We start from the raw sequence: 41,485 nt of genomic DNA, 5'->3' as shown, positions 1-41,485 counted from the left end.
CTCCGGCGACGTCCGGCTGGTCCTCAGCCGCACCCCCGACCACCTGGTCGCCCAGGTCACCGACGCCGGCGGCTGTCTGCCGCTGTGCGCCGAGGCCGGTCCGGACAGCGAGAACGGGCGCGGCATGTGGCTCGTCGAGCAGATCGCCGCCCAGTGGGGCCACCACGCCTCCGGCGCCGGGAAGACCGTCTGGTTCGCCCTTCCCCTCCCGGGGGCCCTGCCCGGGGAATGACCCGGTGCGACGGGGGCGCGCGTCGGCCCCGGACACTCCAGCACGGCGATCCGGACGCCGCCGCGGGCTGCGCAGGGGGCGGGTTCGGAGAGAACATGGAAGACGTTGCGGCGTGACGGGCGAGGAAAGGACCGAGGGACCGGGCACCTACGGGCGCGAGGCCGCCGCACCACCCCCGAGCGGGCGGAAGGAGGACCTCGGATGGGCGCCACCGACGCATTCCGGCCGGACCCGGCGCGGTCCGGGCCCGCCCCCTACGAGCCCGGCAGCCTGCTCGACCTGCTCAGCGTGGCCGCGGCGGTGCTGGACCAGGAGGGCCGGATCGTCCTGTGGAGCCCGCAGGCCGAGGAGCTCTTCGGCTGGACCCCTTCCGAGGCCCTGGGCCGCCACGCCGCCCGGCTGCTCGTCGACGACGAGCACCGCGCCGAGGTCCTCGGGCTCTTCGCCAAGGTGATGAGCGGCGGCGCCTGGGCGGGATCCTTCCCCGCCGTGCGCAAGGACGGCACCACCCGGATGCTGGAGTTCCGCAACATGCGGCTGGAGGACGAGGGCGGCGGCGTCTACGCCCTCGGCATGGCCACCGACCAGGACCTCCTGCGCGACGTCGAGCGCGACCTGGCCCTGTCCCTGCGGCTGGTGGCCCAGTCCCCGATCGGGCTGGCCGTCCTGGACACCGACCTGCGCTACGTCATGGTCAACCCCGCCCTGGAGCGCATGCACCGGCTCTCCGCCGAGGAGCACCTCGGCAAGCGCGTCCACGACGTGCTGCCCGTCAAGGACGCCGAGGGGATCGAGGCCGCCATGCGCAAGGTGCTGGCGACGGGGACCCCGCTGCTGGACCAGTTCGTCGTGGGCCGCATGGCCGATCCCGCCGTCGGCGAGCGCGCCCGCCTGGTCTCGTACTACCGGCTGGAGGACCCGGCCGGCCGCGAGATGGGCCTGGCCACCTCGGTGGTCGACGTCACCGAGCGGCACCGGACGGCCACCGAGGCCCGCCGCCGGCTGGCCCTGATCGCCGATGCGTCCGTCCTCATCGGCACCACCCTGGACCTCGACCAGACCGCGCGCGAGCTCGCCGGGGTGGTCGTCCCCGGCCTGGCCGACGTGGCCGCCGTGGACGTCCTCGACACCGTCCTCAGCGGCGCCGCCGCCCCGGGGAGCAAGCAGGCCGCGGTGTTCCGGGCGCTGGCCGTCGCCTCGTCGGAGGCCACCGAGGCGGTCCGGGCCGCCGATCCGCCCGGCGAGATCGCCCGCTACGACGCCGACCGGCTCGTCGCCCGCTGCGTGAGCACCGGCCGCCCCGTCCACCTGCCCCGCGTCACCCCCCGGGACCTTCCCCGCATCGCCCGCGACGAGGAGGCCGCCGGACTCCTGGGCCGGGCCGGGCTGCACTCGTACATGGCGGTGCCGCTGATCGCCCGCGGCGAGGTGCTCGGCGCCCTGGACCTCAAGCGCACCCGCAACCCCGAGCCCTTCGGGGAGGACGACGTCGTCCTGGCCGGGGAGCTCGCCGCCCGCGCGGCGGTCTGCATCGACAACGCCCGCTGGTACCAGCGCGAGCGCGCCACCGCCCTCACCCTCCAGCGCGACCTGCTGCCCCAGGAACCCCAGAGCCCGCCGGGCCTGGAGGTCGCCTACCGCTACCAGCCCGCCGGCGCCGCGGGACAGGTCGGCGGCGACTGGTTCGACGTCATCCCGCAGGACGGCGCCCAGAGCGCCCTGGTCGTCGGCGACGTCATGGGCAGCGGGATCAACGCCGCGGCCGCGATGGGCCAGCTGCGCACCGCCGCCCGCACCCTCTCGGGCCTCGGCCTCGACCCCGCCCAGGTGCTGCGCCACCTCGACCGCACCGCCAGTGGTCTGGACCAGACGATCGCCACCTGCGTCTACGCCGTCTACGACCCGCAGCGCGACGAATGCCGGGTCGCCAACGCCGGGCACCTGCCGCCCGTCCTCGTCCGCCCCGGCCGCCGGCCCGCCCTGCTCGACCTGCCCACGGGCGCGCCCCTGGGGGTCGGCGGCGTCCCCTTCGAGAGCGTCGGGGCCCCGCTGGCACCCGGCGACCAGCTGGTGCTCTACACCGACGGCCTCGTGGAGACCCGCGACGAGGCCATCGACGCCCGGCTGGACGTGCTGGTGGGGCTGCTCGACGGGCCGCCGCTGGACCTGGAGTCCACCTGCGACCTGCTGCTGCGGGAGCTGCGCGAGGACAACGACCAGGACGACGTCGCCCTCCTGATCGCCCGGGTACGGCCGCACGCGCGGACGGTAGAGTGAGGAGATCGCCCTTGACCTGCACAAGCGCAGGCAGGGAGCTGAGTCTCCGGGAGTGTCTCCATGCTGCGTACGATGATGAAGTCCAAGATCCATCGCGCCACCGTCACCCAGGCGGACCTGCACTACGTGGGATCCGTGACCGTCGACGCCGACCTGATGGAAGCGGCCGACCTGCTGCCCGGCGAGAAGGTCGACATCGTCGACATCAACAACGGCGCCCGCCTGTCGACCTACGTCATCGAGGGCCCCCGCGGCAGTGGCGTGCTCGGCATCAACGGCGCCGCCGCCCGGCTGATCAGCCCCGGTGACCTGGTCATCATCATCGCCTACGGCTCCATGGACGACGCCGAGGCGCGCACCTTCGAGCCCCGCGTCGTCTTCGTCGACGAGCGGAACGCCGTGGCCGACCTCGGCAGCGACCCCGCCGCCGTCCCCGAGGGGTCCGGCCTCTCGCGCGGCGACCTCGTCGCCGGCTGACAACCCCTGGGCCATCCCGGCGTGCGACCGCGCGCCGGGCGGCCTAGGCCGTGTCCGCAAAGTCCCGCCTGGCCCGCGACGCTCCCCCAGCTACCGCTGGGAGGTGCCCCCAGGCACGCACGCTCGCCGCGTTGTCGGGATCACCCAAGTACGCCCAGTACGAGGGCGACCCTCCGCCTTGCGATCTCCCCCAGCTACCGCTGGGAGGTGCCCCCAGCACCAGACGCCGCGGGCCACGCCCTTCGGGCGTACGGCGCTACTTTGCGGACACGCCCTAGGCCGACGGGTTCTAGGCCGGGACGGTCCGGGCCTTTATCCCCGTCAGCGTCAGGGTGAGCAGGCGGTCGGCCAACTCCGGGTCGTCCGGGGACTGTTCGACCGCCAGCGAAATGGCGTTGGTCAGCTGCATCAGGTCCACGATGTCCACGTCGTCGCGGATGGCGCCGGCCCGCTGTGCGCGGGCCAGCAGCATGCTGCCCGCCTCGCGCATCGGCAGGCTGCACCGGGACATCGCGGAGCCCTCGTCGGTCTGCGCGGCCATCAGGGCGCGGGACAGCCCGCGGTAGGTGCTGGCGTGCGCCACGATGGCCCGCAGCCAGGCGACGAGCGCCCGGCAGGGCTCGGGGGAGGCCAGCAGCTCGCGGGAGCGTGCGAGCAGGCCGTCCACCTCGCCCTGGAAGACCGCGCTCATCAGCGCGGTGCGGTTGGGGAAGTGCCGGTAGAGCGTGCCGATGCCGACCCCGGCCCGCTTGGCGATGTCCTCCAGGGAGGCGTCCGTGCCGTGCTCGGTGAACGCCGTGCGGGCCTCCACGAGCAGCCGCTCGTAGTTGCGCCGGGCGTCCGCGCGCATAGGTCGTGGTGACGTCTGCGCCGCGTCGGTCGCCATTCCGTCAGTCCTCCCGATCGGTGGCCGCAAAGCCGGCCTCAGGTCCCACAGTCCCCGTCGGTCAAGGATGCCAGGCCCGTGCGCGCCCCGGCCCACGAATGCCACGGGCCCCGGCCTGTGCGGCCGGGGCCCGTAGGCGGAGCTGAACCGGTCAGTCCTTGATCTCGCAGATCACGGCGCCGGAGGAGACGGACGCGCCGACCTCGGCCGTGATGCCCTTGACCGTGCCGGAGCGGTGGGCGTTCAGGGGCTGCTCCATCTTCATGGCCTCCAGGACCACGATGAGGTCGCCCTCGTTGACCTGCTGGCCCTCCTCGACGGCCACCTTGACGATGGTGCCCTGCATCGGGGAGGCCAGGGCGTCGCCGGAGGCCGCGGAGCCGGACTTCTTGGCCGCCCGGCGCTTGGGCTTGGCGCCGCCGGCCGCGGCGGTGCGGGCGATGGTCATGCCGAGCGAGGAGGGCAGCGAGACCTCCAGGCGCTTGCCGCCCACCTCGACGATCACGGTCTCGCGGCCGGGCGCTTCCTCGTCCTCGTCCGCCGCCGCACCCGCGAAGGGCGCGATGGTGTTCTCGAACTCGGTCTCGATCCAGCGAGTGTGGACCCGGAAGGGGTCCGAGGTGAAGGCGGGGTCGGCGACGACCGTCCGGTGGAAGGGGATGGCCGTGGCCATGCCCTCGACCTGGAACTCCGCCAGGGCCCGGGCCGCGCGCTGCAGGGCCTGCTCGCGGGTGGCGCCGGTGATGATCAGCTTGGCCAGCAGGGAGTCCCAGGCGGGGCCGATGACCGAGCCGGACTCCACGCCCGCGTCCAGGCGGACGCCGGGGCCGGCCGGCGGGTCGAAGCGGGTGACGGTGCCGGGGGCCGGCAGGAAGTTGCGGCCCGGGTCCTCGCCGTTGATGCGGAACTCGAACGAGTGGCCGCGCAGCGGCGGGTCGTCGTAGCCCAGCTCCTCGCCGTCGGCGATGCGGAACATCTCGCGCACGAGGTCGATGCCGGTGACCTCCTCGGTCACCGGGTGCTCGACCTGCAGACGGGTGTTGACCTCCAGGAAGGAGATCGTGCCGTCCTGGCCGACCAGGAACTCGCAGGTGCCGGCGCCCTCGTAGCCGGCCTCCTTGAGGATGGCCTTGGAGGCGCGGTACAGCTCGGCGTTCTGCTCGTCGCTCAGGAACGGCGCGGGAGCCTCCTCGACGAGCTTCTGGTGACGGCGCTGCAGCGAGCAGTCGCGGGTGGAGACCACGACCACGTTGCCGTGCTTGTCGGCGAGGCACTGGGTCTCGACGTGGCGCGGACGGTCCAGGTAGCGCTCGACGAAGCACTCGCCGCGGCCGAAGGCGGCGACGGCCTCACGGACGGCCGAGTCGTAGAGCTCGGGGACCTCTTCGAGGGTGCGGGCGACCTTCAGGCCGCGGCCGCCGCCGCCGAAGGCGGCCTTGATGGCGATCGGCAGGCCGTGCTCCTCGGCGAACGCCACGACCTCCTCGGCCCCGCTGACGGGGTCGGGGGTGCCGGCGACGAGCGGGGCACCCGCGCGCTGGGCGATGTGACGGGCCGCCACCTTGTCGCCCAGGTCGCGAATGGCCTGCGGGGGCGGGCCGATCCAGGTCAGGCCGGCGTCGATGACGGCCTGTGCGAATTCGGCGTTCTCCGAGAGGAAGCCGTAACCCGGGTGGATGGCGTCCGCGCCGGACTCGGCTGCGGCGGCAAGCACCTTGGCCACGTCGAGGTAGCTGGTCGCGGGGGTGTCACCGCCCAGCGCATAGGCTTCGTCGGCCGCGCGGACATGCAACGCGTCGCGGTCCGGATCGGCGTACACCGCCACACTTCCGATCCCGGCGTCCCGGCACGCACGAGCGACGCGGACAGCAATTTCGCCACGGTTGGCGATGAGCACCTTGCGCACGATTGGCTCCCTCCTTGAAACAAGGCGAGTTTAGGTACTGGCGACACCTTGTGCCGACCCGACTTCCGGGGTGACCTTGCCCACACGGAGCGTGAGAAGGGAGCCGTGTGTGAGCGGAAGTCCCCAGATCATCCACGGTACGCCGGGTTTCCCGGCGTGCCGATCGCGCGAAGGTGTGGTCAAGCTCTCGGGGGGTGCCGGGCCCCTGTGAAGCCGTTTCTTTGTGGAGTCCCTACGAACGGGTGACGGAAAGTTTGCGTGCCGTCCCGGACCGTAGGGCCCCGTATCCATGGGCTTACCCGTCAGTAGCGCCGCTGATGTGCACCGCGTTCTGGAACGCGGCCGCCTCCGCCGCCACCTGGCGCAGCGTTTCGGCCACGTCCCGGCCGCGGCGGTGGAAGTCCTCCAGCGGCAGCGCGGCGGAGACGGCCGTGAGCGCCCCGGCCGTCGGTACGGGCACCGCCACGCACGCCACGCCGGGCGCACACTCCTCCACTTCCACGGCCATCCCCTCGCGCCGCACGCGGCGCAGCTGGTCGTCCAGCCGCTGCGGAGAGGTGATGGTGCGCGGGGTGATCGCGCGCATTCCGGACGCCGCCAGATAGCGCAGCCGGGCCGCTCGCGGCAGGGCCGAGAGGAGGACCTTGCCGTGGGCGGTGGCGTGCCCCGCGTCGTCCCGGCCCAGCGTGAAGCCGCCGGTGGCCGGGCGGGTGGCGGTCGCGGCGGCGAGCACGGCGATGCCGCCGTCGCGGTAGGTGCTGAAGTAGGTGTCCACGCCCACGGCCCGGCGTGTCTGCTGCAGCAGCTCCTGCACCTCGCCGCTCATCCGCATCTGCCGCCGGAAGGCGTCGTGCAGGGCCGGCACCCGGTAGCCCAGGGCGTAGCCGGCGGGCGTGCGGACGACGTGGCCGCGGGCGGCGAGGGTGCCCAGCAGCTCGTAGACGGTGGACAGGCCGCAGCCCAGCTGCCGGGCGAGCGCCTTGGCGGGTACCGGCCCGTCGGACGCGGCGACGGCGTCCAGGACGTCCAGGGCGCGGTCGACGGACTGCGGCATGACGGACCTCTCTCGCGGTGGGTGAGCGGTAGGTAAAGGGGCAGTATTTAAAGGGAAGTTATGGGAAATGTACGGGTTCCGGGCAGGTGGCGAAAACCGCTCGACCGAGGGAGGAGGGGGTGACCGAAATACCCTGACATCGTTGATGAAGTCATGATCAAGCGCATTGCTGCCGCTGCGGCCCTGGCCGGCGCCGCACTGTCCCTGTCCTCGGCCGCCGCCTCCGCCTCGCCCGTCGCGCCGACGCCGGTCGCGCCGCCGCCCTCGTCGAGCGCGGGCCCCGTCAAGGTCACCGCCCCGCCCAAGGACACCCCCGAGAAGGCCGCCAGGACCACCCCGGGCAGGACCGCACCGGCGAAGGCGACACCGGGCAGGACGGCACCGGCGAAGACCGGGCCGGCGAAGGTCGCCCCCGCCAAGGGGACGCCGGCCAAGCCCGGGCCTGCGAAGCCCGTGCCCTCCAAGGCCGCGCACCCGAAGGCCACGCCCGCCAAGCCCGCGCACCCGGCGGCCGCTCCGGCCAGGACGGCTCCGGCCAAGGCCAAGCACGCCAAGCCCAGGCCCGTCGTGCAGGGGCACTCCGGTCCGCAGCCGCCGAAGGGCATGCCGGAGATGCCGGTCGCCCCGGACATCGCGCCGCCGCAGGACCAGAGCCTGCACCCCGGCATCGCCAACGGGCTGCGCAAGCTCGACCAGCTGAACCAGCTGAAGCAGGTCCCCGCCGCGCTGCCGCTCTAGGCTCCGCCCGACGTCACGCCCACAGGTCGGTGATGCCGACCCCGAGCTCGGCGAGCAGCTCGCGCAGCAGCGGCAGCGACAGGCCGATCACATTGCCGGGGTCGCCGTCGATGCCCTGGACGAACGGCGCGGAGCGGCCGTCGAGGGTGAAGGCGCCCGCGACGTGCAGCGGCTCGCCGGAGGCCACGTAGGCGGCGATCTCGGCGTCCGACGGCTCGCCGAAGCGGACGGTGGTGGAGGCGGTCGCCGAGGCCCGGCGGCCGGTGGCGGTGTCGACGACGCAGTGCCCGGTGCGCAGGACGCCGGAGCGGCCGCGCATCGACTTCCAGCGGGCCGTCGCCTCCTCGGCGTCGGCCGGCTTGCCGAGCGCCAGGCCGTCCAGCTCCAGCACCGAGTCGCAGCCGACGACCAGCGCCCCGGCCGCCGCGTCCTGGCCGGCGACGGCGGCGGCCTTCGCCTCGGCGAGGACCAGGGCCAGCTCGGCGGGGGTCGGGGCGTCGAGCGCGTCCTCGTCGACTCCGCTGACGATCACCTCGGGGGCCAGCCCGGCCTGGCGCAGCAGGCCGAGGCGGGCGGGGGACTGGGAGGCGAGGACGAGGCGGCGGCGCGCGGTGCAGTCGGTCATACGGGCCAGCCTACGGGCGGCACGGGGCGTCACTTGTCGAGCACGGCCCGCATGACCTTCTTGGCGATCGGCCCGGCGAGCCGGCCGCCGGAGATCTCGTCGTCCGGCACGCTGTCGTCCGGGTCGACCATCACGGCGACGGCGACGGGCGAGCCGTCGGAGGTCTTGGCGTAGGAGATGAACCAGGCCAGGTTCTTCTGGTCCTTGCCGCGCTCGGCGGTGCCGGTCTTGCCGCCGACGGTGACGCCGTCGATGAGCGCGGCCTTGCCGGTGCCCTTCGTCGCGGTGTCCTCCATCATCTGCTGGATCTTCTTCGCCACCTCGGGCGAGACGGCCCGGGACATCTCCTCGGGCTCGTGCTTCTCGATGACGGACAGGTCGGGGCCGCGCAGCTCCTCGACCATGTAGGGCTTCATCAGCTTGCCGTCGTTGGCGATGGCGGCGGTCATCATCGCGACCTGCAGGGGGGTGGCGGTGAGGCTGCCCTGGCCGATGCCGGCCATCGCGGTCTGGGAGGTGTTGATGCCGGAGGGGAAGGTGCTCTTGCTGGCCCGCACCGGCACGAAGTACTGCTGGTTGAAGCCGAACTTCTCGGCCGTCGCACGCATCTTGTCCTTGCCGAGGTCGGAGCCGACCTTGCCGTAGACGGTGTTGCAGGAGTTCTGCATGGCGACGTTGAGCGAGGCGTTCTTGCAGGGGGCGTTGGGGTTCTGGTTGGGCAGCCTGGTCACCGTGCCGGGCATGATCCACGGGTCGGGGGAGTCGGTGCTCGCGTCGACGTCCGTGTAGAGGCCGTTCTCCAGGGCCGCGGCCGCCGTCACGATCTTGAACGTGGAGCCGGGCGGGTAGGTCTCCCGCAGCGCCCGGTTGTTCATCGGCTTGTCCGCGTCCTTCTGCAACGCCTCCCAGGCGGCCTGGTCCTGCTTGCCGTTCCCCGCGAAGACGGACGGGTCGTACGAGGGCGTGGAGGCGGCCGCGAGGATCCTGCCGGTGCGCGGGTCGAGGGCGACCACGGCGCCCTTCCTGTTGCCCAGGCCCTCGTAGGCGGCCTTCTGCGCCTTCGGGTCGATGGTCGTCACCACGTCGCCGCCCCGGGGCTTCTTGCCGGTCAGCATGTCCGTCGGGTGCTGCAGGAGGAGGCGGTCGTCGGCGCCGCTGAGCAGCTTGTCGTTGACGCCTTCGAGGTAGGAGCTGCCGTAGCTCTGCGAGGAGAAGCCCGTGATCGGGGCGTACATCTTGCCGTCGGTGAAGGTCCGCTTGTACTTCAGGTCGCCGTCCGTCTCCGTGGAGCCGGTGACGGGCCGGCCGCCGACGATGATGTTGCCGCGCGGCTGCGAGAAGCCGGCGATCGCCACCCGGCGGTTGTTCTTGTGACCGGACAGCTCGTCGCTGCGGACGAACTGAACCCACGTGGCCTGCACCAGCAGGGCGAGGATCAGCGCCCCGGTGAATATCGCTATTCGGCGTACGGGTTTGTTCATGATGAGACGGACTCCCGCGGTTCTCCCCGTTCACGGCATATCACTGGGCATGACGCGAATCGGGCGAATGCGGTTGCAGGAGGGGCAAACCTATGAGGCGCCTGTGAACCCGGCCGTCCCGCTCAGCCCGTCCCCAGCAGCAGGAACAGCAGCACCATCCCTACCGCCAGCACGATCCCGGCCCGCCGGAGCATGGCTTGCGCCTCGCGCAGTTCCTCGGGCGGTTCATCGGACGGGTCGGACCAGAGCATGGCCCCCATGGTCCGGCCGGAACGCGCGTGGCGCCTGAGTACGCGTACTCAGGCGCCACGGGCAAAACGGGAACGACGGGTACTTACGGGGCTCAGGAGGGCCAGTAGGTGGTGCGCCACGAGCGCGGCCCCGGCGCCGGGACGCGCCGGGCCGCGACCAGCCGCTCCGGGCTGGACCACTCCGGCCGGTCGGGCTCGGACGGCGCGGCGGCGGCCCCCGCCGCCGCGCGGGCCTGGACCACCGCCAGGGCGGCGGCCAGCTCCTCGGGGGTCGGGTTGCCCCGTACGACCTTGATCACGACGGCTTCCCTTTCTGTTGCCTGGTGCTGTCGGTGCGGGCCTGGGAGGTGCGTCCCTACAGGGGGATGTTCCCGTGCTTCTTGGGCGGCAGCACCTCACGCTTGTCCCGCAGCGTCCGCAGCCCGCGCACGATGTGCCGGCGGGTCTCCGACGGCATGATCACCGCATCGACGTAGCCGCGCTCGGCCGCGGCGTACGGGTTGAGCAGCGCGTCCTCGTAGTCCGCGATCAGCTGCGCCCGCAGCTCCTCCTGTGCCTCGGGCGTCTCCGCGGCCGCGAGGGAACGGCGGTGCAGGATGTTGACCGCGCCCTGCGCGCCCATGACCGCGATCTGCGCGGTCGGCCAGGCCAGGTTGAGATCGGCGCCCAGGTGCTTGGAGCCCATGACGTCGTACGCGCCGCCGAACGCCTTGCGCGTGATGACCGTGATCAGCGGGACCGTCGCCTCGGCGTAGGCGTAGATCAGCTTGGCGCCGCGCCGGATGATGCCGTTGTACTCCTGGTCGGTGCCCGGGAGGAAGCCGGGGACGTCCACGAACGTCAGCACCGGGACGTTGAAGGCGTCGCAGGTGCGCACGAAGCGCGCGGCCTTCTCGCTGGCGTTGATGTCCAGGCAGCCGGCGAACTGCATCGGCTGGTTGGCGACGATGCCCACCGGGTGGCCCTCGACCCGGCCGAAGCCCGTGATGATGTTCGGCGCGAAGAGCGCCTGGGTCTCCAGGAACTCGCCGTCGTCCAGGACGTGCTCGATCACCGTGTGCATGTCGTACGGCTGGTTCGCCGAGTCCGGGATCAGCACGTCCAGCTCGCGGTCGGCGTCCGAGACGTCCAGGTCCGCCTCCTCGGGGAAGGCCGGCGGCTCGGAGAGGTTGTTCGACGGCAGGTACGACAGCAGCGCCTTGACGAAGTCGATGGCGTCCTTCTCGTCACCCGCCATGTGGTGCGCCACGCCCGAGGTGGTGTTGTGCGTCCGGGCGCCGCCCAGCTCCTCGAAGCCGACGTCCTCGCCCGTGACCGTCTTGATGACGTCGGGACCGGTGATGAACATGTGCGAGGTCTGATCCACCATCACCGTGAAGTCCGTGATGGCGGGCGAGTAGACCGCGCCGCCCGCGCACGGCCCGACGATCAGGGAGATCTGGGGGATCACACCCGACCCGTGGACGTTTCGACGGAAGATCTCGGCAAACAGGCCGAGCGCGACCACGCCCTCCTGGATCCGCGCCCCGCCGCCGTCGTTGATGCCGATGACGGGGCAGCCCGTCTTGAGGGCGAAGTCCATCACCTTGACGATCTTCTCGCCGTAGACCTCGCCGAGCGAACCGCCGAAGATGGTGAAGTCCTGCGAGTACACGCAGACCGTCCGGCCGTCCACCGTGCCGTAGCCGGTGACGACGCCGTCCCCGTAGGGGCGGTTGGCCTCGATGCCGAAGTTGGTCGAACGGTGCCGGGCGAACTCGTCGAGCTCGACGAACGAGCCCTCGTCCAGCAGCAGATCGATCCGCTCGCGCGCCGTCAGCTTCCCTTTGGCGTGCTGCTTCTCCACCGCACGCGCGGAGCCCGCGTGCGTCGCCTCCTCGATCCGGCGCTGCAGATCCGCGAGCTTGCCGGCGGTGGTGTGGATGTCGAATCCAGAGGTGTGCGGCTCGGACACGGGATAAGGCTCCTGCTCGTCCAGAGGTGTGGGTGAGTTCGGGCTGACCGGGTGCTACCGGTCCGTAGCGTATCGGCGCGGCTGCGCTGCGGCAGTGCGTCGTTGGCCACACCGATTCCTCCTCCCCTGCCTCCTATGGTGGCTGTTATGACGCCCCCTGACGCCCCCGGATCACCCGACCCCGCCAACCGCTGGTCCAACCTCGACCGTCCCCCGCTGAACGCCACCGCCCTGCGACGCGGACTGCTGCGCCCCGGCGCGCTGTGGACCTCCGTCGACGTCGTGCAGCGGACCGGCTCCACCAACTCCGACCTCGTCGCCTCCGGCGGCCCCGAGGGCGCCGTGCTCGTCGCCGAGGAGCAGTCCGCCGGCCGCGGCCGCCTCGACCGCACCTGGTCCGCGCCGCCCCGCTCCGGCCTCTTCTTCTCCGTCCGCCTCACCCCCGGCCCCGGCGTGCCCGCCGGGCGCTGGGGCTGGCTCCCCCTCCTCGCCGGCGTCGCCACCGCCACCGCGCTCTCCCGCGCCGCCGGCGTCGACACCGCCCTGAAGTGGCCCAACGACCTGCTCGTCACCGTCGACGGGCAGGAACGCAAGGCCGGCGGCATCCTCGCCGAACGCGCGGGGGACAGCGTCGTGGTCGGCATCGGCCTCAACGTCTCGCTGCGCGCCGACGAGCTGCCCGTGCCGGGAGCCGGATCGCTCGCGCTCGCCGGAGCCAAGGTCCTCGACCGCGACCCGCTGCTGCGGGCCGTCCTGCGCTCCCTGGAGGAGTGGTACGGCGAGTGGCGCGCCGCCGGCGGCGACCCCGCGGCCTGCCGCCTGCAGGAGGCGTACGCCGCAGGCTGCGCCACCCTCGGCCGGACCGTGCGCGCCGAACTGCCCGGCGGCCGGGACCTCGTCGGCGAGGCAGTGGCCGTCGACGGCGACGGACGGCTGGTGCTGGCGACGGCCGAAGGGGTCCAGGAGCCGGTGGGAGCGGGTGACATCGTCCATTTGCGGCCGGCAGGGTCGTAAACGTCGTAAAGAGTGAGTGCCGTGTCGCCGGGAGAGTGAGCTACGGCACACCTGACGTATCGTTGTGCACGGAACCTAAGCGAGCAGTGATCGGCAGGGCAGTGCGCACGGATCGGACAGGGGGCGGGCGGTGACCGCCGACGATGGGGGAACCTCCCGTGCCGTCAGGGCCACGGGGGAGGACGGTGCCGCAGGCGCAGCCTCCGAGGAGGACTTCGGTGAGGAGAGCGCCGAGGAGGGCGGCGACCCCCTCGCCCTCCGGCTCGAAGCCCTGATCCTGGGTGCCGAGCGGCGCTACACCCCCTTCCAGGCCGCCCGCGCGGCCGGCGTCTCGATGGATCTGGCCGCCCGCTTCTGGCGGGCCATGGGCTTCGCCGACATCGGCCAGGCCAGGGCGCTGACCGAGGCCGACGTGCTGGCGCTGCGGCGCCTGGCCGGCCTGGTCGAGGCGGGCCTGCTCAGCGAGCCCATGGCCGTCCAGGTCGCCCGCTCCACCGGGCAGACCACGGCCCGGCTCGCCGACTGGCAGATCGACTCCTTCCTGGAGGGCCTGACCGAGCCTCAGGAGGGCATGACCCGCACGGAGATCACCTATCCGCTGGTCGAGCTGCTCCTGCCGGAGCTGGAGGAGTTCCTCATCTACGTCTGGCGGCGCCAGCTCGCCGCTGCCACCGGCCGTGTCGTCCAGGCGGCCGACGACGCGGAGATGGTCGACCGCCGCCTCGCCGTCGGCTTCGCGGACCTCGTCGGCTTCACCCGGCTGACGCGCCGCCTGGAGGAGGAGGAGCTCGGCGAGCTGGTCGAGGCGTTCGAGACCACGGCCGCCGACCTCGTGGCCGCCCACGGCGGCCGCCTGATCAAGACCCTGGGCGACGAGGTCCTCTACGCGGCCGACGACGCGGGCACCGCCGCCGAGATCGGCCTGCGGCTCATCGAGACCCTCACCAACGACGAGACCATGCCCGAACTGCGGGTCGGCATCGCCTTCGGGACGGTCACCACCCGCATGGGCGACGTCTTCGGCACGACGGTCAACCTCGCCAGCCGCCTGACGTCGATAGCGCCGAAGGACGCCGTGCTCGTGGACGGCGCCCTCGCGGAGGAACTGGCCCGCGCCGGGGACGCCCCCAAGTCGGAGGCGGAGGCCGCGGCGGCCCAGGAGGCGGGCGAGGAACACCCCGAGTACCGCTTCGCCCTCCAGCCGATGTGGCAGCGGCCGGTACGGGGCCTGGGCGTGGTGGAGCCCTGGCTCCTCACCCGCCGCGGCGACTGACCGGCACGCCCACGGGCCCGCCACGGCCGGGGCCCGCCGCGACCGGGGCCCGCCCGCCCCGGCCCGGGAGCCCCGGAGCGTTCGTCCTCCGCTCGCTCCGGTCCGGGAGCCTGGTCCGTTCGTCCCGGTCCGCTCGCTCCGGTCCGTTCGTCCCGGCCGCTTGCTCCGGCCTGCCCGCCCCGGTCCGGGAGCTCGGGCCCGTTCGTCCCGGCCGGCGCGCGCCGGTCCGCTTGCCCCGGCCCGCCCTTCCGGGCCCGTTCGCCCGGCCGGTCCGCTTGCTCGGGCCCGTCCGCCCCGGCCAGGGAGCCCCGGGTGCATGCACGCCCGCCGCCGGCACGGCCGGTGGGCGCAGGGCCGGGCGGTGCGCCCACCGGGACCCAGCCCGCCCTCCTCCCGCCGCGCTTCGGGGGCGCTCGGCTCTGGTTTCGCGCCCCGGGCCCCGGCATGATCGGTGCCCACAGCCGGACATGGATCAGCCGCAGATCAGGAGGGCAAACGTGAGTGAGCGCCGCTTCGGGGAATGGATCGCCATCCGCAGGCACGGCCACGTGGCCGAGCTCGTACTGGACCGTCCCAAGGCCATGAACGCCGTCTCCACCGAGCTCGGCCGCGGCGTCACCGAGGCCACCGCCGCCCTCGCCGCCGACCGCGACGTCCGGGCCGTCGTCCTGACGTCCACGAACGACCGCGCGTTCTGCGTCGGCGCGGACCTGAAGGAGCGCAACTCCTTCAGCGACGACGACCTGCGCCGCCAGCGCCCCTACGCCCGCGCCTGCTACACCGGCGTGCTCGAACTGCCCGTGCCCGCCATCGCCGCCGTGCAGGGCTTCGCGCTGGGGGGAGGCTTCGAGCTCGCCCTGTCCTGCGACCTGATCGTCGCCGACGGCACCGCCGTCGTCGGCCTCCCCGAGGTCTCGGTGGGCGTGATCCCCGGCGGTGGCGGCACGCAGCTGCTGCCCCGCCGCGTCGGGGCGGCCCGCGCCGCCGAGCTGATCTTCACCGCGCGGCGCGTGGAGGCGGCGGAGGCCCGTGAGTTGGGGCTCATCGACGTGCTGGTGGACGCCGGGCAGGCCCGTGCCGAGGCGCTGGCGCTGGCCGGACGGATCGCCGCCAACTCGCCGGTCGGCGTGCGCGCCGCGAAGCGGGCCCTACGGCTGGGGCACGGGCTGGACCTGCGGGCGGGCCTGGAGGTGGAGGACGCGGCGTGGCGCACGGTGGCCTTCTCCGGCGACCGGGCGGAGGGCGTGGCGGCCTTCAACGAGAAGCGGACGCCGAACTGGCCGGGCGAGTGAGCGGCACCCGCGGCCGGGCTGCCCGTTCCGGGCCCCGGCTCCGGGGAGCCGTTCCCCCGTCCAAGAGTGCATAAAGGCTCTTATAAAGCGGAATGAGCCCAACGTTCTTACGCTGGAGTGCAGAACCTGCGCACCGTGACGGAATGTGAGGCTCGGGTGGCAGCTGACGGGGAGGGTGACGACCGCCTGCGCGCCGTGGTGGAGCTGGCGCAGGCGATGGCCGCCGCGCCCACCCCCCTCGAAAGCGTCGAGGCCGCCGCGGAGGGCGCGCGACGCGCGCTGGGCGCCGCTTTCGCCGCCGTCTCGGTCTGGGAGCGCGAGCGGGGACGGCTGCGGGTGCTCGTCAACACCGGGGAGCTGGCCCCCGGGGAGGAACGTTTCCCCAGCGACGAGTCCTACCCCGTGCACGCCTTTCCGGAGATCGCCGGGGTCCTGCGGGAGGCGGCGGCGGGGGGCTCGCCGCGCGCGTGGGTGGAGACGGCGGACGCCCCCGGCGAGGAGACGCACGTCCGGCGCGGGGCCGTTCTGCGGCGGCGCGGGCGGGGGTGCTGCATCGTCGCCCCTGTCGTGCTGCACGGCCGCGCCTGGGGCGAGTTGTACGTGGCGCGCCTCCTCGGGGCGCCCGTCTTCGACGGCGCGGACGCGGAGTTCGCGACGGTGCTGGCGGCGGTGACCGCGTCGGGGATCGCCCAGACCGAGCGGCTGGAGGAGGTGCGGCGGCTGGCGTTCACCGATCCGCTGACGGGGCTGGCGAACCGCCGGGCCGTCGACGCGCGGCTCGACGAGGCCGTGGAGCGGCACCAGTTGGACGGTGTCGTCGTGAGTCTGGTGGTGTGCGACCTCAACGGGCTCAAGCGCGTCAACGACACCTTGGGGCACGCGGTGGGCGACCGCCTGCTGGAACGTTTCGGCTCGGTGCTGTCGCTGTGCGGGGCGATGCTGCCGGGGGCGTTGGCGGCGCGGCTGGGCGGCGACGAGTTCTGTCTGCTGACGGTGGGGCCGGAGGCGGACGAGGTGGTGCGGGTGGCCGGCGAACTGTGCCGGCGGGCAGGGGAGCTGGAGCTGGGGGAGGGGGTCGCGTGCGGGGTGGCGTCGACCGGCGACCCGATCGGGCCGGTGCGCTCGGCCCGGCGGCTGTTCCGGCTGGCGGACGCGGCGCAGTACCGGGCGAAGGGGGCGGGGTCGGCGGAGCCGGTGGTCGCGGGGCGGGAGGGCGGCAGGGGGCGGCCGGATCCGGTGGTGCGGATGGCGGACCGCCCGCCGGAGCCCACGGCCGGGCCCGGGGGCGCGGTGGAACGGCGGCGGTTCCGGGGCCGTGGCGGGCCGGGCTGAGCAAGGTCGTCGGGCCCGGCCGAGCAAGGTCATCGGGCCCGGCGGTCGCGCCCGGGCGAGGAAGGTCGCCGGGCCTTTGCTCGTTGTACTGGAAAAAGGGGTGGTGACAGGTCGCGATTCAGTCTCTAGGGTGCCTGAATATGGATATGCACACTGTGGTGGTGGGGACGACCGGGACGACCGCGGATGATGTGATCGCCGTGGCGCGCAAGGGAGCGCGCGTCGTCGTGTCCGAGGAAGCCCTGGCCGCCGTCGCCGCAGCGCGGCGGGTCATCGACGACCTGGCCGCCAAGCCCGACCCCGTCTACGGCGTCTCGACCGGATTCGGTGCCCTCGCCACGCGCCACATCAGCCCCGAGCTGCGCGCCCGCCTCCAGCGCAACATCGTCCGCTCGCACGCCGCCGGCATGGGCCCGCGCGTCGAGCGGGAGGTCGTACGGGCGCTGATGTTCCTGCGCCTGAAGACGCTCGCCTCCGGCCACACGGGCGTCCGGCCCCTGGTCGTGGAGACGATGGCCGCCGTCCTGAACGCCGGCATCACCCCGGTCGTGCACGAGTACGGTTCGCTGGGCTGCTCCGGCGACCTCGCGCCCCTGTCGCACTGCGCGCTGACCCTGATGGGAGAGGGCGACGCGGAGGGCCCCGACGGCGTGGTGCGCCCCGCCGCCCAGCTGCTGGCCGAGCACCGCATCGAGCCCCTTGAGCTGCGCGAGAAGGAGGGCCTGGCCCTCCTGAACGGCACCGACGGCATGCTCGGCATGCTCGTGATGGCCTGCGCCGACCTGTCCCGGCTGATGACCTCGGCGGACGTCACCGCCGCGCTCTCGCTGGAGGCGCTGCTGGGCTCGGAGAAGGTCCTGGCGCCGGAGCTGCACGCCATCCGCCCGCACCCGGGCCAGGGCGTCTCCGCGGCGAACATGCTTGCCGTCCTGGAGGGCTCCGGCCTCACTGGGCACCACCAGGACGACGCGCCGCGGGTGCAGGACGCGTACTCGATCCGCTGCGCGCCGCAGGTCGCCGGCGCCGGGCGGGACACCCTCGCGCACGCCCGGCTGGTCGCCGACCGCGAGCTGGCGTCGGCCGTCGACAACCCGGTCGTGCTCCGGGACGGCCGGGTCGAGTCCAACGGCAACTTCCATGGTGCGCCGGTGGCCTACGTCCTTGATTTCCTTGCGATCGCGGCCGCTGACCTTGCTTCAATTGCCGAGCGCCGCACCGACCGGCTGCTGGACAAGGACCGCTCGCACGGGCTGCCGCCGTTCCTGGCGGGCGACGCGGGCGTGGACTCCGGGCTGATGATCGCCCAGTACACGCAGGCCGCCCTGGTCAGCGAGATGAAGCGGCTGGCCGTGCCCGCGTCCGTGGACTCGATCCCGTCCTCCGCGATGCAGGAGGACCACGTCTCCATGGGCTGGTCGTCGGCGCGCAAGCTGCGCACGGCCCTTGAGGCGCTCGGCCGCGTCGTGGCCGTGGAGCTGGTCGCCGCCACCCGCGCGATCGAGCTGCGGGAGGGCCTGACGCCGGGGCCGGCCACGCAGGCGGTGCTCAAGGCCGTCCGCGAGGCGGGCGTGGAGGGCCCGGGCGAGGACCGCTTCCTGGCGCCCGACCTGGCCGCGGCCGAGGCGTTCGTCCGCACCGGAAAGCTGGTCGATGCCGTCGAGACGGTGACCGGGCCGCTGGGCTGACTCTGCGTTACCGAGCCGCTGTGCGCTGTTTGCGCACAGCGGCGGTGACGAGCGCGCCGCCCGCCGCGACGAAGGCCACGCCGCCGAAGACGTACGGGGTGGTGTCGACGCTGCCGGTGTCCGCCAGGGCCAGCTCGGCGGTGGGAACAGGGGTTTGACGGGCCTGCTGCCGGGCGGCCGGGGCCGGGCGGTCGTCCGAGGCGTTCGCACTCGGCACGAACCACACCGCGGACAACAGCGTGCCGGCGGCGACGGCGGTCAGCAGCGGGCGGCGTGCGGTCACGGGAGAATCCCCCTTGGGGCGACGGCGATTGGGGGTCGTGGAGCTTCGGCGCGTCCCGACTGACACGATGTTAGTGACAGGGGCGGCCCCTGGGGAAGCCGCATGCGCCATCCGCTCCCCTAGCAGGGCATCCGCCCTTAATCAAGACCCTCGTTGCGGCGTCTGCCGTCCGGGGGTCTTTACTTGTGGTGGCCTTCCCCACAATTTTCCGATGCGTGGAACGGGAGAAAGGGTGCAGGCGTTCTTGTATGTAGTAGCCGGGATGCGTGCAACCCCACGAGCCCCATGATCGGCTCGGGGATTCCGGGGTCCAGGAGCAATGGAGAAGCGTGTGATGACGTACGGCAAGCGCCGCAAGGGCCTGGTGGCCGCGGCCGCTGTGCTCGGCGGTGTACTGACTCTGGCGGCGTGCGGCGGTGACGACGACGGCGCCAAGGGCGGCGGCGACGACAAGGGCAAGAAGTCGCAGGGCCAGGTCGATGCCGCGGCCGCCAAGGACGCGTCCAAGGCGCAGATCAAGATCACGCCGAAGAGCGGTGCCACCGACGCCGGTATCACCACGGACGCCGTTCAGGTCACCGTCAGTGACGGCGAGCTCGTGAGCGTCAAGATGACGACGGACAAGGGCACCCCCGTCGAGGGTTCAATATCTTCGGACAAGAAGACCTGGAAGCCGAACAAGCAGCTCGAACGTTCGACGAAGTACAAGGTCATCGCCGAGGCCAAGGACGACAAGGGCCGCAAGGCCACCGAGAACTCCGCCTTCTCCACCGTTTCGCCCAAGAACAGCTTCATCGGCGCCTTCACGCCGGAGGACGGCTCGACGGTCGGCGCGGGCATGCCCGTGTCGATCAACTTCGACAAGCCGATCAAGGACCGCAAGGCCGTCCAGTCCCACCTGCAGGTCACCTCCAGCAGCGGCCAGCAGGTCGTCGGTCACTGGTTCAGCGACCAGCGCCTGGACTTCCGCCCGCAGGAGTACTGGAAGTCCGGTTCCGAGGTCACCCTGAAGATGGACCTCGACGGCGTCGAGGGCGCCCCGGGCATCAAGGGCGTCCAGAAGAAGACGATCAACTTCAAGATCGGGCACTCCCAGGTCTCCACGGTCGACGCCAAGACCCACCAGATGACGGTGGTGCGCGACGGCAAGACCATCAAGACCATCCCGATCTCCGCGGGCAGCCCGTCGAGCCCGACGTACAACGGCAAGATGGTGATCTCCGAGAAGTTCACGGAGACCCGGATGGACGGCTCGACCGTCGGCTTCACCAAGAAGGACGGCAAGGGCGAGTACGACATCAAGGACGTGCCGCACGCCATGCGGCTGTCCACGTCCGGCACGTTCATCCACGGCAACTACTGGGGCAGCGGCGTCTTCGGCGTCTCCAACACCAGCCACGGCTGCGTGGGCCTGGAGGACAAGCAGGGCGCGAACGACCCGAACACCCCGGGCGCCTGGTTCTACACCAACTCGCTGATCGGTGACATCGTCGAGGTCAAGAACTCCGACGACAAGACCATCGCCCCCGACAACGGCCTCAACGGCTGGAACATGGACTGGGCGAAGTGGGTCGCGGGCAGCGCGACCGGCTCCTGACGTGCTGCACGTCCTGACGTCCTGACGCCAGGTCGTCCCTGACGTCCCGGACGTCCGTCACCTGACGAAGGCCCCCTCGGCACACCGCCGAGGGGGCCTTCGTCCGTCTGCCCGGGGGCGCCCGCACCCTGCCCGCCACTCTGGGTGTTCGAAGCATGCCTGCAGGTCAGCGCGGGGATTTTCGGGCGTGCGCGAGAATGGCCTCCCGCCCCGTACCGGGACGGCCCCCCACGTTCGAAGGACCACCACTGTGCAGACGCCCGCGCAGCCCGAGCCGCCGCTGCAGACCGTGGAGGCCGCCGTGCGCGGCCTGCGGGGCCTGCACGGCGACGCGCTCGACGACGCCGTCTACGCGGCCGCATCCGCCCTGGCCGCCGCCCCCGCCGGCTGGGAAGCCATCAGCGGCGCGGTCCTGCGGATCGCCTCGGCGACCGTACGCCGCTGCTGGGAGTACGGCTGGCAGCCCGCGGACGTCGTACGGCTCGCCCGGCGGGACCTGACGCCCACCGAAACGCGCTTCACCGTCGGCGTCATCGCCGCGGAGGCGCGTCGCTACGCCCCGGACACGCTCGGCGCCCGCTGGGCCGCGCAGCTCACCGAGCTGGACGCACAGGCGTGGTGGGAGGAGGACGCCGGAGGCGACCAGGCGTTCCTCGGCGGCTTCGGCCGGCGCGAGCGGCTGACCCGCTTCGAGACGGCCGCCTGCGCGCTGGGCGCGCTGCGGCTGCTGGACTCCCTCCCGCGCATCGGCGGCGCCGGCCCGCTGCCGGGCACCGCCCACGTCGGCGCGCAGGCCACGACCGCCCCGCCCCGCATGCTCGGCCGGATCCGGGCGCTGCTGGCCAAGGCCGAGTCGACGCAGTTCCCGGAGGAGGCGGAGGCCCTCTCCGCGAAGGCGCAGGAGCTCATGGCGCGGCACTCCATCGACGAGGCGCTGCTGGCCGTCGGCTCCGACACCGCCGGCGAGGGGCCGGGCGCCTGCCGGATCGGCGTCGACGGCCCGTACGAATCGGCCAAGGCGCTGCTCCTGGACGCGGTGGCCGCGGCCAACCACTGCCAGGCGGTCTGGTCGGCCGAATACGGCTTCTCCACGGTCGTCGGCTTCGACGCCGACCTGGAGCTGGTGGAGCTGCTGTACACGTCCCTGCTGGTGCAGGCCACCTCGGCGATGAACCGCGCCGCCGACGACCACCACGCCAGCGGCCGCTCGCGCCGCACCCGCGACTTCCGGGAGTCGTTCCTGATCGCCTATGCGGGCCGGATCAGCGACCGGCTGTCGGCGGCCGTGCAGGACGTGGCGGCGGCGGAGGCACGGCCGGAGGTCCTGCCGGTGCTCGCCGCCCGGGACGTGGCGGTCGGCGAGACGGCCGGACGGATGTTCCCCGAGACGACCTCGTACCGCCTCAAGGGGCGCGACGCGGACGGCTGGGCACAGGGCCGGGAGGCCGCGGACTCGGCCCGCCTGTCCGGCCGCCCGTCCGCGGGGAGGCGGGGGTGATGTACGTGCCTGGCGGCACGTCGTCCCCGGCCGGGATGCGGGTGTGACGTCCGCGGTCCGGGGGCACGTCTTCCCTGCGCGGTGAAGCGGGCGCGGTGCACGTGCCCAGGGGCACGAGGCCCTCTGCCGGGGAGCGGCGGGGCGTGTCGTCCCGCCCGGGGACCGGGCGTGACGTACGTGCCTCACTGCAGCGTCCCTCCGTGGGGAGGCGGGCGTGACGTTCGCGTCCGTGGGCGCATCGCCCCTCTGCCGGATGCGGGCATGACCTACGTGCCTCGCGGCACGCCCTCCCTGTGCGGGGCAGTGGGGCTGAAATACGTGCCCGGCGGCACCCCCACTCCCCGTCGGAACGCCGCCACGAACGCGCTCGGCGAGCCGTAACCCACCCGCCGGGCCACGGCCGAGACCGTCGCGCCCCCGGCCAGCAGCGGCATCGCCGCCTCCAGTCGCAACTGGGTGCGCCACCGTGCGAACGACATGCCCGTACCGGTCGCGAACGCACGCGCCAGTGTGCGGGCGCTCGCGCCCACCGCCGCGCCCCACTGCGCGAGCGTCCGCCCGTCCGCCGGGTCCGCGCGCAGGGCCTCCGCCACGCGGCGGGCCCGGGCGTCGGCGGGCAGCGGGGCCCGGACGGTCGTCACGGACACGGGGCGGAGCTGGTCGAGGACGACCGCCTCCGCGCGCCGGCGGGCGGCGGCATCGGGGCCGCCCTGTGCGAGGTCGTTCGAGAGGTGGCCGATGAGCTCGCGCAACAGCCCCGGCACCGGCACGACGCACGGCTCCGGCCACGTGTGCGGGCACTGCTCCGGCCGGAAGTAGAGGCTGCGCATCAGGGCGGCGCAGGTCGCGCCGGTGGCGTGCGGGGTGCCTGCCGGGATCCACAGGGCGACGGTCGAGGGCAGCACCCACGTACGGCCGGCGGCCCGCACGGCCAGCACGCCCTGCGGGGCCCAGGCGAGCTGGTGGAAGCCGTGCTCGTGCTCGTCGAACCACTCGTCGCCGGCGAGCGCGAACGTGCCGACGGCGATGGCGCTGCCGGCGGGGGCGACGACGTGGGCGGCGCCCACCCCGGAATGCGGCGTGACCCCGCCGGGCGCCATATGTCCGTCCGGCGACATGGGTTGGCCTCCTGGCCCGTATACGACATCCATACCCGGTTCCTAGCCTCGCCGTATGCCGATGAATCTCATCCACCGACGTCTGTGCAGTTCCCGCAAGTGGGCCCGGGCGGTCGAGGAACAGCTGTTGCCCTGGGCCCTGGACGGCGTGAGCCTCGGCCCCCACGCTCTGGAGATCGGACCCGGCTACGGGGCCACGACACGCGTACTGCTGCCACAGGTGCGGCACTTGAGCGTCGTCGAGACCGATGCGTCGTACGTGGCCGGCCTGCGCCGGGAGTTCGGCGACCGCGCCGAGGTGCTCCACGGCGACGGCGCCGCGCTGCCCCTGCCCGACGGGCGCTTCGACTCCGTCGCCTGCTTCACGATGCTGCACCACGTGCCCTCGCCACGGCTGCAGGACGCGCTCTTCGCCGAGGCGCGGCGGGTGCTGCGCCCGGGCGGGGTGTTCGCCGGGTGCGACGCACTGAGCAGCTGGGGCTTCCGGTTGATCCACCTCGGTGACACATGTGTGCCCGTGCCGCCCGCGACGCTGGCGACACGGCTGCGGGCGGCGGGGTTCGCGGAGGCGGAGGTCACCGTGGGGAAGGGCAGCTTCCGCTTCCGGGCGGTCCGTGGGGGGTGAGGGGGCTCAGGAAGGCCCGGAGCCCGCCTCGTCGGTCTCGGCGGCCTCCAGCCAGGCGGCGACCTGGTGCGGCGCGCCGCACCACTCGCCCGTGAAGGGGCCGCTGTCCTTCCGGTGGGGGTGCTGGTCGGTGTGGCGGAAGGAGACGAGGAGGTCCGCGGCGGCCTGCCACGTGCACTCCGCGCCGCCGAGGAGCCCGCGCACGGCGACGAGCGCCTCGACGCTGCTCAGGCGGCGGGCGCAGAACCACGCCTCGACCGCTGCCATGCCCCCGTTCCCGTGCTCGTCACGGAGGAGGTCCGTGAGGTGGTCGAAGGCCACGGCGAGCCGGGCGTACAGCCCCTCCTCGGCGGGGTGGAAGACGGGGGCGAGGGCGACGGCCAGGCGGGTCGTGCAGGCGGGCTCCGGAACGGGGAAGGCGGGATGGTCCTTGCGGAACTCGGGCCAGTCGACGTTGGAGGCCGCCTCCAGGACCTGCGCGAGGTGGAACTCCGAGCCCTCCCGGTACTCCTCCGAGGTGATGAGCACGTGCCGCAGCAGCTCGTAGGACAGTCGGCAGTTCTCGGCGAGGAGGACCGCGTCGTAGAGGTCCTTGGCCTCCGGGTGCATGTCCGTCATCAGCCAGAGCAGCTTCCAGGCGAGGGAGAGCTCGGGGCCGGCGGTCATGAGGACGGCCGGTTCGCCGCCGTCGTGGCGGGGGATCGCGGTGCGCACGGACAGGGCGGGGAGGGTTTCGTTGAAGACGAAGTCCAGTTGGACGCTGCCGGAGGGCAGGGCGTCCGGCCCGTCGGCCGGGGCGGTCCAGGGGAGCACGAGACGGCGGCCGGGCACCCGGTCGTACGTCCAGATCTCGCCGCTGACGGCGCCCGAGGCGTCGATGAGCACGCCGCCCCCGGCGCGCGAGAGGTCCTCGGCGGCGCGGGCGATGTCGTCGAGCAGGGCGTCGGTGCGTTCGTCCTCCAGGGTCCAGGTGGAGGGCACCACCACGAAGTCCAGGTCGCCGGGCTCGCGCGCCGCGTCCCCGTACCACGCCTTCAGCAACACGCTTCCGCGCAGCACGAGATGGTCCGCCCAACCGGAGCCGGCGACGGCCGCGAGGGCGAGGTCGAGGGCCCGGCGCCGGGCCGCGAGCCACGCTTCGCCGGTACGGGCGTTCGCGAACCGCGGCTCGGTGAGCCGCATGCCCCGCATGTGGTGGTTGACGGCCGGATCGTAGGCCGCGCGCTGCACGACGCCCTCGCCGACCACCGGCAGCAGGGTCGGGGGCAGGTCCTTGGCCAGGCGGGTGGCCTCGTCGGGCGGCGACTGGGGGACGACCGCCGTGTCGTCCCAGGGGCCGTAGCCGAACCGCTCCCACGGTGTGGCCGTCATGCGTCTCTCCCTCGCTCGGTGATCCAGCCGGCGTCGAGCGATCCGTCGCTGTCGTGGACGACGAACTCGCGCTCGACGGAGATGATGTCGTGGCCGCCGTCCCGCACGGCCGCCACCAGTGCGTCCAGCCGCAACCCGGCCGTCCGAAGGCCGACCGCGCGGCACCGCTGGGTCACGAACCGCTCGGCGCGCCCGTCGGCCCGTACCCGGCGGGCGTTGCGCGACAGGTGGGCCGTGTGGGAGGAGGCGATCCGGCCGAGCGCGGCGAGGCCGGCGCCGGGCGGCAGCAGCAACTTGAGGTGGTGCTCGAAGTAGTAACTCTCCCCGAGCGCCGCGGCGTCCTCGTCGCTCTCGGGCACCCCCGCGGTCCACGGCGCCGCCTCGACCTTCACCCGCACCACCTCGGCCCCCGCGTCCTGCAGCCCGTGCACCACACCGTCGACGGCTTCGCGGACCTGCGGCAGCGAGCCGGAGGAGCGGAGCGTGACCATCGGCTGGCTGGGCGTCCGCCCGCGGTCGAGGACGATGTGCGTGAACCCGGCACCGCAGGCGGCGGCGTACTGCTCGGCGACGGCGGCGTCACCGGCCGGCACGGTGATGTGCGCTTCGAAGTCCCCGCTGAAGGCGGGGGCGGGGGCGGGCGCGGTATGGGCTGGGGGGCTGGATGTCACCGGCAGATGATCTCAGGGGGGTACGACGGGCACCCGTGCCAGGCCGGGCTGATCACGTTCCGTTCCCGGCCGTCGGCGTGCGGTGTTCGCCGGCCGACGGGCGGTCCATGGCCGAATCGACCGCTTGCCCGGACATTCCGCATCGGCGAGGCTCGCCGTCGTGCCCGCGCCGTGGCGCGGGCCGATCCGCCCGAGTACGCATCTCCACGAAACGGAGTGGCATGGAACTCAAGGCGAGACTCATAGCCCCGGTCGCAGCCTGCGCGTTGGCCGCGACGGGCATGCTCGGCGCCGGCGCGGCACAGGCGGCCGTTCCCGTCGCACCCGCCGCTGCCGGGCCGGCGGCGCACGCCGCGCAGGGCGTCGCGCAGCTCTCCCTGCAGCAGCTGACCGAGCTGGTCACCCTGCGGGTGCACCTGGAGTACCCGAACGCCAGGCTCATGCTGGCGGACGGCAGCGCGCCCGGCGGCAGGACCCAGGACATGTCGAAGGTCACCGACTGGCGGTTCGTCCTCAACACCGGCGACCGCCAGTCGGCCGTCAAGTCCGTGCAGATCAAGGCGACTCTGGACGGCCAGGTGGGCCAGATGACCACCTACCGGTCGCCGTGGGGAGGGGTCGCCGCCATCGACGGGCCGACGTACCTGAGCCCCGCCCAGGCGTACGACATCCTCGAACGGGCCGGGCACGGCAACGCCTACCAGTACGTGTCGCTCGTCAAGCCCCTCGTCGCGAAGCCGCACCTGCAGTACCACTTCTCCAACATCCGCGGCGGCTGTGACGGATACGCCGTGAACGTCGACGACCACGCCGTCAACCCGATCTGCGGCTGACACCCGGCACCTTGCGGACGCGGGGACCGGGCCCGGCACCCCCGCGTCCGTACCCGCCGCGTCCGTACCTGCCGCCTCCGGTCACGCGCCGCCGGGCACCAGGTGCTTGGTGCCCCAGGCCCCCAGTGGGGCGAGTGCTTCGCCGAGTTCGGCGCCGAGCGGCGTCAGGGAGTACTCGACGCGCGGCGGCACCTCGTCGTGGGCCTCGCGGTGGACGATGCCGTCGGCCTCCAGCTCGCGCAGCTGCGCGGCCAGGACCTTCTCGGTGACGCCGGGAATCCCGCGGCGCAGTTCGCCGAACCGGTGGGGCCGCTGCTCCAGGGCCCACAGGATGAGCACCTTCCACTTGCCGCCGACGACCTCCATCGCCGCGTCGATCCCGCAGTGCGCCGCACCGGGCCTGCCGCTCGTCGCCATCCTCGCTCCTCCCCCTCCGACCAGCACGCTCACCCCGGGGTACGTACCCACCTCGAAGTGCGTACTTGATCAACTATCGCTCTCGCCCAAGGCTAGAGGCATGACGAACGCGCACAAGAACACCCGCATCGCCCTCCTCGGACTCGGCGCCATGGGCACCGCCCTCGGCCGTGCCTGGCTGGCCGCCGGCCGGCCCCTGACCGTCTGGAACCGCACCCCCGCCAAGGCCCGGGCCCTCGCCGCCGAAGGCGCCGAGGCCGCCGCGAGCCCCGCCGGGGCCGTGGCCGCGGCCGACCTGGTCGTGTTGTGCCTGCTCGACGGCGCCACGGTCGACGCCGTCCTGGACGGCGTCGACCTCACCGGCAAGGACGTGGTCGACCTGACCACCGGCACCCCGGCGGCGGCGCGGGAACGGGCGGCGTGGGCCGCCGCCCGCGGGGCCCGGTTCCTGGACGGCGGGATCATGGCCGTCCCGCCGATGATCGGGGCCCCTGGATCCGGCGCGTACGTCCTCTACAGCGGCTCCCGCGAGCTGTTCGACGCCCACCGCGCGCTCCTGGAGGTCCCGGCGGGCGCGCGGTTCGTGGGCACGGACGCGGGTTTCGCGGCCCTGCACGACGTGGCGCTGCTGTGCGGAATGTACGGCCTCTTCGCCGGCATGACGCAGGCCATCGCCCTGGTCGAGGGAGAAGGAATCGACCGCGGCGCCTTCACCCCGCTGCTCACCGAGTGGCTCGGCGCCATGACCGCCGCCCACGCCGCAGGCGCTTCCGCCGGCGCCGACTCCAACCTCGCCATGCAGGTGGCGGGCACCACGACCCTCCTGCGCACGGCGCAGGACCAAGGCGTCAGCGCCGAGCTGGTCCTGCCGTACTTCCGCCTGATGGAACGCCGCCTCGCCCAAGGCGACGGCGACGGCCTGGACGACACGGCGGGCATGCTCGCGCTGCTGCGGCAGTAGGTCACAGGAGCGTGCCGAGGGGGCCGAGGTCGAGGTTGAGGTCGTCCATCGTCAGCCCGTACTGGTCGCAGAGTTCGGTCATGCGGTCATGAAGGATCATCAGGGTGAGGCCGAGCCGTTCTTCCTGGTCTTCGGTGAGGTCACCCTCGTCGACGCGGTGGAGCGCCTGGCGTTCCATGAGCTGGCGCAGGAGCTCGACGATGGTCAGCACCAGGCGGATGAGGTCCCGCTCGACCGTGTCGGGATCGGTGTGCAGGCGTTCGGCGGCGGTGCGGCGGGCCGCGCCGAGCGGGGGAGGGAGTTCGTCGGGGTGGGCCGGGACGACCGAGAGGGCGCCGGCCGCCGCCTGGGCGGCCTCCCGCAGGCGGTCGGGCCGGGGCGGGTCACCACGGCTCGGCACGATCCTCACCGCCCTCGACCGGCCTGTCGCCCGGTACCGGGATGTCCCACTGGCCTTCGGTCTGTTCGCGGATGGCCACCACCACGGCACGCAGCGATATGCGCACCAGATCGATGTCGGCGATCGACAGGACGAGATCGCCGGTGAGGACGACGCCACCGCTCAGCAGCCGGTCGAGGAGGTCGATCAAGGCCACCTGCCGCTGTGCCAGGGGACGGTCCTCGTCCGCGTAGGGGCCCGTCACGTGGGTGCTCCCTCCGGCGCACCGGGGTCGGCGAAGGAGTAGGGGGCCCACGGGCCGGTGATGTCCACGCGGACGCCGGGAGAGCCCTCGGCGGCACGGTGGACGCGGCGACGGAACTCCTCGGCCAGGTCGTGGGGAACGAGGTAGGCGTCGTTGGCGACGTTCTCGCCGGACGCCTCGGCCAGGCGGCCCTGTTGCGGCCGGTGCCGGGCACGTCCGGCGGCCAGGCCGCGGGTCTCGGCGTCGATCCGGCGCACCACTTCCTCCGCCAGCCGCCATGCGTCGCGGCGCGTCTGGTGCTGGTGGCGGCGTTGCCGCAGGTAGGCGCGGCCCGCATCGGGCGCGTCGGGCGGTGCGGCGGCCGGTGGGGGCGGCGCGGCGGCCGCGTCCACGTAGACCTTCACGCCCCATTCCGCGTGCCCGGACAACCGGGCGAGCGAGGCGGCGAACACCGGGTGCCCCTCGTGCAGCATCTCCGCGACGCGCAGGTCGTCGAGGTACACCGTGGCGAGACGGAGCGGCAGGACGGTGGTGTGGGCGGCGAGGGACTCGACGACCGAGTGGTGCGCACGGGCCGTCGGCTCCAGCCAGTCGAGGTCCTCCAGGTGCGCCTTGAGCGCCGACTGGGAGAAGTCGGCCTCCGGGACGGGGCTGACGGCCGCCGCCACCTCGCCGGAGCGGACGAGGGTGACGGGGCTGCCCGCCACACCCTGGACACCCGCCAGCGCGGTGCGCTCCAGCGACGGGGAGAACGGCACCACGGCGTAGGCGTAGCTGAGGTTGCCGGCCATGGCTCCTCCCTCTCGGCGGCCCGTCAACGGCGGCCCGTCAACGGCGGTCCTCGTCATCCCCGGGCCGCCGCCTTCCGCGGGCGGGCTCGGCGCCGCGGGCACGCCCCGTGGCGCGCGGGCGTTCCGGCGTGCGCGGGCGTTCCGTCTCGTGCGCGAGTTCCGTTTCGCGCGGGCGTTCCGTTTCGCGCTCGCGGGAGCGCACCGGGGCGTGGGACCGTTCGGTCTCGGTGCGCCGCGGGCGGGCGGCGTCGTCCGCCGCCCGGCCCTCGGGCAGGCTCCTCGGCGCAGACTGGGCGGCCTGCTGCCGCAACGACCTCACCTCGGCCCGCAGGCGCTCGTTCTGCTCTTCGAGCTCGCGCTGCTCGCCGGCCCGCGACGACAGGGCGGGGTCGTGTTCCCACCAGTCGATGCCGATCTCCTTCGCCTTGTCGACGGAGGCCACCAGCAGGCGCAGTTTGATGGTGAGCAGCTCGATGTCGAGCAGATTGATCTTGATGTCGCCGACGATGACGATGCCCTTGTCCAGCACGCGCTCCAGGATGTCGGCGAGGTTCGCGCTGCTGCCCTGCTGTCCGTACGCGGAGAGCGAGCGTGCCGGGCCGGCGGAGGGGAGAACGGGTTCGGTCACGGCGGGTTCGACCTCCTCGGCCTCGGATCGTCTCCGGTCATCGCCCGCGGGTCACCTCCTGGAGCGGCGGGACTCCTCGCCGCGTGGTTCCGCGCCCCCGGGTTCCTCCTCGTCCTCCCATGCGCTGTCCTCGGCGTAACGGGTGTCGTCCTCGTCGCGACGGCCGCGCGCCCGTGGTTCACCGCTCGCCTCGTAGTCGCCCTCGTCGCCCTCGTCTTCGTACCGCTCCTCGGCCTCCTCCACGCTGCCGCGTCGCCCTTCGTCCCGGTCCTCCTCGTCGTAGGCGCCCTCCTCCGAGTCCTCGTACTCCGCGTACTCGGGATCGCCGGGCCGCACCTCTTCGTCCTCGTCCCGCTCCCGCTCGGCGCCTTCCGCTTCCTCGGGCTCGCTGACCACCTCGCCGTCGCGGATCTCGCCGCGCCAGCCGCCGGTGGCCTCGCCGCGAACGGTCAGGAACGCGCGGTAGAGCTTCAGGTCGAGCCGGGTGCGGCGCCCCTGGGCCCGCAGCAGTGCGCCGGTCTTCTCGACCAGCCCCTGGGGGTAGTACTGCATCACCAGCAGCACCTTGGTCAGGTTCTTGTCGAGCGCGTGGAAGGTGACCACGCCCTTGGTGGTTCCCTTGGCGCCCTCGGACGTCCACGCGATGCGTTCGTCGGGCACCATCTCGGTCACCGTGCCCTGCCAGTGGCGGCTCGCCTTGGCGATCTTCACGTGCCACTGGGACGTCGTGTCGTCCTCCCGCTCCACGTTCACCACGCCCTTGGCGAAGCGGCCGAACTCCTGGAACTGCGTCCACTGGTCGTACGCCTCGCGCACCGGGACGCCGACCTCCACGTCCTCGATCACCGTCAGGCTCCGGCCGCCGGCCGGGCCCGACCGCTTCTGCTCGCGCCGCTTGCCGGAGACCTCCTTGACCTTGTCCCACAGCGCGCTCTTGGCGTGCGAGGCGGCCGCCGAGAGCACGGCCGCGCTGGGCGAGGCCCCCGCCTTCAACCGCTCTCCGCCCTTCGCGACGGCGCCGACCAGCTCGTGCGGCCCCAGGTGGGCCTCGCCGAGCCGGGTCGCCGATTCCTCCACACGGTGCACCATCTCCTGCAGCACGCGCTCAAGCCGTGCCTCGACATAGGCTTCGGCCTCCTCCACCAGCCGGTTCGCGCCCGGATTGCCCTGGACCCGCTCCCGCAGGCCGCCGGCCGCCCCGCCGCGCTCCGCCGCCCTCCGCTCAGCCATCGTCCGACCTCCTCGTCCTGTGGGCGCCGCCGGAGGAACGGCCACGAGCCGTGCTGTGCGTTTCCTTCTCGTGCGTCTGCTCCTCGTGCGCCTCCTCGTGCTTCCCGGACCCGCCGGACCGGGACGTGCGGTGCGCCGAAGCCGTGGCCCCGCCACGAGCGTGCGAAGAGGCCCCGTGCCCGGACCCGCGTGCTGCCGGAGCCTTCTTCTCCTTCTCCTTTTCCTTCTCCCCGCCACCGCCAGTGGCCGCCTTCTCCCGCATGCCGGTGGTCCGGTCGTGCAGGGAGTCGGCCAGGTGCTCGGCCTTGGCCGTCAGCACCGACGTCGCCGCCGCCTTTCCCGCGGACAGCAGCTCCTTGCGGACCTGCTCGTTGACGTTGCCGAGGAAGGGGGACTGGGCGAGGGTCTTGCCGAGCTGCCCGGGTTTGACGCGGGAGCCGGCCAGCAGGGTGCCGAGCCCGATCGCGAGCTTCGCCTTCTTGGTACGCCCCAGCACGTACCCCCCGAGAACAGCCGCGCCTATCTTGGCGTTGTTCATCATCTCCGCCTTCCCATTCAGAGGCCGTGCGGGGGTTGTTGCTGCCTTGTCGCCATCAGCTGGGCCAGCAAGGCGTCCTCCCGCTGCCTGAACTCCTGTTCCTCGATGCGGCCCTCCTCGTGTGCCCGCTCCAAGGAGGCGAGTTCCTCCTGGAGGGCCGTAGGGTCGTTGAGTTCCTGTTCCGCCGCCAGGCGGATCTTGTCCACCACCCATCCGACGCCCCTGACCGGAGCGAGCGGCAGCGTCAGAAGCTCCACGAACAGTCCCACGGCTGCTCCTCTCGGAACGTTCAGGCGAAGCTGTACGGGGGCAGGGGACCGCGTACTCGCAGCTCGGCCACCTCGCCGTACCGCTCGGCGAGTTCGGCACCGGTCCGCGAGAACTCCTCTGCCTTGTCGTCGTCGACGAGGAACGAGACGTTCAGGAAGTACTGCTGTGAGGGTGGTGAGAGCTGTTCGGAACGGGTGAGCGGGCGCAGCGCCTCGACGATCTCGGCCGCCAGGGACTCCTGCCGCGCCTGCACCTCCTGGGCGACGAGCTGGCCGAGCGCCAGCCGGTCCTCGTACGTGCCGCCGCCGTCGCGCGTGGCCTCGTTGAGCCGGCGGGCCTGCTCGGAACCGGCCAGGACCTCGCGCAGCAGCGCCTCCTCGTTCTGGACGGCCTTGACGTTGAACTCCACCCGTCCGGACAGCTCGTCGAGGGCGCGACTGAACTCCTCGCCCCGTTCCCGCAGGACCGCACGCACGGTGTCCTCGTCCGGGGCGACGAACCCGAAGCTGAGGGGCAGCGTGGTGCCCTCGCCCCAGAGACGTCCCTGGACGGTGTGATGGGCCTCCAGGTCGCGCCGCCCCGCCGCGAGGTCCTCGGGCGCGTCGCTCACCACTGCCCGCAACGAACCCTCACCGACGGTATAGAGCGTCGTCGGCGGATCGCCGACCCCGCTCACGTCGTCGAGGCGCAGGGGGTGGGACTCCGAGGTGATGGCGTAGACGTACAGCGGCATCGCTCATTCCTCCCTCGGCCGTGACGAGCGACGGGGCCTGCGCTCCGCCTCGCGGTGGGGGGCCTCGCGCGGGGCCCGCTCGGGTTCCGCTTCCTCGTCGTCGCCCTTGTGCAGCGAGTCCGTGATGGCCTCGACCGCGCCCGTCAGCACGCCCTTGCTCTTGCTCTTGGCGCCCCCTTCGACGGCTCCCTGCACCATGTCGGGAAGCTGGGCCGGGGCCTTGCGGCCGGACTCCAGGTCGAGCCGGTTGCACGCCTCGGCGAAGCGGAGGTAGGTGTCGACGCTGGCCACGACGATGCGGGCGTCCACCTTGAGTATTTCGATCCCCACGAGGGAGACGCGGACGAAGGCGTCGATCACCAGCCCGCGGTCCAGGACCAGCTCCAGCACGTCGTAGAGGTTCCCCGACCGGCCACCACCCCCGGTGGGCAGGGGACCGCCCTGCGGAGTAACAGTCACGATTCCTTCCCTTCGTGACGTCATGTCGTGACGGAGCCTGTCGCGCCGAAGACGCACCGCGCGCACCGCACGCGCCGGATGCGCGCCGTGACGGGAACGAGGGGTGCGGGCCGCGGCTACAGGCCGCGGCTAGCGGTCGTCCCTGTCCGTCTGTGCGCGGGTGTAGCGGCGCCCCCGCTCGTAGGCCAGGAGCTGGCCGGCCGGGTCGAGAACGACGTCGTAGCTGGCCATCACGCTGGTCGTTTCGGGGATCCGCTCCACTTCCACCACCTCGACCCGAGCCTGCCAGCCTTCCTCGGTGGGTTTCAGCGAGGAGACGGACTCCGGCTGCCGCCCGAGCAGCTCCGTCAGCTGCTCGACCGCGCTGCGCATCGCCTCCGTCGCAGCCACGCGGTTCCCCTGGGCTGCGTGCTGACGAGGGGTTTCGGCGGTCTTCGGCTCACGGTCGTTCGTGATCTTCACCTTCTCATGCTGTCAGTCACGATTATCCTCCCCGCCCTCTTGACAGAAAAGCCGAATATGCGGATTTATGGGGATTGACATGAAGCCGGGCAGTGGGTATAAGGCTCCGCCCGCCTGTGGAAGTGAGTCCCATGGAAATCTCGGGCATTCTCAGCGCGCTGGTGATCGGTTTCGTCATCGGCCTGCTCGGCCGGCTGGTCCTTCCGGGGCGCCAGCACGTTCCTCTGTGGCTGATGATCCTCGTCGGCATCGCGGCGGCCCTCGCCGGCACCGCGATCGCGCGCGCACTGCACGTCTCGGTCACGAGCGGCATCGACTGGATCGAGTGGCTGATCCAGATCGCCCTGGCGGCCATCGGCGTGGCGGCCGTGGACAGGGCGAAAGCGCGTCACGACTGACCGCGGCCGACGGACCGGTCGCGGGCGGTCAGCGGCGGGAGCGGCTACGGGTGATGAGCCAGGTGCCGCCGACGATGAGCAGGGCGAAGACCGCCAGCCCGGCGCCCAGGGCGGTCAGCAGCCACAGCCGCTCCCGCAGCTTCAGCGTGCCGCTGAGGGTGACCTGGAGAGAGCCGACCGCGAAGGCGATCGCCGAGGTGAACACCGCGACGAGCTCGACGGCACGTATCGAGGAACGGTGCATGGCGCGTTCCAGATCGACGTTGGCCGCGTCCTGACGCCGCCAGCGGCCCTCGTGCTCCGCCTCACGCGCCGCCCGCAACCGGGCCTCCTGGATGGCGTCCCGCTTGACGAGGTACTGCTCCAGGAGCAGTTCGCGGCTGAACGCCCCTGACCGGGCGAGCAGGGCCAGGGCGGCGTCGAGGTGGACCAGGGCCTCGTCGCCCGTGCGCCGTGCACCGCGAATTCCCCACGCGCCTCGTCGGCGGCGAACCCGGGGTCAGTCTCATCGGGGGCCAAGCGGCCCCCAGGTATGAGTCGGGCCGGTGGGCAATTGGCGACCTCCAGGGCGTTGTCAGCGGACTTTGTGAACCTTTTGACTCGATCGGCCGGGTCGTGCCGAGCCCGTCCGCGTTATCTGTACGCGGTGATCTATCCGCCCCGCCGTCCTGGGGCAAGTCGTGCTCTCGGACCGATCCGACCTGCGAGAAAGACCTCATGTCTCAGCCCCAGATGTCTCAGCCCCAGTGGACGAACCCCGCGCCCAAGAAGCGCATGTCGACGACGAAGATCGTGCTGCTCGTGCTGGCCGGTGTGATGGCCTTGGTCTTCGCGGGTTGCACGGCATTAGTCGTGGGCGTGGGCAAGGCGGTCGACGACGAGGTGAGCGGTCAGCCGAAGAAGGTGCCGGGTAAGGGGGCCGACGACGGTAAGTCGGCCGCGCTCGGCAGGGACACCGTGAAGCTCAACAACGGCCTGGAGGTCGCCCCAGGCATCCCGGAGAAGTACTCTCCGGACGAGACCGCTGCCTCCACCGACGCGTTCAACTACAAGGTGCGGGTGATTTTTGCCAACAACGGCGACAAGGTCATCGACCTCAACCTTGCCACCATCAAGGCCACTACCGATGGCGGCGCCACCAAGGAGATCGTCGACAGCGTGAACAACGTCGGCATGCTGAACGGCGGCACGCTTGCCCCTGGGCAGACCACGAAGATGACGTTCGGCTTCTCGGCGGAGAAGAAGCCGACGTACGTGAACCTGGATGTCACCCCAGGGCTGTTCAAGACGGCCCACTTCACCTACAAGTTCTGATGGCCAGGACGACACGTAGAGGACGCATGGCACTGCCCATTCAGGGCTTGGCCAGGCTGGCGGCGCTTGTGGCGCGTGCCAAGCCACCTCATCCGGTCTGCCTGCCGTAGCTCGCCCGCCCGCCGTACCAGGTCTGCTACCGGAAGAGCGGTTCGGTCACGGCATCGAGTCCAGGTGTCGACTGGCCCTGATGCACTACAGGCCGTTGGTCGGGGTACCCGGCATCGAGATCCGGACCCATGGGGACGCTGTGCGACTCCCTCTACCGAGCGGATGATCAACTACTGGTCAACGCCCACATCTGGGGAGCGAGCGCGTTCGCAGCGCCTCTCTGGCACCTTCGCCGTAACGGTGACGGAGGGATCTCCGACACCTACGGCAGAGCTTCGACGCGGTGTGGGCAACGGCGACGCCCGTCCAGGAGGAGTGATCGTGTCCCGTACCGAGTACTACGACGACCCGGAGGCCCCCGAGCCCAACAGCATGGTCGTGGCCGCTTCCGCCGTCGTCACCGACGAGCAAGGTCGCATCCTGCTCCAGCGGCGGCGCGACAATGATCTGTGGGCCCTTCCCGGCGGCGGCATGGAGATGACGGACTCCCTCCCCGGCACGGCGGTGCGCGAGGTCAAGGAGGAGACCGGGCTGGACGTGGAGGTCACGGGACTGGTCGGCACCTACACCGACCCGCGCCACGTGATCGCCTACTCCGACGGGGAAGTACGGCGTCAGTTCAACGTCTGCTTCACCGCACGCGTGACGGGCGGGGAGCTCGCGATCTCCGACGAGTCCACCGAGCTCCGGTTCGTCCACCCCGACGACATCCCGTCGCTCCCCACGCACCACACCCAGCAGCTCCGCATCCGGCACTTCCTGGAGCACCGAGAGCGTCCCTACCTGGGGTGATGCCCCCGGGGTCAGCCCTCCAAGGGCGCGACCCCCACCGGACACGAGACGCCCGTCCCCCCGATCCCGCAGTACCCCGACGGGTTCTTCGCCAAGTACTGCTGGTGGTAGGGCTCCGCGTAGTAGAACGGGCCCGCCGGGAGGATTTCCGTGGTGATGGGGGCGTGGCCCGCTGCCGTGAGGACCGGCTGGTAGCGGGCGCGGGAGGACTCGGCCGTGGACTGGTCCTCGGGGGAGTGGGTGTAGACCGCGGAGCGGTACTGGGTGCCGCGGTCGTTGCCCTGGCGGAAGCCCTGGGTGGGGTCGTGGGACTCCCAGAAGAGCTTCAGGAGCGACGCGTACGGGAGCCGGGCCGGGTCGTAGACCACCCGGACCGCTTCCGTGTGGCCCGTCAGGCCGCTGCAGACCTCGTCGTACGTGGGGTTGGGAGTGTGGCCGCCCTGGTAGCCGACCAGCGTCGTCCACACGCCCTCCGCCTGCCAGAAGACGCGCTCCGCGCCCCAGAAGCAGCCCAGGCCGAAGTCGGCGACCGCCAGGCCGTGCGGGTAGGGGGCGGCCAGGGGAGTGCCCAGGACCGTGTGGCGTTCCTGGAGGGGGAACTCCGGCTCCGGGCGGCCCCTGAGGGCCTCCTCGGCGGTGGGCAGACCGGCATCGCGACGTCCGAACAGCATCATGCTCCCTCCAACGGTCATCCCCTACGCGGAATTCCGGCCCCGCTCCCAGCCCGCGACCGCCATCGCGCGGTACGCCGTGTACGCCGCCACCGGGTCGGCCTCGTACGTCCACGGCACCGCGCCGATGTGGCCGTCGACCTTGCGCAGCTGCTCCAGGGCCTCGCCGTGGCGGTCGGCGCGCACCAGGAACCAGACCAGCAGATGCCGCACGTGCGGCAGCACGGGGTGGTCCTCCGGCGCGTTCGCCACCGCGAACTGCGCGCCCTCGATCGCCTCGCGGATCACCACGCTCTGGAACAGGCTGCGCACCAGCTGAACGTCCGGCAGGTGGTCGTGGACCGCGAACAGCGGCAGCGCGGGCAGCAGACTGCCCTGCGCGGCCGAGGCCGCCGCGCGCTGCGCGAAGGCGTCCGCCTGCTCCTGCGAGCCGTGCCACTTCGCGCTCCAGTACCGCAGCGCCGCCAGGTGCGCGCCCATGTGCTGCGGCGCCCGCGAGACCACCGTCTCCCAGACCGACTGGAACTCCGCCTCGCTCGCCCCCAGGCCCCGGGCCACGCCCAGCTCGACGATGTACGGCACCGGGTCGCCCGGCGCCAGCAGGGCCGCCTCGGCGCAGACCGTGCGGGCCTCCTCCAGGATCATCCGGAAGTCCTGCGACGACGGGTCGCGCAGCGCCTGCTGGACCAGGAACTCGGCCTGCACCGCCGCGCCGCCCGCGTCCTTGGGCGCCACCACGCGCCAGTGCCGCAGCCACATCCCGCCCGTGCCCGGCGCCTCCGCCAGCTCCTGGGCGGCCGCCCCGGCCAGCGTCTGCACGCGCTGCCAGCGCAGCTCCGCCGCCTCCGTGGCGGACGTCCGGGCCAGCAGCTCGGAGGCCGGCTTCCAGTCCTGGGTGCGGCGCGCCTCCCCGACCGCCGCCAGCAGCTCCGGGTCCGGCCCGGGAAGCCGCACGTCCAACTCTCCGGGCGGGACGAAACCGAAGGCGCCCACCGGGTCGACGGCCGCCCCGGTCCCGCGCACGGCGTCCTGCCCCGCGCGGTACCGGCGCAGCGCCGGCACCACCACGACGCCGCAGATCACGACGAGGGCGAGCAGGATGAACAGAAACTCCATGAGGCGTCCCGGAAAGCGAGAGAAACGAAGGTGGACGACGGTACAACGCGGCAAACCTGCGGATCGTTCATCCGCCGGTTACAAGTGAACAGGAGTGTTCGGGCGAACGGGCACTACTCTCGGATGAATGAGCGACCAGCACAGCTTCGAGACCCTCGCGATCCATGCCGGGCAGGAGGCGGACCCGCTGACCGGGGCCGTCGTGCCGCCCATCTACCAAGTCTCCACCTACAAGCAGGACGGCGTCGGCGGCCTGCGCGGCGGCTATGAGTACAGCCGCAGCGCCAATCCCACCCGTACCGCCCTGGAAGAGAACCTGGCGGCCCTTGAGGGCGGCGTCCGCGGCCTGGCCTTCGCCTCCGGCCTGGCGGCCGAGGACTGCCTGCTGCGCACGCTGCTGGCCCCCGGCGACCACGTGGTGATCCCGAACGACGCCTACGGCGGCACGTTCCGCCTGTTCGCCAAGGTCGTCGGCCGCTGGGGCGTGGAGTGGTCGGTCGCCGACACCTCCGACGTGGACGCGGTCCGCGCCGCCATCCGGCCGCAGACCAAGGCCGTCTGGGTCGAGACGCCCTCCAACCCGCTGCTCGGCATCACCGACATCGCGGCGGTCGCGGCCGTCGCGCACGAGGCCGGCGCCAAGCTCGTCGTGGACAACACCTTCGCCAGCCCCTACCTCCAGCAGCCGCTGGCCCTGGGCGCCGACGTGGTCGTCCACTCCACCACCAAGTACATGGGCGGGCACTCCGACGTCGTCGGCGGCGCCCTGATCACCTCCGACGCCGGCCTGGGCGAGGAACTGGCCTTCCACCAGAACGCCATGGGCGCCGTCGCCGGCCCCTTCGACTCCTGGCTCACCCTGCGCGGCATCAAGACCCTCGCGGTGCGCATGGACCGCCACACCGCCAACGCCGAGCGCGTGGTGGAGATGCTGCAGGCGCACCCGAAGGTCACGCAGATCTACTACCCGGGTCTGCCCGAGCACCCGCTGCACGAGGTCGCGGCCAAGCAGATGCGGGCCTTCGGCGGCATGGTGTCCTTCCGTGTCGCGGGCGGCGAGGAAGCGGCCGTCGAGGTCTGCAACCGCGCCAAGCTGTTCACCCTCGGTGAGTCGCTGGGCGGCGTGGAGTCGCTGATCGAGCACCCGGGCCGCATGACGCACGCCTCGGTGGCGGGTTCCGCGCTGGAGGTCCCGGCGGACCTGGTGCGCGCGTCGGTCGGCATCGAGTCGGCGGACGACCTGGTCGCCGACCTCGCCCAGGCTCTGGGCTAGGCGCTGGGCGCTGGGCGCTGGGCGCTGGGCTGGGCGCTCGGCGCTCGCCCGACAGGGAGCCGGGCCGGGAAAGCCGGCCGGGCCCCGGACACCGCAGACCCGGACGGGCCGGGCGGGCCGACCAGGCCCGCACCGGCCCGTCGGCGCGTCCGGGAGCGGCGGGGTGCTCCCGGATGCTCAGGACGTCGGCACGTCCCGGAACGGCACGGGTGTCACCCCGTGTGCCCCCGCTCAGGACGCCGGCGGCACCTGGGCCGGCTGCGTGAAGTGGATGTCGGCCAGCGCGCCGTTGAAGCGGGTGAGCAGGGTGCAGAAGGACGTGCGCTCGTCCTCCGTCCAGCCCTCCGTGACCAGCGCCATCAGCTCGCGCCGGGAGGCGCGCACCTCCTCCAGGCGGGCCTTGCCGCGCGGCGAGAGCTGCAGGACGACGGCGCGGCCGTCCTCCGGGTGCGAGGTGCGCTTGACCAGGCCGGTGTCGACCAGCGGCGCCACCTGGCGGGTGACGGTCGAGGAGTCGATCCCCATGCCCGCGGCGAGCGCCTTGACGCCCATCGGGCCTTCCTGGTCGAGACGGTTGAGCAGCAGGTAGGCGGCGCGGTCCATGGAGTTGTGGACCCGGCCGACGCCGCCGAGCCGGGTCTGCTCGGCGCGGCGGGCGAAGACGGCCACCTGGTGCTGGAGGGCGTCGAGGACACCGGGGGCGAGGTCGGTCGTCATGTCCTGAGGGGTGGGCATGGCCTGGGGCTCACTTCGTACGGCGGGCAGGGAACGGACTGGGAACTGCTCAGAATGGGGGACAGAGTACGCGCCCCGTCGCCCGCTCGTGCCGGGGCTTCGCAAACCGGTCGGTATGCATGTATCGGGAGTAAGCGGAACCCCGTATCCGCGCAGGTGAGCGGGGGCGCGCGGGATACTGGCCCCATGGCCGCACGTCCGGTTTCCCTCGCCGATGTGCGCCGCGCGCGGCGGACGCTGGCCGGCGTGAGCGTGACGACGGCGCTGGAGAGCAGCCGCCGTCTCTCCGCGCTGGTCGGTGCCCCGGTCCGCCTCAAGTGCGAGAACCTCCAGCGGACGGGGTCCTTCAAGCTGCGGGGCGCCTACGTGCGGATCGCCGGCCTCTCGGAGCGCGAGCGGGCGGCGGGCGTCGTCGCGGCCAGCTCCGGCAACCACGCGCAGGGAGTGGCCCTGGCGGCCGCGCTGCTCGGGGTGCGGGCCACGGTGTTCATGCCGCAGGACGCGCCCCTGCCGAAGGTGGCCGCCACCCGCGGGTACGGCGCGGACGTCCGGACGTACGGGCAGGTGGTGGACGAGGCGGTGTGCGGCGCGCAGGAGTACGCGCACGAGACCGGCGCCGCCTTCGTCCACCCGTTCGACCATCGGGACGTCGTCGCCGGTCAGGGCACGGTGGGGCTGGAGATCCTGGAGCAGTGCCCCGAGGCGGCCACCGTCGTGGCGGGGCTCGGCGGGGGCGGCCTGCTGGCCGGCATCGCGGTGGCGGTGAAGGCGCTGCGGCCCGACGTGCGCGTCGTGGGCGTGCAGGCGGCCGGGGCGGCCGCCTATCCGCCGTCGCTGGCCGCCGGGCACCCGGTCCCGCTCGACCGGCCGGTGACCATGGCCGACGGCATCAGGGTGGGACGGCCGGGGGCGGTGCCGTTCCGGATCATCCGGGACCTCGTCGACGACGTCCGCACCGTCTCCGAGGACGAGCTGGCCGCCGCTCTGCTGCTGTGCCTGGAGCGGGCGAAGCTGGTGGTGGAGCCGGCCGGGGCGGCTCCGGTGGCGGCGCTGATGGCGGAGCCCGGGGCGTTCACGGGCCCGGTCGTGGCCGTCCTGTCCGGCGGCAACGTCGATCCGCTGCTGCTGCAGCGCGTGCTGCGGCACGGCATGGCCGCGGCGGGCCGGTACCTCTCGCTGCGGCTGCTGCTGACGGACCGTCCGGGTGCGCTGGCGGCACTGCTCGACGTGCTCTCCTCGGCCGGCGCCAACGTCATCGACATCAGCCACGTGCGCACCGATCCGCGGCTCGGCCTGACGGAGGCGGAGGTCGAGCTGCACCTGGAGACGGCCGGCCCCGAGCACTGCGCGGCGGTGGGCGCGGCGCTGCGCGCGGCGGGCTACGCGGTGATGTCCTGAAATCCATGGGTTTCCGGGGAATTCCGTGGGCGGTCGTACGGCCGTACCGGGCGCCGCCGCACGGATATCCG

Annotated in this window: 46 protein-coding genes and 1 pseudogene; 20 read left to right on the top strand and 27 right to left on the bottom strand. The window is 72.7% G+C overall.

The annotated features are described in order from the left end of the window. The 3 genes from LE181_RS14080 to panD form a co-directional block, all read left to right on the top strand. Positions 1-232 (top strand): ATP-binding protein (locus tag LE181_RS14080; protein ID WP_225661595.1); only part of this gene is annotated, 232 nt, incomplete at its 5' end. A 201-nt stretch (positions 233-433) separates the two neighbouring features. Next, positions 434-2,509, top strand: coding sequence for a SpoIIE family protein phosphatase (locus LE181_RS14075; protein ID WP_225660545.1), 2,076 nt, complete (start codon positions 434-436; stop codon positions 2,507-2,509). A 60-nt stretch (positions 2,510-2,569) separates the two neighbouring features. Then, positions 2,570-2,986, top strand: a complete 417-nt coding sequence (gene panD, locus LE181_RS14070) for an aspartate 1-decarboxylase (RefSeq protein WP_225660544.1) — start codon at positions 2,570-2,572, stop codon at positions 2,984-2,986. A gap of 289 nt (positions 2,987-3,275) precedes the next feature. Here panD and LE181_RS14065 read toward each other — a convergent pair whose 3' ends face one another. From LE181_RS14065 to LE181_RS14055, 3 genes are all read right to left on the bottom strand, one after another. Continuing rightward, positions 3,276-3,872 (bottom strand): TetR/AcrR family transcriptional regulator, encoded by a 597-nt coding sequence (locus LE181_RS14065; RefSeq protein WP_225661594.1) that lies wholly within the window; start codon positions 3,870-3,872, stop codon positions 3,276-3,278. Between the two features lie 151 nt (positions 3,873-4,023). Continuing rightward, positions 4,024-5,778 (bottom strand): acetyl/propionyl/methylcrotonyl-CoA carboxylase subunit alpha, encoded by a 1,755-nt coding sequence (locus LE181_RS14060; protein ID WP_225661593.1) that lies wholly within the window; start codon positions 5,776-5,778, stop codon positions 4,024-4,026. 295 nt (positions 5,779-6,073) lie between these two features. After that, the gene (locus tag LE181_RS14055; RefSeq protein ID WP_225661592.1) at positions 6,074-6,832 is read right to left on the bottom strand and encodes an IclR family transcriptional regulator; all 759 of its coding nucleotides are present in this window, start codon (positions 6,830-6,832) and stop codon (positions 6,074-6,076) included. Between the two features lie 153 nt (positions 6,833-6,985). Here LE181_RS14055 and LE181_RS14050 point away from each other — a divergent pair, with 153 nt between their 5' ends. Continuing rightward, on the top strand, positions 6,986-7,570 hold the full coding sequence (locus LE181_RS14050) for a hypothetical protein (protein ID WP_225661602.1): 585 nt from the start codon (positions 6,986-6,988) through the stop codon (positions 7,568-7,570). A gap of 13 nt (positions 7,571-7,583) precedes the next feature. Here the strand turns inward: LE181_RS14050 and LE181_RS14045 are convergent, their stop codons facing one another. From LE181_RS14045 to LE181_RS14030, 5 genes are all read right to left on the bottom strand, one after another. Continuing rightward, positions 7,584-8,195: a nucleoside triphosphate pyrophosphatase gene (locus LE181_RS14045; protein ID WP_225661591.1), complete on the bottom strand. Its 612-nt coding sequence runs from the start codon at positions 8,193-8,195 to the stop codon at positions 7,584-7,586. A gap of 29 nt (positions 8,196-8,224) precedes the next feature. Then, a complete protein-coding gene (locus LE181_RS14040) occupies positions 8,225-9,676 on the bottom strand; it encodes a peptidoglycan D,D-transpeptidase FtsI family protein (protein WP_225661590.1) in 1,452 nt (483 codons plus the stop codon). A 122-nt stretch (positions 9,677-9,798) separates the two neighbouring features. Further along, a complete protein-coding gene (gene mmpB / locus LE181_RS32210) occupies positions 9,799-9,927 on the bottom strand; it encodes a morphogenic membrane protein MmpB (protein ID WP_263868884.1) in 129 nt (42 codons plus the stop codon). A gap of 92 nt (positions 9,928-10,019) precedes the next feature. Further along, positions 10,020-10,226 (bottom strand): acyl-CoA carboxylase epsilon subunit, encoded by a 207-nt coding sequence (locus LE181_RS14035; RefSeq protein ID WP_190112784.1) that lies wholly within the window; start codon positions 10,224-10,226, stop codon positions 10,020-10,022. Between the two features lie 56 nt (positions 10,227-10,282). Continuing rightward, complete coding sequence (locus LE181_RS14030) at positions 10,283-11,881, bottom strand: acyl-CoA carboxylase subunit beta (RefSeq protein WP_225661589.1); 1,599 nt, start codon at positions 11,879-11,881, stop codon at positions 10,283-10,285. A gap of 147 nt (positions 11,882-12,028) precedes the next feature. On the opposite strand from LE181_RS14030, the gene LE181_RS14025 reads away from it, so the two are divergent. The 5 genes from LE181_RS14025 to hutH all read left to right on the top strand — a co-directional run bounded on the left by LE181_RS14025 (position 12,029) and on the right by hutH (position 18,477). Next, on the top strand, positions 12,029-12,895 hold the full coding sequence (locus tag LE181_RS14025; RefSeq protein WP_225661588.1) for a biotin--[acetyl-CoA-carboxylase] ligase: 867 nt from the start codon (positions 12,029-12,031) through the stop codon (positions 12,893-12,895). A 130-nt stretch (positions 12,896-13,025) separates the two neighbouring features. Then, positions 13,026-14,168 carry an adenylate/guanylate cyclase domain-containing protein gene (locus tag LE181_RS14020; RefSeq protein WP_225661587.1) on the top strand — a complete coding sequence of 381 codons (1,143 nt, stop codon included), beginning with the start codon at positions 13,026-13,028 and terminating at the stop codon, positions 14,166-14,168. A gap of 497 nt (positions 14,169-14,665) precedes the next feature. Then, positions 14,666-15,460 carry an enoyl-CoA hydratase/isomerase family protein gene (locus LE181_RS14015; RefSeq protein ID WP_225661586.1) on the top strand — a complete coding sequence of 265 codons (795 nt, stop codon included), beginning with the start codon at positions 14,666-14,668 and terminating at the stop codon, positions 15,458-15,460. Between the two features lie 216 nt (positions 15,461-15,676). After that, a complete protein-coding gene (locus LE181_RS14010; protein WP_225661601.1) occupies positions 15,677-16,792 on the top strand; it encodes a GGDEF domain-containing protein in 1,116 nt (371 codons plus the stop codon). Positions 16,793-16,938: 146 nt separating this feature from the next. Next, positions 16,939-18,477 (top strand): histidine ammonia-lyase, encoded by a 1,539-nt coding sequence (hutH, locus tag LE181_RS14005; protein WP_225661600.1) that lies wholly within the window; start codon positions 16,939-16,941, stop codon positions 18,475-18,477. A gap of 7 nt (positions 18,478-18,484) precedes the next feature. Here hutH and LE181_RS14000 read toward each other — a convergent pair whose 3' ends face one another. Beyond that, positions 18,485-18,760, bottom strand: coding sequence for a hypothetical protein (locus tag LE181_RS14000; protein WP_225661585.1), 276 nt, complete (start codon positions 18,758-18,760; stop codon positions 18,485-18,487). 319 nt (positions 18,761-19,079) lie between these two features. Between LE181_RS14000 and LE181_RS13995 the strand changes: the two genes are divergently transcribed. Continuing rightward, a complete protein-coding gene (locus LE181_RS13995) occupies positions 19,080-20,357 on the top strand; it encodes a L,D-transpeptidase (protein ID WP_225661584.1) in 1,278 nt (425 codons plus the stop codon). 301 nt (positions 20,358-20,658) lie between these two features. Next, complete coding sequence (locus tag LE181_RS13990) at positions 20,659-21,855, top strand: DUF2786 domain-containing protein (protein WP_372458355.1); 1,197 nt, start codon at positions 20,659-20,661, stop codon at positions 21,853-21,855. A gap of 266 nt (positions 21,856-22,121) precedes the next feature. On the opposite strand, the gene LE181_RS13985 is transcribed toward LE181_RS13990, so the two are convergent. Further along, entirely contained in the window at positions 22,122-22,973 is an 852-nt protein-coding gene (locus LE181_RS13985; RefSeq protein ID WP_225661583.1) for a helix-turn-helix domain-containing protein, read from the bottom strand. 55 nt (positions 22,974-23,028) lie between these two features. Between LE181_RS13985 and LE181_RS13980 the strand changes: the two genes are divergently transcribed. Continuing rightward, a complete protein-coding gene (locus tag LE181_RS13980; protein WP_225661582.1) occupies positions 23,029-23,598 on the top strand; it encodes a class I SAM-dependent methyltransferase in 570 nt (189 codons plus the stop codon). Positions 23,599-23,604: 6 nt separating this feature from the next. Here the strand turns inward: LE181_RS13980 and LE181_RS13975 are convergent, their stop codons facing one another. Then, positions 23,605-24,969, bottom strand: coding sequence for a nucleotidyl transferase AbiEii/AbiGii toxin family protein (locus tag LE181_RS13975; protein WP_225661581.1), 1,365 nt, complete (start codon positions 24,967-24,969; stop codon positions 23,605-23,607). Then, positions 24,966-25,640 carry a hypothetical protein gene (locus LE181_RS13970; RefSeq protein ID WP_225661580.1) on the bottom strand — a complete coding sequence of 225 codons (675 nt, stop codon included), beginning with the start codon at positions 25,638-25,640 and terminating at the stop codon, positions 24,966-24,968. The genes LE181_RS13975 and LE181_RS13970 overlap by 4 nt, the downstream gene beginning before the upstream one ends. Positions 25,641-25,861: 221 nt before the next feature. Between LE181_RS13970 and LE181_RS13965 the strand changes: the two genes are divergently transcribed. After that, a complete protein-coding gene (locus LE181_RS13965) occupies positions 25,862-26,473 on the top strand; it encodes a hypothetical protein (RefSeq protein ID WP_225661579.1) in 612 nt (203 codons plus the stop codon). Positions 26,474-26,554: 81 nt separating this feature from the next. Here LE181_RS13965 and LE181_RS13960 read toward each other — a convergent pair whose 3' ends face one another. After that, complete coding sequence (locus tag LE181_RS13960) at positions 26,555-26,890, bottom strand: winged helix-turn-helix transcriptional regulator (protein WP_225661578.1); 336 nt, start codon at positions 26,888-26,890, stop codon at positions 26,555-26,557. Positions 26,891-26,990: 100 nt separating this feature from the next. Between LE181_RS13960 and LE181_RS13955 the strand changes: the two genes are divergently transcribed. Beyond that, on the top strand, positions 26,991-27,851 hold the full coding sequence (locus LE181_RS13955; RefSeq protein ID WP_225661577.1) for an NAD(P)-binding domain-containing protein: 861 nt from the start codon (positions 26,991-26,993) through the stop codon (positions 27,849-27,851). A 1-nt stretch (position 27,852) separates the two neighbouring features. On the opposite strand, the gene LE181_RS13950 is transcribed toward LE181_RS13955, so the two are convergent. The 10 genes from LE181_RS13950 to LE181_RS13905 form a co-directional block, all read right to left on the bottom strand. Next, entirely contained in the window at positions 27,853-28,251 is a 399-nt protein-coding gene (locus LE181_RS13950) for a gas vesicle protein K (RefSeq protein WP_225661576.1), read from the bottom strand. Then, a complete protein-coding gene (locus tag LE181_RS13945; protein WP_225661575.1) occupies positions 28,235-28,495 on the bottom strand; it encodes a gas vesicle protein in 261 nt (86 codons plus the stop codon). Before LE181_RS13945 ends, LE181_RS13950 begins: the two co-directional genes overlap by 17 nt. Then, positions 28,492-29,286: a GvpL/GvpF family gas vesicle protein gene (locus LE181_RS13940; RefSeq protein WP_225661574.1), complete on the bottom strand. Its 795-nt coding sequence runs from the start codon at positions 29,284-29,286 to the stop codon at positions 28,492-28,494. Before LE181_RS13940 ends, LE181_RS13945 begins: the two co-directional genes overlap by 4 nt. Before the next feature lie 37 nt (positions 29,287-29,323). Next, positions 29,324-29,914, bottom strand: coding sequence for a gas vesicle protein (locus tag LE181_RS32650; RefSeq protein ID WP_372458348.1), 591 nt, complete (start codon positions 29,912-29,914; stop codon positions 29,324-29,326). 51 nt (positions 29,915-29,965) lie between these two features. After that, positions 29,966-31,144 carry an SRPBCC family protein gene (locus tag LE181_RS13930; RefSeq protein ID WP_225661573.1) on the bottom strand — a complete coding sequence of 393 codons (1,179 nt, stop codon included), beginning with the start codon at positions 31,142-31,144 and terminating at the stop codon, positions 29,966-29,968. Beyond that, positions 31,137-31,682, bottom strand: a complete 546-nt coding sequence (locus LE181_RS13925) for an ABC transporter substrate-binding protein (RefSeq protein WP_225661572.1) — start codon at positions 31,680-31,682, stop codon at positions 31,137-31,139. The genes LE181_RS13930 and LE181_RS13925 overlap by 8 nt, the downstream gene beginning before the upstream one ends. A gap of 17 nt (positions 31,683-31,699) precedes the next feature. Then, on the bottom strand, positions 31,700-31,951 hold the full coding sequence (locus tag LE181_RS13920) for a gas vesicle protein GvpG (protein ID WP_225661571.1): 252 nt from the start codon (positions 31,949-31,951) through the stop codon (positions 31,700-31,702). A gap of 20 nt (positions 31,952-31,971) precedes the next feature. Next, positions 31,972-32,685 carry a GvpL/GvpF family gas vesicle protein gene (locus tag LE181_RS13915; protein WP_225661570.1) on the bottom strand — a complete coding sequence of 238 codons (714 nt, stop codon included), beginning with the start codon at positions 32,683-32,685 and terminating at the stop codon, positions 31,972-31,974. A gap of 3 nt (positions 32,686-32,688) precedes the next feature. Continuing rightward, positions 32,689-33,144: a gas vesicle structural protein GvpA gene (locus LE181_RS13910; protein WP_225661569.1), complete on the bottom strand. Its 456-nt coding sequence runs from the start codon at positions 33,142-33,144 to the stop codon at positions 32,689-32,691. A gap of 129 nt (positions 33,145-33,273) precedes the next feature. Then, a complete protein-coding gene (locus tag LE181_RS13905; protein ID WP_225661598.1) occupies positions 33,274-33,600 on the bottom strand; it encodes a gas vesicle protein GvpO in 327 nt (108 codons plus the stop codon). 137 nt (positions 33,601-33,737) lie between these two features. On the opposite strand from LE181_RS13905, the gene LE181_RS13900 reads away from it, so the two are divergent. After that, entirely contained in the window at positions 33,738-34,004 is a 267-nt protein-coding gene (locus LE181_RS13900) for a GlsB/YeaQ/YmgE family stress response membrane protein (protein ID WP_225661568.1), read from the top strand. A gap of 28 nt (positions 34,005-34,032) precedes the next feature. On the opposite strand, the gene LE181_RS13895 is transcribed toward LE181_RS13900, so the two are convergent. Continuing rightward, positions 34,033-34,326, bottom strand: a complete 294-nt coding sequence (locus LE181_RS13895) for a hypothetical protein (RefSeq protein WP_225661567.1) — start codon at positions 34,324-34,326, stop codon at positions 34,033-34,035. 452 nt (positions 34,327-34,778) lie between these two features. Here LE181_RS13895 and LE181_RS13890 point away from each other — a divergent pair, with 452 nt between their 5' ends. From LE181_RS13890 to LE181_RS13880, 3 genes and pseudogenes are all read left to right on the top strand, one after another. Further along, positions 34,779-35,318, top strand: coding sequence for a hypothetical protein (locus tag LE181_RS13890; protein ID WP_225661566.1), 540 nt, complete (start codon positions 34,779-34,781; stop codon positions 35,316-35,318). A gap of 142 nt (positions 35,319-35,460) precedes the next feature. After that, a pseudogene (locus LE181_RS13885) lies at positions 35,461-35,748 on the top strand (XRE family transcriptional regulator); the annotation flags it as partial. A 2-nt stretch (positions 35,749-35,750) separates the two neighbouring features. Beyond that, positions 35,751-36,221, top strand: coding sequence for an NUDIX domain-containing protein (locus LE181_RS13880; protein ID WP_225661565.1), 471 nt, complete (start codon positions 35,751-35,753; stop codon positions 36,219-36,221). Between the two features lie 11 nt (positions 36,222-36,232). Here the strand turns inward: LE181_RS13880 and msrA are convergent, their stop codons facing one another. Continuing rightward, on the bottom strand, positions 36,233-36,892 hold the full coding sequence (msrA, locus tag LE181_RS13875) for a peptide-methionine (S)-S-oxide reductase MsrA (RefSeq protein WP_225661597.1): 660 nt from the start codon (positions 36,890-36,892) through the stop codon (positions 36,233-36,235). Between the two features lie 24 nt (positions 36,893-36,916). Continuing rightward, positions 36,917-38,008, bottom strand: coding sequence for a hypothetical protein (locus tag LE181_RS13870; RefSeq protein WP_225661564.1), 1,092 nt, complete (start codon positions 38,006-38,008; stop codon positions 36,917-36,919). 127 nt (positions 38,009-38,135) lie between these two features. Here LE181_RS13870 and LE181_RS13865 point away from each other — a divergent pair, with 127 nt between their 5' ends. Next, positions 38,136-39,281, top strand: a complete 1,146-nt coding sequence (locus LE181_RS13865; RefSeq protein WP_190112254.1) for a cystathionine gamma-synthase — start codon at positions 38,136-38,138, stop codon at positions 39,279-39,281. A gap of 231 nt (positions 39,282-39,512) precedes the next feature. Here LE181_RS13865 and LE181_RS13860 read toward each other — a convergent pair whose 3' ends face one another. Beyond that, positions 39,513-40,016 (bottom strand): MarR family winged helix-turn-helix transcriptional regulator, encoded by a 504-nt coding sequence (locus LE181_RS13860; protein WP_225661563.1) that lies wholly within the window; start codon positions 40,014-40,016, stop codon positions 39,513-39,515. 186 nt (positions 40,017-40,202) lie between these two features. On the opposite strand from LE181_RS13860, the gene ilvA reads away from it, so the two are divergent. After that, positions 40,203-41,414, top strand: a complete 1,212-nt coding sequence (ilvA, locus tag LE181_RS13855; RefSeq protein ID WP_225661562.1) for a threonine ammonia-lyase — start codon at positions 40,203-40,205, stop codon at positions 41,412-41,414. The last annotated feature ends 71 nt before the right edge of the window (positions 41,415-41,485 follow it).

The sequence above is a fragment of the Streptomyces sichuanensis genome, from assembly GCF_020328095.1.
Lineage (GTDB): Bacteria > Actinomycetota > Actinomycetes > Streptomycetales > Streptomycetaceae > Streptomyces > Streptomyces cinnamoneus.
The sequence above is the reverse complement of the archived record's forward strand: the minus strand, read 5'-3'. Positions and strand labels throughout refer to the sequence as shown.

Coding starts and splice junctions, on each gene's coding strand:
- LE181_RS14075 (WP_225660545.1), top strand. CDS start 434: ATGGGCGCCACCGACGCATTCCGGCCGGACCCGGCGCGGTCCGGGCCC.
- panD (WP_225660544.1), top strand. CDS start 2,570: ATGCTGCGTACGATGATGAAGTCCAAGATCCATCGCGCCACCGTCACC.
- LE181_RS14065 (WP_225661594.1), bottom strand. CDS start 3,872: ATGGCGACCGACGCGGCGCAGACGTCACCACGACCTATGCGCGCGGAC.
- LE181_RS14055 (WP_225661592.1), bottom strand. CDS start 6,832: ATGCCGCAGTCCGTCGACCGCGCCCTGGACGTCCTGGACGCCGTCGCC.
- LE181_RS14050 (WP_225661602.1), top strand. CDS start 6,986: ATGATCAAGCGCATTGCTGCCGCTGCGGCCCTGGCCGGCGCCGCACTG.
- LE181_RS14045 (WP_225661591.1), bottom strand. CDS start 8,195: ATGACCGACTGCACCGCGCGCCGCCGCCTCGTCCTCGCCTCCCAGTCC.
- LE181_RS14040 (WP_225661590.1), bottom strand. CDS start 9,676: ATGAACAAACCCGTACGCCGAATAGCGATATTCACCGGGGCGCTGATC.
- mmpB (WP_263868884.1), bottom strand. CDS start 9,927: ATGCTCTGGTCCGACCCGTCCGATGAACCGCCCGAGGAACTGCGCGAG.
- LE181_RS14025 (WP_225661588.1), top strand. CDS start 12,029: ATGACGCCCCCTGACGCCCCCGGATCACCCGACCCCGCCAACCGCTGG.
- LE181_RS14010 (WP_225661601.1), top strand. CDS start 15,677: ATGGCCGCCGCGCCCACCCCCCTCGAAAGCGTCGAGGCCGCCGCGGAG.
- hutH (WP_225661600.1), top strand. CDS start 16,939: ATGCACACTGTGGTGGTGGGGACGACCGGGACGACCGCGGATGATGTG.
- LE181_RS13995 (WP_225661584.1), top strand. CDS start 19,080: ATGGAGAAGCGTGTGATGACGTACGGCAAGCGCCGCAAGGGCCTGGTG.
- LE181_RS13985 (WP_225661583.1), bottom strand. CDS start 22,973: ATGTCGCCGGACGGACATATGGCGCCCGGCGGGGTCACGCCGCATTCC.
- LE181_RS13980 (WP_225661582.1), top strand. CDS start 23,029: ATGCCGATGAATCTCATCCACCGACGTCTGTGCAGTTCCCGCAAGTGG.
- LE181_RS13975 (WP_225661581.1), bottom strand. CDS start 24,969: ATGACGGCCACACCGTGGGAGCGGTTCGGCTACGGCCCCTGGGACGAC.
- LE181_RS13965 (WP_225661579.1), top strand. CDS start 25,862: ATGGAACTCAAGGCGAGACTCATAGCCCCGGTCGCAGCCTGCGCGTTG.
- LE181_RS13960 (WP_225661578.1), bottom strand. CDS start 26,890: ATGGCGACGAGCGGCAGGCCCGGTGCGGCGCACTGCGGGATCGACGCG.
- LE181_RS13955 (WP_225661577.1), top strand. CDS start 26,991: ATGACGAACGCGCACAAGAACACCCGCATCGCCCTCCTCGGACTCGGC.
- LE181_RS13940 (WP_225661574.1), bottom strand. CDS start 29,286: ATGGCCGGCAACCTCAGCTACGCCTACGCCGTGGTGCCGTTCTCCCCG.
- LE181_RS13930 (WP_225661573.1), bottom strand. CDS start 31,144: ATGGCTGAGCGGAGGGCGGCGGAGCGCGGCGGGGCGGCCGGCGGCCTG.
- LE181_RS13925 (WP_225661572.1), bottom strand. CDS start 31,682: ATGAACAACGCCAAGATAGGCGCGGCTGTTCTCGGGGGGTACGTGCTG.
- LE181_RS13915 (WP_225661570.1), bottom strand. CDS start 32,685: ATGCCGCTGTACGTCTACGCCATCACCTCGGAGTCCCACCCCCTGCGC.
- LE181_RS13900 (WP_225661568.1), top strand. CDS start 33,738: ATGGAAATCTCGGGCATTCTCAGCGCGCTGGTGATCGGTTTCGTCATC.
- LE181_RS13890 (WP_225661566.1), top strand. CDS start 34,779: ATGTCGACGACGAAGATCGTGCTGCTCGTGCTGGCCGGTGTGATGGCC.
- msrA (WP_225661597.1), bottom strand. CDS start 36,892: ATGCTGTTCGGACGTCGCGATGCCGGTCTGCCCACCGCCGAGGAGGCC.
- LE181_RS13870 (WP_225661564.1), bottom strand. CDS start 38,008: ATGGAGTTTCTGTTCATCCTGCTCGCCCTCGTCGTGATCTGCGGCGTC.
- LE181_RS13865 (WP_190112254.1), top strand. CDS start 38,136: ATGAGCGACCAGCACAGCTTCGAGACCCTCGCGATCCATGCCGGGCAG.
- LE181_RS13860 (WP_225661563.1), bottom strand. CDS start 40,016: ATGCCCACCCCTCAGGACATGACGACCGACCTCGCCCCCGGTGTCCTC.
- ilvA (WP_225661562.1), top strand. CDS start 40,203: ATGGCCGCACGTCCGGTTTCCCTCGCCGATGTGCGCCGCGCGCGGCGG.